The organism is Streptomyces sp. A5-4 (assembly GCF_051131715.1).
GTDB lineage: Bacteria > Actinomycetota > Actinomycetes > Streptomycetales > Streptomycetaceae > Streptomyces.
Genome location: NZ_CP178591.1, coordinates 5,275,783 through 5,330,923, shown reverse-complemented (window position 1 = coordinate 5,330,923; position 55,141 = coordinate 5,275,783). Strand labels below are relative to the sequence as shown.

Below are 55,141 nucleotides of genomic sequence, written 5' to 3'. Positions count from 1 at the left end.
TGCGTCAACAACCACCGCAGCCCTGTGCATGGCCTGCGTGCGCTGACGCCCGGCGCCGAGTGCGCACCCCCGACCTCCCCCAAGGTCCCGGTTCCGCTCGACCAGGGAGGTGCCCCCTCCGGCACCGGACTTCTCGGTGCTCCTGATTACGTCGTGAAGACGCGTGACAACTGCGCTGGAAGTGGTGCTCTGCAGTGCGTTCATCTCGCGCCCCCCGTCGGTGGAGTCCGTTGCTGTCCGTGTGACCAACAGCTTGCCCCGGCAGTTTCATCGGGGTGTCCCCCGACTGTCACAGGCCTGTCACAGGGGAAGTTCCTGCCGGGGATACGGTGCGGGAGCCGTACGCGCGAGGTGCGGGAGCGGTATGGGAGCGCCGCAACTGTCGAACTCCTCCTCCCCCATGGGCCAGAATGACCTCTGTGCCTTTCCTGTTGCTGATCGAGGACGACGACGCCATCCGCACGGCCCTCGAACTCTCGCTGTCACGCCAGGGCCACCAAGTGGCCACCGCGGCGACGGGAGAGGACGGCCTGAAACTGTTGCGCGAGCAGCGGCCGGATCTGATCGTGCTGGACGTGATGCTGCCCGGCATCGATGGATTCGAGGTGTGCCGACGTATTCGACGAACGGACCAACTGCCGATCATCCTGCTGACCGCGCGCAGTGACGACATCGATGTGGTGGTCGGCCTGGAGTCGGGCGCCGACGACTATGTCGTCAAACCGGTGCAGGGGCGGGTACTCGACGCCCGGATCCGGGCGGTGCTGCGACGCGGCGAGCGGGAGACCAACGACGCGGCCTCCTTCGGCAATGTCGTGATCGACCGCTCCGCCATGACGGTCACCAAGAACGGTGAGGACCTGCAGCTCACGCCGACCGAGCTGCGGTTGTTGCTGGAACTGAGCCGCCGGCCCGGCCAGGCACTGTCGCGCCAGCAACTCCTGCGCCTGGTATGGGAGCACGACTATCTCGGTGACTCACGGCTGGTCGACGCCTGTGTCCAGCGGCTGCGGGCGAAGGTCGAGGACGTGCCGTCCTCGCCGACCCTGATCCGTACGGTACGGGGCGTGGGCTACCGGCTGGACACGCCTTCGTGACAGAGGCCCCGGCTCCCAGGCGGGGCCTCCTGGCCGGGTTGCGCTGGACCAGTCTGCGACTGCGCCTCGTCATCGTCTTCGCCCTGGTGGCGCTGACGGCTGCCGTCTCCGCGTCGGGCATCGCGTACTGGCTCAACCGCGAGGCGGTGCTGACCCGTACCCAGGACGCGGCGCTGAACGACTTCCGCCAGGAGATGCAGAACCGCGCCGCCACGCTGCCGTTGCGGCCGACCCAGAGCGAGCTGGAGTCCACGGCCACGCAGATGGCGACCAGCAGCAGCCCCGGCTACAGCGTGGTACTCGTCGACGAACGGGCCGCGGGCAAGCCGATCGTGGGCAATTCCGACATCGACTCCTTCACCCTCGACCAGGTGCCGGACGAGCTCCAGGAGGCGGTGAACCACAAGCAGGAGGTGACGGAGCCCAATGATGTTCCGTACCACCTCTACTGGTTGCGGATCAGCCCCAACAGCAAGCCGTTCCTGGTGGCCGGTACGAAAGTGATCGGTGGCGGGCCCGCCGGGTACATGCTCACCTCGCTGGAGCAGGAGCGTGAGGATCTGAACTCGCTCGCCTGGTCGCTGGCCATCGCCACCGGCCTCGCCCTGCTCGGTTCGGCGCTGCTCGCGCAGGCGGCGGCGACCACTGTGCTCAAGCCCGTGCAGCGGTTGGGCGACGCGGCGCGGCGGCTCGGTGAGGGCAAGCTGGAAACCCGGCTGCGGGTGTCGGGTACGGACGAGCTGGCCGATCTGTCCCGCACGTTCAACAGGACCGCCGAGTCACTGGAGAAGAAGGTCGCGGACATGACCGCGCGCGAGGAGTCGAGCCGCCGCTTCGTCGCCGACATGTCGCACGAACTGCGGACGCCGCTGACCGCGATCACGGCGGTGGCGGAGATCCTGGAGGACGAGGCGGACAGCTTCGACCCGATGATCGCGCCGGCCGTGCACCTGGTGGTCAGCGAGACCCGGCGGCTCAACGACCTGGTCGAGAACCTGATGGAGGTGACCCGCTTCGACGCGGGCACCGCCCGTCTTGTGCTCGACGACGTGGATGTGGCCGACCAGGTCACCGCCTGCATCGATGCCCGCGCCTGGCTGGACGCGGTGGACCTGGACGCGGAGCGCGGCATCATCGCGCTGCTCGACCCCCGCCGCCTGGACGTCATCCTGGCGAATCTGATCGGCAACGCGCTCAAGCACGGCGGTTCGCCGGTGCGGGTGTCGGTGCGGGTCGTCGACCATGAGCTGACCATCGAGGTGCAGGACCACGGCCCCGGCATCCCCGAGGACGTACTGCCGCATGTCTTCGACCGGTTCTACAAGGCGAGTGCCTCACGGCCGCGCTCCGAGGGCAGCGGGCTCGGCCTGTCCATCGCCATGGAGAACGCGCACATCCACGGCGGCGACATCACGGCCGCCAACGCACCGGACGGCGGGGCGGTCTTCGTGCTGCGGCTGCCGCTGGACGTGTCGGGGGCGGCGGACGAGGGGTCCTACAGCGACGGGGACGCCGAGCGGGAGGGGGAAACGTGCGAGGAGAAGTGACCTCGGCCGGCGGCCGACGCGTCGGAGCGTGGCGTGCGGCCATCGCCCTGGCCTGTCTCGGCGTGCTCTGCGCCGCGCTGGCCGGGTGTGGGATCCGGACCACATCGGTGCCGGTCCGGGCGGGCGGCGCCCCGTCCCGGGTGCCGTGCGAGCTGTCCTCGTCGAACGCCGACGACGGGGCGGCGGCCGGTGACCCGCTCCAGGTCTATCTGCTCTGCGGTACCCAGCTGGTCCCGGTGGACCGGACGGTGCGGATCCCGGAGGACAAACTGATGGCCGACCCGGTGCGGGTCGCGCAGATCCTCCTCCAAGAGCTCCAGAAGGAGCCGTCGGCCGAGGAGAAGCGGGCCGGGTTCACCACGGACGTACGGGAGACACTGGCCGTTTCCGGGCCGCGCAAGGGCGACCCCAAGGACGCGCTGCGCCTGACCTCCCCGCCCGAGGACCTGCCGACACACGCCCTGGCGCAGATCGTCTGTACGTACGCGGACAGCTCGGCGGCGGGCGCCGACAAGTCCGTGGCGCTGGGTGGTCCGTCCGACGACCCGGTGCGCGGCTACCGCTGCACCCAGGCGCTGAAGGCCAGACCGGACGGGGTCGCGACGCTCGCGGAGATCCGCCCGGCGGGCTGACGCGACACCGACTCGTCACACCCGGGGGCCGGGCGGAACCGAACCTGCCGGTAACCGCGTCTTGGGGGGCGTGCGTCATGGCCCCGACGGAAACACCGTCATCATTCGACTCCGCGTGGCGGGGACTCTGCTCCTCGTCGCACATCTGTTGTACGTCGGGTGGCTGACGCTTCGCCCCCTGGACGTCCCGTGGGTGACCGCGCCGAACTTCCATCCGCTGGCCGGCATCAGGGCGGACATGGCTCTGGGCCCGCTGCCCGCCGCCCGCCTGATGGGCAAGGCGCTGCTGCTGCTCGCTCCGCTGGGCGTGCTGCTGCCGATGGTGGGCGGGCGCATCGCGGTGTCACCGCTGGGTTCGCTGGCCCGTACCGTCGCGGCCGGGGCGCTGTTCTCGCTGGCGATCGAGCTGTTGCAGACCGGGGTGCCCGGCCAGGTCGTCGACGTGGATTCACTGCTCCTGAACACGGCCGGGGTGGCGCTGGCGCACCTGGCGGTCGTGCCGGTGGGGCGCTCGTTGCTGCGGCGCGGGCGGCGGCGCGGGCGGCCTCGGGGTCGGGCCCTCCTGCGGGACGACGCCCCCCAGGGGGCTACCCCGACGATTCCCAGGGTCGGGATCGCCCCGTAGAGCGATGCTTTGCCCCCTTGGTCGGGCGCAGTATTGAAGCAACGAGAAGCACACAGGACGTGCCTCCCGGACCACTTCTAAGGAGCCCGCCATGACCGCCCTTGCCCGCCCCCGTGACGGCCGGATGATCGGCGGAGTGTGCGCTGCGCTGGCACGGCGCTTCGGCACCTCCGCGACGACGATGCGCGTGATCTTCCTGGTCTCGTGTCTGCTGCCCGGCCCGCAGTTCCTGATCTACCTGGGCCTGTGGATCTTCCTCCCGGCGGAGAAGACCTCGACGACCGCCTGGTAGTTCACGACGTACGAAGCCCTGTGCAGGCATGCACGCCGAAGGGGCGCAGACCGGATTCCGGTGTGCGCCCCTTGTGCGTGCGGGTATGCCGGGGTCGGCTCAGCCGCCGAGGGGCAGCGAGCCGGAGGGCAGGGCGCCACCGGTGGGCAGGCCGCCCAGGAGACCGCCGACCGGGTCGGCCTTGCCGCCCGCGGGCTTCGCCGACGTGCTGAGGCTGGAGAGCGCCTCCTGGCCGACCGCCAGGATCTCGGGGGCGCTCGACGGAAGCGCGGCGAGCGACTGCTCGACGGGGAGCGTCTTGGTGACGGTGCTCAGCGTGCCGAGCGTGTCCGGCAGGGCCGGGGCGGCGGGGGCCGCGGCGGCACCGCCGGCGGCGGCAGCGGCGAAGGCGGCACCGAGAGCGGCGGTACCGAGCGTCTTGGCAGCAGACTGCTTCATGAAGAAAACGTCCTTGCTACAGGGAGCGGGGAGTTTGAGCGGCTCTGCAAGCTAGCCAGTCCCGTTGCCCCTCGCAAATACCCGAAAGCGGCCGAGTCCCGCGATTCCCGGCCGCCCCGTGTCCTGCGTACTCAGCCTCCGATTGAGGAAGACCCGCTGGTCGCGGCGGTCTGCCGGAACAGCCATTCGGATTTCAACTCGGCATATCCAGGCTTGATCACGTCATTGATCATGGCGAGGCGTTCATCGAAAGGAATGAATGCTGATTTCATCGCATTGACTGTGAACCACTGCATGTCTTCGAGCGTGTAACCGAAAGCATCGATCAGGTGCTCGAACTCGCGGCTCATTCCGGTACCGCTCATGAGCCGGTTGTCGGTGTTCACCGTCAGCCGGAAGTGCAGCTTGCGCAGCAGGCCGATCGGATGCTCGGCGTACGAATCGGCCGCGCCCGTCTGCAGGTTCGACGTCGGGCACATCTCCAGCGGAATGCGCTTGTCGCGTACGTACGAGGCGAGGCGGCCCAGCTTGACGCTGCCGTCCTCGGCGACCTCGATGTCGTCGATGATGCGCACCCCGTGGCCGAGCCGGTCGGCGCCGCACCACTGGAGCGCCTGCCAGATCGACGGGAGGCCGAAGGCCTCGCCCGCGTGGATGGTGAAGTGGTTGTTCTCGCGCTTGAGGTACTCGAAGGCGTCGAGGTGCCTGGTGGGCGGGAAACCTGCCTCGGCGCCGGCGATGTCGAAGCCGGTGACGCCCAGGTCGCGGTAGCGGTTGGCGAGTTCGGCGATCTCCAGGGCGCGGGCGGCGTGCCGCATCGCGGTCAGCAGAGCGCCGACGCGGATGCGGTGGCCGTTCGCCCTGGCGCGGCGCTCGCCCTCCCGGAAGCCCTCGTTGACGGCCTCGACGACCTCTTCGAGGGTCAGCCCCTGCTCCAGGTGCTGCTCGGGGGCGTACCGCACCTCGGCGTAGACGACGCCGTCCTCGGCGAGGTCCTCGGCGCACTCCGCGGCGACGCGGAAGAGCGCGTCACGCGTCTGCATGACGGCGCAGGTGTGCGCGAAGGTCTCCAGGTAGCGCTCCAGTGAGCCGGAGTCCGCGGCCTCGCGGAACCACAGGCCGAGCTTGTCGGCGTCGCTCTCGGGGAGTGCCTCATAGCCCGCTTCGCGGGCGAGGTCGATGATCGTGCCGGGCCGCAGGCCACCGTCGAGGTGGTCGTGGAGCAGCACCTTCGGGGCGCGGCGGATCTGGTCCGCGGTGGGCGTATTGAGGGTCTCGCTCGTCATCTGGGCACTCTAGTGCCTACGCGCGTAGATCACCTCCTGTCGATACGTAACAGTGACCGTGCGTACGGGTGGAGTACATCTGGCCTTCTGACACTGTTCTGTCATGGCACAGCAAGCGATTCCTGCCTCCGGAGCCCGGTTGGGCCGGGCCTTCGGACCCGTCGGGAACGGGCAGACGGTCAGTGGTGCGGTCCTGTTACTGCCCGCGGGCGAGCCCGTTTCGGCCCGCGGTCCCTCCCCCTTCTCGCACGCCGTCGCGCGCCCGCTCGCGCGCAGACTCGCGGAGGCCGGCCGCTCGGAGGGCCTGGTCTCGCACGTCGTGCGCTACCGGGGGCGCGGGTGGAACGGGACCGAGGCGCAGCTCGCCGCGGACGCGGAGTGGGCGGCGGACGAGGTCGTACGGCGGTACGGCGACGTGCCCGTCTGCCTGGCCGGCATCGACATGGGGGGCCGGGCCGCGTTGCACGCCGCGGGCCATCCGGCGGTCAACTCCGTGCTCGCGGTGGCCCCTTGGCTGCCCGAGGACGATGTGGCGGCGGTGCCCGAGCCGGTGAAGCAGCTGGTGGGGCGGCATGTGCTGATCGTGCACGGCACGAATGACGAACGTACCGATCCAGAGCTGTCCTACCGGCTGGCCGAGCGGGCCAAGAAGGCCAACCGGGACACGTGTCGCTTCGAGGTGCACTCGGACGGGCACGCGCTTCGGCAGTACCGGGGGGAAGTCGTGGCGCTCGCGGTCGACTTCGTGCTGGGGGCGCTCTTCTCACGGGCGTACGCGCGACCGGTCGCCGACGCGTTGGCCGCGCCGCCGCCGCTGGGACTGCGGATGCCGCTCGCGGCCGGGTTCGGGCGGTCGTCGCGGGCGTAGGGGCGGGGTGCGGGTTGCCTGCGGCGCTGTTCCGCCCCGGCCGCGGGAAGAGGTGGGGCGGGGAGCAACCCCGCCGCAGGCGGCCGTCACGCGTCCTGGGCCACCTCCGCCATCCAGCCGTACGGCAGTTCCTCGCCGTCGACCGTGACCGCTTCCACCGTCCGGGTGCGGGGATCGATCTCCGCCTGGACGCCGTCGCCCTCGTAGCGCGGATAGCCGCTCGCGCCCCACTTCCCGGTCGCCACCACCGCCGCGACGCGCAGGGTGGCTCCGTGGTCGGTGTGGCCTTCCTCGTCCGCCGTGCGGGGCTTGAGCTCCACCGTGTAGGCGCGGGGGTGGGGGGGTGGGCCGGGACGCGGCCTGGGATCCGTTGCTGACATGGGGACGACGCTAGCGCCGCCGCCGCACCCGCGCCCGCCCACAGCACGACGCGAGCGCGCCGCAGCCCCCTGTCCGGGCCGGATCTGTCAGGGTCGGGAGCATGAGCCGTCTGGTCCGCATCTGCGTCAAGCACTGGGCGACCGCCCTTCCCGTACTGGCCGTCGTACTCCTGGTCTTCGCCTGGGGCCGGTCGCTGCCGGGGCCCGTGGTCGCGCTCCTCGCGTGCTTCCTCGCCGGGGCGGTACTCGCCGCCGTGCATCACGCCGAGGTGGTGGCCCACCGGGTGGGTGAACCCTTCGGTTCGCTCGTCCTCGCGGTGGCCGTGACGATCATCGAGGTCGCGCTGATCGTCACCCTCATGGCCGACGGCGGCGACAAGAGCAGCTCGCTCGCCCGCGACACCGTGTTCGCCGCCGTGATGATCACCTGCAACGGCATTGTCGGCGTCTCGCTGCTGGTCGGCTCGCTGAAGCGGAAGGTGGCGGTGTTCAACGCGGAGGGGACGGGCGCGGCGTTCGCGACCGTGGCGACGCTGGCGGGGCTGAGCCTGGCGCTGCCGACGTTCACCACCAGCACGCCGGGGCCGGAGTTCACCCCCACCCAGCTCATCTTCGCCGCCGTCGCCGCCGTGGTGCTGTACGGGCTGTTCGTGATGACCCAGACCTGGCGGCACCGCGACTACTTCCTGCCGGTGACCACCCAGGGCAAGGTGATCGACGGGGAGGAGCACGCGGACCCGCCGTCGCGGCGCGTCTCGCGGATCAGTCTCGGGCTGTTGGCGATCTCCCTGGTCGCGGTGGTGGGCCTGGCGAAGGGCGTGTCCCCGACCATCGAGTCCGGGGTCGAGGCCGCCGGGATGCCCGCCGCGGTCGTGGGCGTCGTCATCGCGCTGCTCGTCCTGCTGCCCGAGTCGATCGCCGCCGTACGGGCCGCCCGCCGCGACCGGGTGCAGACCAGCCTGAACCTGGCGCTCGGCTCGGCCGTGGCCAGCATCGGGCTGACGATCCCCGCGGTGGCCATCGCGTCCATCTGGATGAACGGGCCGCTACTGCTCGGGCTCGGCGCGACCCACATGGTCCTGCTGACACTCACCGTGGCCGTCGGCACGCTGACCATCGTGCCGGGACGGGCCACCCCGCTCCAGGGCGGCGTGCATCTGTCGCTGTTCGCCGCGTACCTGGTGCTCGCCGTCAACCCGTGACCCCCTCGGCCACCCCGGGCAGCAGACGGCCCCGGCGTGACAGCAGGAAGCGTTTGAACGCCGCCACCGGGGGCGTGTCCGGGTGGCCGTCCAGCCAGGCGACGCCGATCTCACGCACCGCGCGCGGGGCCGTGACGGTGAGTTCGACGACGCCGGGTCTGGCCACCGCGGGCGGTGGCAGCAGGGCGACGCCGAGGCCGGCCGCGACCAGGCCGCGCAGGGTCTCCGCCTCCTCCCCCTCGAACGCGACCTTCGGCCGGAAGCCCGCTTCGGCGCACAGGTCGTCGGTGATCCGGCGCAGGCCGTAGCCCGGTTCGAGGGTCACGAAGGTCTCGTCGGCCGCCTCCGCGAGCCGCACCCGCTTGCGGCCGGCCAGCCGGTGATCGTCCGGGACGACCAGGCGCAGCCGCTGCTCGTCGAGGCGGCGGGCCACCAGGTCGGGTGCGGTGGGGATCGGGGAGGTCAGGCAGAGGTCCAGGTCGCCCGCGCGCAGCCGCTCGATCATGGCTTCGCCGTAGTTCTGGACGAGTTGGAACCGTACGCGCGGATGGTCGACGCGAAAGGCCCTGATCAGGCCGGGTACGGTCTCGGAGCCCATGGTGTGCAGGAAGCCGAAGGCGACCTTGCCGGTGGCCGGGTCGGCGTCGGCCCGTACCGAGTCGGCGGCCCGCTCGACCTCGGCCAGCGCGCGCTCGACCGTGCTGAGGAAGGTGCGGCCCGCCGGGGTGAGCGAGACCGTGCGGCCCTTGCGCGCGAACAGGGCGACTCCCAGGTCCTCCTCCAGCCTGACCATGGCGCGCGACAGCGTCGACTGGGGCACGGCCAGTTCGTGCGCGGCGCGTGTGACGTGCTCGTGGCGGGCGACCGCGGCGAAGTACGCGAGGCGCGGGGCGAGTACCTGCTGGATGTCTTCTTCGTAACCACTGGGTGACAGCCGGGGCTGTGAGCTCGGTTTATGCGCCATGGGATTGATTATCGCGAGTTTGTGCATTGGACGCATGAAGCGGCCGTGTCTACGTTCGTCACATGCCTTCCGCCAGTACCAAGGCGTCCACCAGCCGCGTGGACGCCGACACCGTCATTGACACCGACTCCCGTCTCGCCCCCTCGTCCCCCGGCTACCGCCGCATGAGCTTCGCGCTCTTCGCCGCCGGAATGGCGACCTTCGCCCTCCTCTACTCCACCCAGGCTCTGCTGCCCGCGATCTCCGCCGACTTCGGCGTGACGGCGGGGCAGGCCAGTTGGACGGTGTCCGCGGCCACCGGCGCGCTCGCGCTGTTCGTCCTGCCGCTGAGCGCCCTGTCCGAGCGGTTCGGGCGGCGCACGCTGATGACGGTGTCGCTGGTGGTGGCGGTCGCGGTCGGGCTCCTTGTGCCGTTCGCCCCCTCCATCGAGTGGCTGGTCGCGCTGCGCGCCGTGCAGGGTGCGGCGCTCGCCGGGCTGCCGGCCTCGGCGATGGCGTATCTGGCGGAGGAGATCCGGCCGAGGGCGCTGGTGGCCGCGATCGGCCTGTTCGTCGCGGGGAACTCGATCGGCGGCATGAGCGGCCGGATCGTCAGTGGCTGGGCCGCGCAGGCCTGGGGGTGGCGGGCCGGGCTCGCCGCCGTCGGTGTGATGGCGCTGCTGTGCGCCATGGTGTTCCGGCTGATGCTGCCGAAGGCACGTCACTTCACCCGGGGTTCGCTGAACCCGCGGGCACTGGCCAAGACCGTGCGCGGCCATCTCGCCGATCCGCTGCTGGTGCGGCTGTACGCGATCGGCGCGCTGTTCATGACCGTGTTCGGCGCGGTCTACACGGTGATCGGCTACCGGCTGGTGGCCGCCCCGTTCAACCTGCCGCAGGGCGTGATCGGCTCGATCTTCCTGGTCTACCTGGTCGGTACGGTCTCCTCCGCCGCGGCCGGCCGGCTGGTCGCCCGCACCGGACGACGGGGTGCGCTGTACCTGGCGGTCGGCACCACCGCCGCCGGACTGCTGCTCTCGCTGGCCGACACGCTGGCCTCGGTGCTGATCGGCCTGGTCCTGATCACGGCGGGCTTCTTCGCGGGGCACGCGGTGGCGTCCTCCTCAGTGAGCCGTACCGCGAAGACGGGCCGCGCGCAGGCCTCGGCGCTCTACCAGTCGGCGTACTACCTGGGCAGCAGCGCGGGCGGCACGCTGGGCGCGGTGGCGTTCCACGCCGGGGGCTGGGCGGCGACCGTGCTCCTCGGCCTGGTGGCCGTGCTCGGGGTCGTGTCGATCACGCTGTACGGGACCCGGGTCGCGCGGGCCGAACTGCGCGAGGGGCGCCGGATCGGGCAGCGCGGTGTGCCGGCCGCCGCCGGGCAGCGCTGAGCGGGTCGGCCGGGGCTCGTACGGAGCCTCGCGGGGCCTTTCGGGGGCCCGGTCCAGGGCTGTCGGGCGCTTCGCGGGGGCCCGCTTCCGGTCGGTGTTTTCGCCGTACGGGCGTGACTGTCAGTCCCCTGCGGTAAGTTCCAAATCGCTGGAGTACTGGCGGATTTGGGCGACAGGGGCGGACCCGATGAGTGACATTGCCGCGACGACGGACCTCGACTCCCGGTTGGAGGACCACCGGACGGAGCTGACCGGTTATTGCTACCGGATGCTCGGTTCGGCCTTCGAGGCCGAGGACGCGGTGCAGGACACGCTGGTGCGGGCGTGGCGCAGCATCGACAAGTTCGAGGGGCGGTCGTCGCTGCGCTCCTGGCTGTACCGCATCGCGACGAACGTCTGCATGGACTCGCTGAACGCGGGCAATCGCCGGGCCCGCCCGATGGACCTCACAGCCGCGACGCCGGTGGCGCAGGCCGCGCTCAATTCGCGTCCGGAGATCACCTGGCTGGAGCCGGTGCCGGACGGCCGGGTGCTGCCCTCGGTCGCCGACCCCGCGGACACGGCGGTGAAGCGGGAGTCGATCCGCCTCGCGTTCGTCGCCGCGCTCCAGCACCTGCCGCCGAAGCAGCGGGCGGTGCTGATCCTGCGGGAGGTGCTCGCCTGGAAGGCGAGCGAGGTGGCCGAGCTGCTGGACACGACGGTCGCTTCGGTCAACAGCGCCCTCCAGCGGGCCCGCGCCACGCTCGCCGAGCACGGCGGGACGCAGGACACGGCCACCGAGAATCCGCTGGACGAGGAGCAGCGCAAGCTCCTCGACCGGTACGTCGCGGCCTTCGAGGGGTACGACATGGCCGCGCTGACCGCCCTCCTCCATGAGGACGCCACGCTCTCCATGCCCCCGTACGACCTGTGGCTGCGCGGCCACGACGACATCGTCGGCTGGATGCTGGGCGTCGGCGAGGTCTGCCGCGGCTCGCGCCTCGTGCCGGTCGTGGCGAACGGCACTCCGGCCTTCGCCCACTACCACCCGCGCCCGTCGGGCGACGGCTTCGACCCGTGGGCGCTCATGGTCATCGAGATCGTCGACGGCAAGGTCTCCGGGATCACCTCCTTCCTCGACACGAAGCGGTGGTTCCCGCTGTTCGACCTGCCGGAGCACCTCGACGCGTCCGGAGCGGGCACGTCCTTCATCGAGACGCCCTCCACGGAGTCGCCCTCCACCGGGGCGTCTGCCATCGAGGGGGATCCGTCGGCCGGCTAGAAGATCTCGCCGAGCCCCACCAGGCGCAGGAGCGCGCTCAGTTGGGGTGGTGGGTGTCGCAGCCTGATGCGGCACCCCAGCCTGCGGGCGACGAGGCGCAGGCGGGCCAGCACCTCGACGGTGTGCAGGTCGGGTTCGGCGACGGCCCGCACGTCGCAGTCCACCTGCTTGGCGTCCGACCCGTGCAGCAGTAGGCGCAGTTCCTCGCACAGCCTGGGGACATCGGCGGCGGTGACCCGGCCGGCGATGACAAGGACTATCGGTTGGGTGGCATCCACAAGGAAGAGACCTGTGGCGCGGGCAGAACTCATCGCTGCCCGCATATGCGCGCGGCCGACCGCACGACAAAGGGGGCCTGCGGCGATCCGCAGGCCCCCTTCGCTCAGCCACTCATACCGTCATGGTCGTCAGGCGATGCGGCCCAGGACGATCGGCTGCGCGGTGAACTCGGTGTCCTCGGGCGCGGTCAGGACTCCACCGTCCAGCGCCTCCAGGGCGTACTCGAACTTCTCCGGAGTGTCCGTGTGCAGCGTCATCAGGCGCTGGCCCGCGGTGATCCGGTCCCCCGGCTTGGCGTGCAGCTCGATGCCGGCGCCCGCCTGCACCCGGTCCTCCTTGCGCGCACGGCCCGCACCGAGCCGCCAGGCCGCGACACCGATCGCGTACGCGTCCAGGGTGGTGAGGCGGCCCGAGGACGAGGCGTGGACGACGTGCTGCTCGCGGGCGACGGGCAGCGCCGCGTCCGGGTCGCCGCCCTGGGCCGCGATCATGCGGCGCCAGACGTCCATCGCGGAGCCGTCGGCCAGCGCCTTCGCCGGGTCGGTGTCCTTCAGGCCGGCCGCGTCGAGCATTTCGCGGGCGAGGGCGAGGGTGAGCTCGACGACGTCGGACGGGCCGCCGCCCGCCAGGACCTCGACGGATTCGCGCACTTCGAGTGCGTTGCCTGCGGTGAGGCCGAGCGGGGTGGACATGTCGGTGAGGAGCGCCACCGTACGGACACCGCTGTCGGTGCCGAGGCCGACCATCGTGGCGGCCAGCTCGCGGGCGTCCTCGATGGTCTTCATGAAGGCGCCGGAGCCGACCTTGACGTCCAGGACGAGCGAGCCGGTGCCCTCGGCGATCTTCTTGGACATGATCGAGGAGGCGATCAGCGGGATCGCCTCGACGGTGCCGGTGACATCGCGCAGCGCGTAGAGCTTCTTGTCCGCCGGGGCGAGGCCGTCGCCCGCCGCGCAGATGACCGCGCCGGTGGAGTCGAGGACGCTGAGCATTTCCTCGTTGGACAGCTGGGCCCGCCAGCCCGGGATGGACTCCAGCTTGTCGAGCGTGCCGCCGGTGTGGCCGAGGCCGCGTCCGGACAGCTGGGGCACGGCCGCGCCGCAGGCGGCGACGAGCGGGGCCAGCGGCAGGGTGATCTTGTCGCCGACGCCGCCGGTGGAGTGCTTGTCCGCGGTCGGGCGGGCGAGGGAGGCGAAGTTCATGCGCTCGCCGGAGGCGATCATCGCCGCCGTCCAGCGGGCGATCTCGACGCGGTTCATGCCGTTGAGCAGGATCGCCATCGCCAGGGCCGACATCTGCTCGTCGGCGACCTCGCCGCGGGTGTACGCGTCGATGACCCAGTCGATCTGCTCGGGGCTCAGCTCGCCCCGGTCGCGCTTGGTGCGGATGACGGAGATGACGTCCATGGAGTTCCCTACGGAGAAAGAAGTGGTGAGGAGCGGTGTCGCACGAGGTGCTGCGGGATCACACGAGGTGCTGTGCGGTCACGCGAGGTGCTGCGGGCCGAAGGCGTCCGGCAGCACCTCGGCGAGAGTGCGGATGCCGGACGAGGTCTCCAGGAGCAGTTCAGGGCCCCCGAACTCGTACAGCAGCTGACGGCAGCGACCGCACGGCATCAGGATCTCGCCGTGGCCGTCGACGCAGACGAAGTGCGTCAGCCTGCCGCCGCCGGTGGCGTGCAGCTGCGAGACCAGGCCGCACTCGGCGCACAGCGAGAGGCCGTACGACGCGTTCTCGACGTTGCAGCCGGCGACGGTGCGGCCGTCGTCGACGAGCGCCGCGGCGCCGACCGGGAAGCCCGAGTACGGGGCGTACGCACGGGACATCGCCTCGCGTGCCGCCCCGTGCAGGGCCTCCCAGTCGGCCTCGGCCGCGGCGTCCGTCATTTGCCCTGGCCCTTGCGGTAGGCCAGGCCGTTGGCCTTGGGCATCCGCAGGCGTTGCGCGGACAGGGCCAGGACCAGCAGCGTGGCGACGTACGGTGTCGCGTCGACGATCTGGCTCGGGACCTCGTCGGTCAGCGCGTACCAGGTGAACAGCAGCGCCGAGACGGCCGCCGAGATCACCGCGGCGACGTACTTCTTCCGGTACAGGTGCCAGGCCACGACGAGCACCAGGAGGATCGCGAGCAGCAGCAGTACGGCGTGCACGTTCTCCGCGCCGCCGCGCAGCTTGAGGCTGTCGGTGAAGCCGAAGAGCCCGGCGCCCAGGGCCATGCCGCCCGGCATCCAGTTGCCGAAGATCATCGCGGCGAGACCGATGTAACCGCGCCCGCCGGTCTGGCCCTCCTGATAGATGCCCGTCGCGACAATGGCCAGGAAGGCGCCGCCGAGTCCGGCCAGGCCGCCGGAGACGGTCACGGCGATGTACTTGTACTTGTAGACGTTCACACCGAGGGACTCGGCGGCCACCGGGTTCTCACCGCAGGAGCGCAGCCGCAGGCCGAAGGCCGTGCGCCAGAGGATCCACCAGGTGCCCGGGATCATCAGCAGGGCGACCACGGTGAGCAGGGACAGGCCGGTGACCAGGCCGCCGACCACCCCCGCGATGTCCGAGACGAAGAACCAGTGTTTGTCCTGGAGATCACCGAGCCCGTCGGAGAGCCCTGGGATGGTGATCTCGGTGATCGGGTCGATGCGCGGGGACTGCTTGGAGGAGCCGCCGTCGCTGTTCGCGAAGGTGAAGTTCGAGAGGTAGCGGGTGACGCCGACGGCCAGGATGTTGATGGCCACACCGGAGACGATGTGGTTCACCCCGAAGGTGACGGTGATGACGGCGTGCAGCAGACCGCCGATCGCGCCGCCGAGGATGCCGAAGGCGACGCCGGTCCACGGGCCCCACTGGAAGCCCGCCCAGGCGCCGAACCAGGTGCCGAGGACCATCATGCCTTCGAGGCCGATGTTGACGACGCCCGCGCGCTCGGCCCACAGGCCGCCCAGACCGGCCAGGCCGATCGGGATGGCGAGCTTGAGCGCACCGGACACCTGGCCCACCGAGGTGAGGTCGTTGGCGCCGCTGATGAGGCGGACCAGCGAGACCAGGGCCATGCCGCCCGCGATGATCAGCAGGATGACGGGCCAGGACAGCTTGCGGCGTACGCCCTTCTTGGGAGCGGCGCTCGCGGCGGCCGAGACAGTACTTGTGGTCATTACGCCGCCACCTCCTCACGGGATTTACGGGCGGCTGCGGCGAGTTCCTCGCCGACCTTCTGTTGCTGGCGGCGCAGGCCGTAGCGGCGGACCAGTTCGTACGAGACGACGACCGAGATCACGATCAGGCCCTGCATGATCGTCGCGATCTCCTTCTCGTAACCGTGCTGGTCGAGGGAGTTGGACGACTTGTCGAGGAAGGCGATGAGCAGCGCGCTCGCCGCGATGCCGACCGCGTTGTTGCGGCCGAGCAGGGCGATCGTGATGCCGGTGAAGCCGATGCCCGCGGGGAAGTCCAGGCTGTACGTGTGGGTGTCGCCCAGGAGCGTCGGCATGCCGGCGAGTCCGGCGACACCGCCCGAGATCAGCATCGAGGTGAGGATCATCTTCTTCGCGTCCACACCACTGGCCTGGGCCGCGCTCTCGCTGGCGCCGGTGGCGCGCAGGTCGAAGCCGAAGCGGGTGCGGTTGAGGACGAACCAGTAGACGATGCCGCACGCGGCGGCGACGAAGGTGAAGCCGTAGATCTCGCCCGCCTCGGGGCTCAGGCTCAGGCCGGGGAACCAGCCGGACTCCGGGATCTCACCGGTGGTCAGGTTGTTGGAACCCTCCAGCTGCACGCCGAAGTTGTCGGGCAGGATCAGCCAGGCCACCAGCGAGGTCGCGATCGCGTTGAGCATGATCGTGGAGACGACCTCGCTCACCCCGCGGGTGGTCTTGAGGATGCCCGCGATACCGGCCCAGAAGGCACCTACCAGCATCGCGACGATCACGATCAGCGCGATCTGCAGCGGTCCCGGCAGGTCCACGCCGGCGCCGACGAGGGCCGCCATCATCGCGGCGAGGCGGTACTGCCCGTCGACGCCGATGTTGAACAGGTTCATCCGGAAGCCGACGGCGACGGCCAGGGCCGCCAGGTAGTACGTGCCGGCCTGGTTGATGATCAGGACCTGGACGTCGACGTACGACGCGTTCTCGATCATCAGGCTGTACGGCTCGAACGGGTCGCGGCCCGAGGCGAGCAGCACCACCGAGGTCAGCACGATGGCGACCACCAGGGCCAGCGCCGGGCCTGCGAAGCCCAGGATCAGCCGGTCCTTGTCGAATTTCTTCATCGGGCCTCGTCCTCCGGGGCGTGCTCCAGATGACCGGAAGCGGCGCCTGTCATGGCCGAGCCCAGCTGTTCCGGTGTGATGGTGGCGGGGTCGGCGTCCGCGACGAGACGGCCGCGGTACATCACCCGCAGGGTGTCGGAGAGCCCGATCAGCTCGTCCAGGTCGGCGGAGATCAGCAGCACCGCGAGGCCTTCGCGGCGGGCCTCGCGGATCTGGTCCCAGATCTGCGCCTGCGCGCCGACGTCCACACCACGCGTGGGGTGTGCGGCGATCAGCAGCTTCGGGGTGTGGCTCATCTCGCGGCCGACGATCAGCTTCTGCTGGTTGCCGCCGGACAGCGACGCCGCCGTGACGTCGATACCCGGGGTGCGGACGTCGTAGTCGCGCACGATCCGCTCGGTGTCCTCGCGGGCCGCCTTGAGGTCCAGGAAGCCGTTCTTGCTGTTGGGCCGTTCGGTGACATGGCCGAGGATGCGGTTCTCCCACAGCGGGGCCTCAAGGAGCAGGCCGTGCCGGTGGCGGTCCTCGGGGATGTACCCGACGCCGCTCTCGCGGCGCTTGCGGGTGGGGGCGTGCGAGATGTCGGTGGTGTCGAGGGTGATCACACCGCCGTCCGGGTCGCGCATGCCCATGACGGCCTCGACGAGCTCGGCCTGGCCGTTGCCCTCGACGCCCGCGATGCCGAGGACTTCGCCCTTGTGGATGGTGAAGGAGATCCCGGCGAGTACCTCGCGTACGACGCCGTCGGGGTCGACCGCGTTCAGCTGAAGGTCCTCGACGCGCAGCATCGGGACGTCGGTGACCGTCGACTCGCGGGTCTCCGGCGAGGGCAGCTCACTGCCGACCATCAGCTCGGCGAGCTGCTTGGTGGTGGTGTGCGCCGGGTCGGCGGTGCCCACGGTCGTGCCGCGGCGGATGACGGTGATCTCGTCGGCGACCGACAGCACTTCGCCCAGCTTGTGCGAGATGAAGATGACGGTCAGGCCCTCGGACTTGAGCTCGCGCAGGTTGTCGAAGAGCGCGTCGACCTCCTGCGGCACCAGGACCGCGGTCGGCTCGTCGAGGATCAGGGTGCGGGCGCCGCGGTAGAGGACCTTGAGGATCTCCACGCGCTGGCGGTCGGCGACACCGAGCTCTTCGACGAGAACGTCGGGGCGGACGTTCAGGTGGTACGCGTCGGAGATCTCCATGATCTTCTTACGGGCCTTGGGCCCGATGCCGTACAGCTTCTCGCCGCCGAGAACGATGTTCTCCATGACGGTGAGGTTGTCGGCGAGCATGAAGTGCTGGTGCACCATGCCGATGCCGCGCGCGATGGCGTCGGCGGGGCTGGAGAAGGTGACCGTGGTGCCGTCGATCGTGATGGTGCCCTCGTCCGGCTTCTGCATGCCGTAGAGGATCTTCATCAGGGTCGACTTGCCGGCCCCGTTCTCCCCCACGAGGGCGTGGACAGTGCCCTTGCGGATGGTGATGGCGATGTCGTGGTTGGCGACGACGCCGGGGAAGCGCTTGGTGATGCCGTGGAGCTCCACGGCAGGGGGGCTGGACGCGTTGATGACGCACTCTCCTTGGCGAAGGAGCTGGAGGCGGAGGCGGGGCGGAGGGGCGAAACTATCGCGCCGGGCAGGGGTCTACACGCGTAGCACTGCCGAATGGTTGAACTGATCGCGAATCTGATCCAGGGTGCGGGTCCGGGCCCGCGGGGGTTCACCCCCACGGACCCGGACCCACTGGTCTCCCGCGGAACTACGGGGTCGTCTTGACCTTGATCGAATTGTCGAGAATGCCCTTCTTCGCCTTCTCCACAGCGGCGGTGACCTCGGTCATCTTCTTGTACGCCGGGTTGGAGTCGGAGAGACCGACACCGTCCTGGTCGAGACCGAAGCGGACCTCACCGGTCTGCGGCTTGCCGTCCTCGACCGACTTGATCAGGTTGTAGACGGCGCCCGCGACGTCCTTGGTGGCCGACGTCAGGATCTTGTCCTTGTACGTGACCAGGCCCTTCTGCAGGTACTGGTCGGAGTCGACACCGATGGCCCACTTGCCGGCCTTCGCCGTGGCCTCGATGGCGCCCACGCCCGCCTGGCCCGCGGCGTGGTAGACCACGTCGGCGCCCTTGTCGAGCTGGCCCTCCGCGGCGGCCTTGCCGAGGTCGGGCTTGGAGAAGCCGTCGTTGTTCGGCGGCTGGGTCAGGTACTGGGTGAGGACCTTGACCTTGGGGTTGGTGGCCTTGACGCCCTGGACGAAGCCCGCCTCGAACTTCTTGATCAGCGGCACCTCGACGCCACCGATGAAGCCGACCGTGTTGGACTTGGTCGCCTTGGCGGCGGCGACGCCCGCCATGTACGACGCCTGCTCCTCGTTGAAGACCAGGTTGGCGACGTTGGGGCCGGTCACCGAGAGGTCGTCGACGATGCCGAAGGTGGTCTTCGGGTACTTCGCGGAGACCTTCTTGATGGCCGGGGCGTAGGCGTAACCGATGCCGATGACCGGGTTGTTGCCGTTACGGGCCAGCTCGGTGAGGCGCTGCACCTTGTCGGCGTCGCCCTCGCCCTCGGCGGGCTCGGCGTCCACGCCCTTGATCTTGAAATCCTTCTTGGCCTTCTCCAGGCCGGCGAAAGCGGCGTCATTGAAGGACTGGTCGCCCTTGCCGCCGATGTCGTAGGCGATGGCGGCGCTGGCGCCCTTGTCGTCGGACGCGTCCGACGACGACTTGCCGCCACACGCGGTGGCGGAGAATGCGAGGGCCGTGGACGCAATGGCCACGGTGGCAATCCTGGTTACCCGGCGCACGGGAAGGCTCCTTCAACATGACCGAAGCGCCTCTGCCGGCGCTGGTTTCGCGGCGATCGTAACGCGCGTAGATGTCAGATAAAGCCCCCTACGGAAGCCGTTATCGGATCGTCGTGAACGGAAAGCGGCGTGGCTGATTACACGCGGTGGCCGTCGAGCAGCGCGGCGGCCGTGAAGAGCTCCACTCCGACCGCGATCGCCCCCTCATCGGCGTCGAAATCGCCACGATGCAGGTCATGGCGGGAACTGTCTCCCGGTGTGCGGACGCCGAGGCGGGCCATGGCGCCCGGAACGTGCTCCAGGTACCAGGAGAAGTCCTCGCCGCCGAGGCTCTGCTCGGTGTCCTCGATCGCGTACGATCCGCGCCTCGCGGTCATGGCCGAGGCCAGCAGCTCGGTGACGGCGAGGTCGTTGACGACGGGCGGGACGCCCCGGATGTAGTTGATCTCCGACTTGGCCCGGTGCAGGGCCGCGACCTCGTCGATCGCGGCGTGCACCAGGTCCGGTGCCTCGCGCCAGGCCTTGAGATCCAGGCAGCGGACGGTCCCGGAGAGCTCGGCGCGCTGCGGGATGACGTTGCAGGCGTGGCCGGCCTCGATGCGGCCCCAGGTCACCGCGAGCCCCGCGCGCGCGTCGACGCGCCGGGCGATCAGGGCCGGGACGTCGGTGGCGACCCTGGCGGCGGCGGTGACCAGGTCGGTGGTGAGGTGCGGGCGGGCGGTGTGCCCGCCGGGGCCGTCCAGCGAGACCTCAAGGCGGTCGCAGGCCGAGGTGATGGCGCCGGCGCGCAGACCGATGCGGCCCGCGTCGACCTTGGGGTCGCAGTGCACCGCGATGATCCGGCCCACGCCGTCCAGGACACCGGAGACGATCGCGTCGGACGCGCCACCGGGCAGCACTTCCTCGGCGGGCTGGAAGATCAGCCGTACGGGGTGCGGGAGCAGGCCCTGGCGGTGCAGGTCGGCGAGGACCAGGCCGGCGCCGAGGACCACGGTGGTGTGGATGTCGTGGCCGCAGGCGTGCGCGCGGTCCGGGACGGTCGAGCGGTACGACACGCCCGCCTTGGTGTCCGGGATGGGCAGCGCGTCGATATCGGCGCGCAGGGCGAGCATCGGGCGCACGCCGTCCCAGGGCCGGGCGGCGCTGTCGTCGCTGGCGGCGACAGCGCGGGTGTCACTGTCGGTGGCGCGGATGTCGCTGCTGATGCCGATGTCACAGATGAGCCCGGTCCCGATGGAGAGCACACGTGGCGCGAGACCGGCCTGCTCCAGCCGGGTCTTGAGCGCGGCGGTGGTGCGGAACTCCTGGTTGCCCAGCTCGGGGTGCATGTGCAGGTCCCGGCGGAAGGCGATCAGTTCGGCGCGCAGGCTCTCGGACAGCACGCCGGGCAGTTCTGCTTCCCCGGGGAGATCGGCATCGGACTCGCGGGACATCAACTGGTTCACCCGTCGAAGGGTAAGCCTCTTCAATGGCCAACTAACCATCGATCAACAAAACTTCAGCCCGATAGGGGAAAGAAAATTGGCCGCGCTGCGCATGTCCTCTCGGCGAGGAGGGTAAAGACAGTGGCTATGTCGCGGGCAGGGAATGGAGTCGCTGCACGTCACGGGCGGTGCCGGTGACCCCGGCCAGGAATCCCTGGGCGCGCGGTGAGGCATGCGCCGTGAGCCAGCCGGGGTCGATGTCGCAGACGGCCACCTTCACGTCCGTACCGGCGAGTGCGAGTGGCAGCGTGTGCACGACGGTCGACGGGAAGCTCAGGATCGTACGTCCGATGGGCCCTCGGCGTGCGATGAGCTCCAGCGGGAGATCGGGGCGGACGATTTCGAGGCCGGTCTCCACGGCGAGCCGGTGCAGCTTGCCGGAGCTCTCGCGGCGGTGCGCGAAGTAGCGGGTCGCGCCGTGCGCGCGGGCCAGCGAGATGACGGCCGCGACGTACTGGTCGGGGTCGACGACGCCCGTCTCGACCAGGGAGGTGCCCACGAGGTCCGCGCCGCGGGTGATGCGGGGCGGGCCGAAGCGGGCGCGGGTCCAGGCGAAGTCGTTGGCGGTGACCGTGACGCCGGGGGCGGTGTCGACGGGCATCGAGGTGAAGACCTCGACCGTGCGGGTGGCCGAGGGCGTGAGGCGGCGGCGCGCGGCGGCCGACACCGGCGCGAAGAGGACGTCGCGCGCCCCGGGGCGCCCGCCGCGCCGGTGCCAGCGCACCAGGCGCTCCCCGCGGGCGAGCTGCGAGATGAACTCCATGGTGGCCGTGCCGTCGTCGACGACGACCAGGTCACGGGCGCTGGTGATGGTCAGCAGCAGCTGTACGTACCGCGAGAACGGGTCGCCGATGACGATCCGCTCGGCGCGGCGCAGGGCGGGCGCGAGCCCACCGATGGTGTGGAACGGCGCCCCCGGACCGCCGCGCGCCTCCTCCCACCGCACCCGCATCCCGTCGCCGCGGGCCAGCTCCGCCATGCGCCGCAGCTGGCCGCGGGTCATGGGGTCGGTGGGTGACAGGACGACGACGGTGAGGTCGTGCGTCTTGGTGTGGGCCCACTCCAGGACGTTCAGGAGCTGGACCGGGCTCTCCACGAAGGCGAGCGTGGCGGGGGCGGCGTCCACGACGGTGTGACCGGCCGTTCCGTCAGACCGCTACGGGTTCGCGGTCGGCGCCCTCGGCGACGACACCCGCGACGCGGCGGAGCTTCTTCATCGGGCCGAGCTCCGACTCGTACACCTTCTTGACGCCGTCGCCGAGGGACGCCTCGATGGTGCGGATGTCGCGGACGAGTCGGGTGAGACCGCCGGGCTCGACGGACGCGGCCTGGTCGGAGCCCCACATGGCGCGGTCCAGGGTGATGTGGCGCTCGACGAACGCGGCGCCCAGCGCGACGGCGGCGAGGGTGGTCTGCAGGCCCGTCTCGTGGCCGCTGTAGCCGATCGGGACGTTGGGGTACTCGGCCTGGAGGGTGTTGATGACGCGCAGGTTGAGCTCCTCGGCCTTCGCCGGGTACGTCGAAGTGGCGTGGCACATCAGGATGTTGTCGCTGCCCAGGACCTCGACGGCGTGCCGGATCTGGCGCGGCGTGGACATACCGGTGGAGAGGATGACGGTGCGGCCGGTGGCGCGCAGGGCGCGCAGCAGCTCGTCGTCGGTGAGCGAAGCGGAGGCCACCTTGTGGGCCGGCAGGTCGAACTTCTCCAGGAACGCGACGGCCTCGGTGTCCCACGGCGATGCGAACCAGTCGATGCCGCGCTTGGCGCAGTGGTCGGAGATGGCGCGGTACTCGTCCTCGCCGAACTCGACGCGGTGGCGGTAGTCGATGTACGTCATCCGGCCCCACGGGGTGTCGCGCTCGATGTCCCACTGGTCGCGCGGGGTGCAGATCTCCGGGGTCCGCTTCTGGAACTTGACCGCGTCGCAGCCGGCTTCGGCGGCGGCGTCGATGAGCGCGAAGGCGTTCTCGATGTCGCCGTTGTGGTTGATGCCGATCTCACCCGTGATGTAGACGGGGTGGCCGGGGCCCGCGGTCTTCGAACCGAAGGTGCGCAGACGGGAGTTGGAGCTCATGGGGGGCGTTCCTTACTTGGTGGGGATGCTGGGGACGGGGTGATCCGTGTTGAGGGAAGGCCCGAGGATCCAGGTGGCGATCTCACGGATCGCGCCCTCTCCGCCGGGGATCGTCGTAACGGCGCGCGCGGCGCCCCGGACGGTGTCGTGGGCGTCGGCGACCGCGACGGGCCAGCCGGCGAGGCCGAAGCAGGGCAGGTCGTTGACGTCGTTGCCGACGTAGAGCACCCGCTCGGGGGCGACGGCCTGTTCCTCGCACCACTGCTTGAGCGCGAGGTCCTTGCGGTCGATGCCGTGCAGCACGGGGATGCGCAACTTGCGCGCCCGTGCGGCGACGACCGCGTTCTGTTCCGTGGACAGGATCAGCAGCTTGAGCCCCGCCTTGCGCAGGGCCGCGATGCCGAGTCCGTCGCCGCGGTGCACGGCGACGAGCTCCCGTCCTTCGGAGTCGATCAGCACCCGGTCGTCGGTCTGGGTGCCGTCGAAGTCGAGTACGACCGCGTCGATGTCCTCGCGGGTCGGAAGCGTGGTGGTGGCCGTGTCGAGGAGCGGCGCGAGGGCACGCGCGCGTGCCAGGTCGTGCGGGTCGTCGACCTCCAGGACACGGGCCGGGTCGGTGCGTACGAGAGCGGTCCGGCCGAAGAAGCGGTGCCCGGCCCGCCGGAATCCGGCGGCGTCCATGGCGTACGCGGCGCCGGTCTCCAGAAAGTCCTGCGGGCGGTCCTGCCTGCGGGGCCGGAACGACTTGTCGTGGTTGACGCCGTCGGCGGCCTGTTCGCCCTGCTGGTCGCCCTCGCGCCAGAGGAAGCCGTGGAAGGGGGCCACCGTGTGCGCCGTGTCGGCCCCTTCGTCCAGGACGGCCGTGCAGACACCCTCGATGTCCTCGCGGGTCAGGAAGGGGCTGGTGCACTGCACCAGCAGCACCACGTCCACCGCCGCGCCGTGCAGCGCCTCGTGGGCGTCCATGGCGTGCAGTACGGCGGCCTCGCTCGTCGCGGTGTCCCCGGCGATGTCCGCGGGGCGCAGCACCACTTCGGCGCCCGCGCCGCGAGCCGCGGCGGCGATGGCCGCGTCGTCCGTGGAGACCACGACGTCCGTGACCCGGCGGGCGCCCAGGCAGGCGCGGACGGCGCGCGCGACGAGCGGCGCGCCCCCCACAGCTGCGAGGTTCTTGGCCGGTACGCCCTTGGATCCGCCGCGGGCGGGAATCACCGCGAGGACGCGGCGCACGGTCGTTGTGCGGGGTGTGGTCGTGGGCGTGGCCTGCGGCCGGCTGCTCATAGTTCTCCCATGCGACGGATGACGGGTGCCACGCGCTGCACCCCGTGGCGGTACGCCCCGCGCGCGGCCTCCCGCACGGCGTCGCGCACGACTCGGCGCACGCCCGTGACCTCGACCTCCCGCACCCCGTCGAGACGGTGGCGGGCGAGGACGCCGGGGAGGTAGCCCGGCGCGGTGACGGTGGTGTAGTAGGGGGCGAGCGGCGGTAGTTCGGGTTGCCCCAGGAGGCCGGTGACGCGTTCGCGTACGGCGTCGAAGGCCGTTTCGTACGAGCCGTCCGCAGCCACTCCCTGCCGGGCGAGCCACTCCTCGTCGGCGCGCGGCCGGTGGCCGGCGTCGAGCTGTTCCCAGGAGGCCAGGCACCCGGAGCCGAGGAAGTGGTGGTTGCCGAGGGCCTCGCGTACGCCCAGGTCGGTGAGGACGGCGGTCGGGATCCGCCGGTGCAGGGCTTCCAGGGCGGCCGTCGAGCTGACCGTCACCAGGAGGTCCGCGCGGTCGAGCACCTCCCCCATGTGCCCGTACGCGAGGTGGAAGTTGGCGGGCGGGCCGCCTTCGATGCGGGCCGCGAGCCGCTGGTAGGGCAGCTCCTCGATGTGCGTGGTGTGCTCGCCCGGCCTGCTGCGCAGCTTGAGCACGACTTCCCGTGCCGGGTGCAGCCTGGCGTGCTGGACGAGGCGGCGCAGCAGGTACGTACGGTCGGCGCGGGACTGCGGTACGGAGGGCTGGGCGGCGAAGACGACGACGCCCGTGGCGGGGTCCGCGTCCGAACCGGTACCCGCGACCGCGCCCGTGGTCGGGCCGGCCGCCGGGCCTTCGTAGCGTGCGCCGCCGAGGAACGGCAGCGCGGCCTCCGTCACGCACGAGGCGTCGGCGCCCACCCCTTCGTACACCGCGCGGAAACGCTCCGCGTCGTGACGCGAGTTGGCGAGGACGACGTCCGCGCCGTGGCGCAGCAGCAGTCCGTCGGCGAGCTTCTCGTAGACGACACCGACATAACCGGTGACGACGACGGGCCGCCCGGCCGCCACCGGCCACAGCCGCGCGAGGCCGTGCAGTACGGCCTGTACCGCGCCGCCGACCAGGGCGAGCAGGACCACGTCGTACGACTCGTGCTCGATCTCGCCGAGGAATTCGGCGGCCGTCACCTCCCGCACACCGTCCACCGGCACGCCGACCTCGGCGAGCTGACGGGGGGTGGGGGTGGCCCGGCCGCGCAGAAGGAATCCGCTGAGTTCGCTGTCCGGTGCGATGCGGTGCGCGGTGAGTGCGCCCCATTTCCATCGCGTATCGGAATCGGCGAGCACGGCGATCCGTAGGGGTTTGCTGGTACTTGCTGGCACAACGAATAAGCTAGGGACGCCCGGAGATTCACGGCCCAACTCAGCCGCAACAAAGGGTTAACAGCACATCGACGATCGGGGCCGGGGCCGGGGGAACAGGTCGGTTAACCATTCCGCCATTCGTCGTTCACCCACGATCTTTCCGGGCGTCGCAACGAATGCCGGAGTACGCCCTACCGTCGCGGGGGTGGTCAAGCTCTCCGTCATCGTGCCGTTTTTCAACGTGCAGACATACGCGCCCGACACCCTGAGAAGTCTCCGTGCGAACGCACGCGACGACTTCGAATTCATTCTCGTCGACGACTGTTCGACCGACGGGACCCCAGAGATCCTGCAGCGCGCGGAGCGGGAGCTTCCGGGGGCGGTCCTGATCAGACACGAACGCAACGGCGGTCTGGCCACCGCCCGCAACACCGGTCTGGACGCCGCCCGCGGCGAGTACCTCACCTTCCTCGACGGCGACGACTGGCTGGCCCCCGGCCACTACCCGCGCCTGCTCACCGCCATGGAGGAGCTGGGCTGCGACTTCGTCCGCACCGACCATGTGCAGTGCACCGGGCGTACCCGCACGGTCCATCGCGTCCCGCAGGGGCGGCGCGGCGTCGTCATGTCGCCGCGCGAGGCCATCCTGCCCGCCACCCGGTCCACCTCGGTGGACTACGCCTTCGCGTGGGCCGGCATGTACCACCGGCGGCTCGCCGACCGGGGGCTGCTGCACTTCACCGACGGCCTGCGGACGGCCGAGGACCGGCCGTGGATCTGGCGGCTGCACCGGGAGGCGGAATCCTTCGCCACCCTGAGCACCCTGGGCATCTTCTACCGACGCGGTGTCGCTTCTTCGCTGACCCAGATCGGCGACGTGCGCCAGCTCGATTTCATCCGCGCCTTCGATCAGGTCGTCGAAGAAACGGCGAAGGACAGGGACGCGGACCAGCTTCTCCCGAAAGCCGTACGCACGTACTGCGCCATCATTTCCCACCACTTGGGAAGTATCGAAAGGTTCGAACCGGCCGTGGCAAGGAAATTGCGGACGATGAGCGCGGCGGCGTTGCGACGTATGCCGCAGGACGTTCTGAAGGACGCGCTGGATTCGATGGACGCGGAGCGTTCCGTGCGGCTGCGCCGGCTGCGCCGCCGCCCCTCCATCGGTGCGGGGGCCGCGGCCTGATGGGCACGACGCGGATTTTCCTCGCCTCCACGCTGTACGGCGCCGCGACGCTCGCCGCCGCGATCGACAGCGACAGCTTCGGACCGGCCGACCGCAGGCTGCTGCTCGTCAGCAACAACGCGACGACCCCCGAGACGACCCCGTCGCTCGACGAGATGCCCGGCTTCGACCGGCTGCGCGACCGCTTCGACGGGCTGCTGTCCTGGAACGAGACCATCGCCCCCTTCCACCCGGGCGGCTGGGCGCCGCGCGCGGACGACGTCCCCCTGTGGGAGCGCCACCTGCGCCTGCTGTGGGACCTGGGCGACGACACGGTCGAGCTGGCCGTGGAGTCCATCCAGGTCAATCCGGCGCTGGCGCTGACCCAGCTGTTCACGGACGCGCCGATCGACGTGTACGCCGACGGGCTGATGAGCTACGGCCCGACCCGCAACAAGATCGACCCGCTGGTGGGGATGCGCGTACGGCGCCTGCTGCACCTGGACCTGGTGCCGGGGCTCGAACCGCTGCTGCTCGGCGAGTTCGGTGTCCGGCCCGAGCTCGTCCCGACGGACACCTTCCTGAAGGTGCTGGCGGAGGTGTCGGACACTCCGGACGCCTCGTCGGCGCATCCGGAACTGCCGTCCGACGCGGCGCTGCTCCTGGGCCAGTATCTGTCCGCGCTCTCGATCCTCACTCCGGAGGAGGAAGAGGACCTGCACGTACGGATGCTGCGCGGGGCGGTCGCCCGAGGCCACCGGCGTGTCGTCTTCAAGCCGCACCCCACGGCCCCGGCCCGCTGGTCGCGCCTGCTGGAGCGGGAGGCGCGGGCGCTCGGCGTCGAGCTGACCGTCCTGGACAGCCCGCTGCTGGCCGAGGTGCTCTACCAGCGGATCCGCCCGGCCCTGGTGATCGGCTGCTTCTCCACGGCGCTGCTCACGGCGAGCACGTTCTACGGGATCCCGGTCGCGCGCACCGGTACGGACGTACTCCTGGAACGCCTCGCGCCGTACCAGAACAGCAACCGCGTCCCCGTCACGATCGTCGACGCCCTGGTGCCGGACCTGGAGAGCGGGCCCGCCGAGCCGGCGACCGGCGCTCCCCTGCGCGTCCCCGCAGACGCGACTGCGGATGTACGTGCGCAGGCCCCCACAGATGTCCCGGTGGAAGTGGCCACGGAGGCCCCCGTGCGCGTCCCGGTGGATGTGGCCGCGGATGTACCCGATCTGGCGGGTCTGCTCCGGGCGGTCGGCTTCGCGATGCAGCCGCAGATCCGCCCGGACCTGCGGCCGGCCGCCGAGGCCTACCTGGCCCGGCACCTCGGCCCGCGCACCCGCCGGTACTTCAAGCGCCGCCGTCTGACGATGCTCGCGCTGCCGGGCGCGCTGCCGGCGCAGTTCGCCTTCATCCCGCGCAACGCGACGGTGCGCGGCGTGGCCCGCCGGGCCCGGCGCCTCAAGCGGGTGGCGCTGGGCTGAGCGCGTGACCCTCCGAAGTCGTTCGTAACATCCGGTGCCGCCGGAGCGTGTAAGGCCCACTTCAGACATGGTCCGCCCGCCGATCTGCCCAGCCTGTCGGCGGACCGGGTGACGCTGGTCGGGGCGCTGGGCGAACTGACCGCCGATCAGCGTCAGGCCGTCGTGCTGCACCATCTGCTGGGCGCAGGGGACCGGCCCGAGTAGCCGGGGCCACCGGGGCCGGCTGCCTCACGCTGCCGGGGCGCCATCGGCCTGAGCCGCTGGGCGAGTTGCCGGCGCCGCCCGTCGCGTTCCGCGGCGGTGCCGGCGCCGACCGCGCCCCGCCCGGTGGCTCCGGTGGCGTGGTCGCGGCGCCGGCTCACGCATCAGAAGAAGATGACCGACCGCACCTTGAGGCGCTCGCTCGCGCCACCGCCGGGCCGCATCGTGAACTCGTCGCCGGAGCAGTCCACGCCGGTGAACGCGGTGGCGTAGGAATCGGTCCGGTTCCTGGGTGCCTCGGCGGGCGCCGAGGTGTACTCCACGGCCGCCTCCGGAATCGTGATGCACCCCCCGGACTCGGGGGACATCAGAACGCCGGTCTGCCCGGAGCCGTCATCGGCGAGGTACGTGTACGAGAACGCGCCCTCCGCGGCATAGGCGGAGCCGGGGACGGCCAGCAGCAGGGCGGCGCCGGCCGCGGCGGCCAGGGTGTGACGAAGACGCATCGTGAAGTTCCTTCGATTCGGGCACTTGGCAGTGCTGGTCGGGCACAGCGTTCGGTGCCCCACCGTGGCCTCGAAGATTGCGGCTTTCTGTGCGGAGTACCGCTGAAACGCCCCCGCCTCACCCGTTCGGCCGACACCACCACCCGTACCGGCCGCTTTCGTCGGCCTCTCGCACCGGGCCGCTCCGGTGACCGGCGGCCGGCCGGTCTCTCCGCCCGGCCTTCGGCCCTTCCGACGGACGTCCCGCCGGAGGTCCCGCCGGAGGTCCCGCCGGAGGTCCGTCAGACCTCCGTCAGTTCCGGTGCAGCGTCTGCAGGGCCTCGACGAGGATCTTGGGATCGTGACCGCCCTTGAAGACGGGAGGCGGCTGCCTGTCGAGACCGAGCAGCCCGGCCACCGCGGTCCAAGCCGTGCGCACCGAGTACTCGACCGTGAAGACCACGTCGTCGGGGACCTCCGCGTACTGGCCGATGAACGCCAGGTTGGTGGATTTCGCGGGGACGACCTGGGGGCGGTCGCCGGCCTTGCGGACCAGGAACTGGCTGGTGATGTACGGCATCATCGCCGGGATCACGATCGATCCGTCGAGGATCTGCGGGCGCTCCTCGAAGCGCAGGTGCTGCAGGACCTCGTCCAGGATCTCGCGGCCGGTGCACTGTGACATCGGCTTGCGTACGAAGTCGCCCTCCTTGTCGGGGAACAGGGCGTACCCCCACCAGACGAAGGTGTCTTCGGGCTGCTCACGGAAGTGGGGCTGATGGTTGAGGACGATGGTGAGCAGCCAGTTGGAGTCCTTGAAGGTGATCAGGCCGCCCTTGCCGGCCTCGCTGCCGCTGAACTTCTCCATCAGCGCGAAGAAGACCGGGTCCTTGGTCGTGACGGTGAACGACTCCCAGGTGGAGTCCGCGACGGTGGAGTCGAAGGCCTTCGGGTCACCCAGCCCCGGCCGCTTGGCCGCCAGGGTCTCCCACAGCTCCCAGGAGCCGCTGGAGGTGGTGTTGTCCGGCACGGGGGCGGTGTCGGTGGAGCCCAGGGTCGAGTTGGCGGTCATCGACCCGTTGGTCACCATCACCAGGTCGCCCTCGTCCAGGATGATCTCCTGCGCTGTCTCCGTCGCGCCTGTGCCACGGACGCATTTGATCGCCTCCACGGTCAGCGCGTCACCGGGCGACAGCCGCAGATCGGTGACGCGGGTGCCCAGGCGCAGGGTGACGCCCTGCTCGGTGAGCCACTTCAATAGCGGGCGCACGATCGAGTCGAACTGGTTGAACTTGGTGCGGTAGATGCCGGACATCGTGTCGAAGGTCTTGAAAAGGTGCACGAAGCGGTTGAGGTAGCGGCGGAACTCGATCGCGCTGTGCCACGGCTCGAACGCGAACGTGGTGCACCACATCGCCCAGAAGTTCGTACCGAAGAACTCCTCGTGGAAGCAGTCCGAGATGCGCATGCCGTCCAGCAGCTTCTCCGGGGTGGCCACGCACTTGACCAGTTCCAGACGGTCGCGTTCGGAGAAGGTCATCGAGTGCGCGTCGATTACCTTGCCCTCGGCGTCCACCAGCCGGGCGTGGTCGTTCCACGCGAAGTCCTCGTGGAACGCGAACGTGTCCTCGGTGACGGACTTCGTGGGGTCGTCCAGGGAGGGAATGGAGGACAGCAGGTCGTAGGTACAGTCGAAGTGCGCCTCGAACATCCGCCCGCCCCGCATCGTGTACCCGGTCTCCGGAGAGCCGGCCGCGTCCAGGCTGCCGCCCTCGCGGTCCTGCTCCTCCAGGATCACGATGTCCTTTCCCGCGAACCCGCCCTCGCGGATCAGAAATGCCGCCGCCGACAGCGACGCGATGCCGCTGCCCACCAGATATGCCTTCGCCATGGCCGTCCTCAATCCTTGTCCGACACGGGGATCCCGGACGGATCACCGGTACGGGGCCGCTCAGGGAGGTGTGGCCAGGAGCCGTACCCGGTCGCCGTGCGGGCCACCCGGGAGACGTAATGAGGTCACTGGTTCAGCCGATCGACGGCCGCCCGCGCTGTCGTCGGGCGCTACGGCCGGAGGTCGACGAGCGTGATCAGGGCCGTCGGACACCCCGGTCCAGGGCGCCCCGGACGGCCCGTCAGGGCGTCGGCCCGTCCGGCGCCGGCATCACTTGGGCGATCCCCGCGACCACCGCAGTGAGGCCGGTCTCGAAGACCGTGTCCGGACCTGCCGATGTTCAGGGCCGCCCGGATGGCACTGATGCCGACCGCCGCGCTGGGCAGCCGCACCGACATCCTGGCGGCCGAAATCCCCGCGGGCGCCGCGACGTCGGCCCGCGCGATCGCCCGCATGTACGCGGCGCTCCTGGGTGAGGTCGACGGCGTACGGCTGCTGGGCCCGCAGCGGCTGCGCGAGGCGACGGCGCCCGCGGCCACCGGGATCGACGCGGTCTTCGGCAACCCCGCGACCTGGGCGCTGGGGTACGCGGTCGGGCTGCCCGGCGGCGACCCGCGGGACAGTCCGACGGTGTTCGGGATGGGCGGCGCGGGTGGCAGCTTCACCTACGGCGACACCGCCACCGGGGTCGCTTTCGCGCTGCCCAAGAACGTGCTGAGCCCCGATTTCCGCACCGCCGAGACCTGCATCGGCATGGTCCGCGACGCCACTCGGGACTGACGGCCGACGACGCCACTAGGGATCGACGGTCACCCCTTGACCTCAAGCGGGCTTGAGCTTCTACCTTCTCCGTATGGAATACACACATGACGACGCGGGACTCGCACGCCAGCCGATCGGTTACTGGGCCCCGACCGCGGGCAGGGCGGTGGTCGCGCACATTCGCGGCGCGCTCGGCGAGCTGGGACTCAACCAGCCCCAGTGGTGGGTACTGAACCAACTCGACGAACACCCGGACGGCCAGGCGCGCGCGGAGCTCTCCGCCTTCCTCCAGGGCTACTTGGAGGAAGGCGCCACGCTGGACGACGACATCGGTTCCCTCGCCTCCCGCGGCCTGGTCCAGGAGGACGGCCCGCTGCTGCGGATCACCACCGAGGGACGCGCGCTCCGGGCCAGGGCCGCCGCACGCCAGCAGGCGGTGCGGGCGGAGGTCCACGCGGGCATCCCGGACGAGGAGTTCGTGCGCGCGGTCAAGGTCCTCCAGCGCATGATCCACAACGTGGGCGCGCCTGCCTGGCACCACTGAGCGGCCCCGGGCCCGCCGGGTGGCCCCCGGCCGGCCGGCTCAGAACGCGTCGGTGGGCACGTACGCGCCCCACACCTCGCGCAGCGCGTCGCAGACCTCGCCGACCGTGGCGCGGGCCCCGAGCGCTTCCTTCATCGGGTAGAGGACGTTCTCCGTGCCCCGCGCCGCCTCCCGCAGCGCCCCGAGCGCCGCGTCCACCGCCCCCTGGTCGCGTTCGGCGCGCAACTTCGCCAGCCTGGCCGCCTGCCGCGCCTCGATCGCCGGGTCGACGCGCAGCGGCTCGTACGGGTCCTCCTCGTCCATCCGGTAGCGGTTGACGCCGACCACGACGCGCTCACCGCTGTCGGTCTCCTGCGCGACGGCGTAGGCGCTGCGCTCGATCTCGCCCTTCTGGAAGCCTCGTTCGATCGCCCCGACCGCGCCGCCCATGTCTTCGATACGCGTCATGAGGTCGACGGCGGCGGCCTCGACCTGGTCGGTCATCGTCTCGACGACGTAGGAGCCCGCGAACGGATCGACGGTGGCCGTCACATCCGTCTCGTACGCGAGGACCTGCTGGGTCCGCAGCGCCAGGCGGGCGCTCTTGTCGGTGGGCAGTGCGATGGCCTCGTCGAAGGAGTTGGTGTGCAGGGACTGCGTGCCGCCGAGGACCGCGGCCAGTCCCTGCACGGCGACGCGCACCAGGTTCACCTCGGGCTGCTGGGCGGTGAGTTGCACCCCCGCGGTCTGCGTGTGGAAGCGCAGCATCCACGACTTCGGGTTCCGCGCGCCGAACTCCTCGCGCATCACGCGGGCCCAGATCCGGCGTGCGGCGCGGAACTTGGCGACCTCTTCGAGGATCGTCGTACGCGAGACGAAGAAGAAGGAGAGACGGGGCGCGAAGTCGTCGACGTCCATGCCCGCGGCGACGGCGGTACGGACGTACTCGATGCCGTCGGCGAGGGTGAAAGCGATCTCCTGTGCGGGCGTGGCCCCGGCCTCCGCCATGTGGTAGCCGGAGATCGAGATGGTGTTCCACCTGGGGATCTCGGCCCGGCAGTACTTGAAGATGTCCGCGATCAGACGCAGCGAGGGCCGGGGCGGAAAGATGTAGGTGCCGCGCGCGATGTACTCCTTCAGCACGTCGTTCTGGATGGTGCCGGTGAGCCGCTCGGCCGGCACGCCCTGCTCCTCGCCGACCAGCTGGTACATCAACAGCAGCAGGGCCGCGGGCGCGTTGATGGTCATCGACGTGGACACCTCGCCGAGGGGGATCCCCTCGAACAGGACCCGCATGTCCTCGACCGAGTCGATCGCGACGCCGACCTTGCCGACCTCGCCGCTCGCGATCTCCGCGTCGCTGTCGTGGCCCATCTGGGTCGGCAGGTCGAAGGCGACGGACAGGCCCGTCGTGCCGTGGGCGATCAGCTGCCGGTAGCGGGCGTTGGACTCGGTGGCGGTGCCGAAGCCCGCGTACTGGCGCATCGTCCACGGCCGCCCGGTGTACATCGACGGGTACACGCCCCGCGTGAAGGGGTACGCGCCGGGCTCCCCCAGCTTCTCCGCCGGGTCCCAGTCCGCCAGCGCTTCCGGCCCGTACACGGGCTCGATGGGCAGGCCGCTCTCGTTCAGCCGACCGCCGTCCGACTCGCGCGCCATCTCCATTACCTCCCGGTAGCCACTGGGTTTCCATCATGCGCGGGCTTTCGCGACCGGGCAGAACGGGGAACAGTCCCTGGGGACGGACGAGACACCGGGGGCGGAAATGCACCAGTACAGCCGGATCAACCGGAAAAACCGGACCGAACCGATCAACCGGAACAGCGAAGACGGGCGGGAGGGCCGGGGTGGCCGGACCAGTCGACAGAAGCCGGAGTCGGGGCAGGACCAGGGCCAGGAGCAGAACAGGGCGGGTCCTCGGGCGGTGGTCATACGCAGAGCCCTCGCGGCGACCGCGGTGGTGGCCGTGACAGTGACCACGGGGTGCACAGTGCGGACCGAGGGGGCAGGCGCCACTCCCACCGGCCCGCGCGCCGGGGCGCAGGCCGGACCCGGGGGCACGAAGGCCCCCGCGCCGGGACACAAGCGCGTGAGCGCGCCCTCCACGGCGCCGCGACCGGCCTCGCCGACCCACACGTCCCCGGCCGTGTCGCCGTCGAGCGTCAAGCCGTCGGCCACGCCGTCCAGGAGGGCCGCACCCAGGACGCTGCTGGCGAGCGGCTCGGAGGGCACCCAGGTGCGGGAGCTGCAGGCCAGGCTCCGGCAGACCGGCCACTTCGACCGCAGCTCCACCGGCTACTACGGCACGGTCACCGCCGCCGCGGTCTCCTCGTTCCAGGGCGCACGCGGCCTGGCCCGTACGGGCGGCACGGACACCGTCACCTGGCAGCGGCTCCTGGCCCTGACCGACGAGCCGACCCGCTCCGAGCTGCACCCGCCGACGACCGAAACGGTCGCGAAGCCCGATCCGCGCTGCATGGAGGGCCGGGTCCTGTGCATAAGCAAGAACAGCCGCACGCTGGCCTGGATGATCGACGGGCGGGTCGTCTCCGCGATGGACGTGCGGCTCGGATCGCAGTACACCCCCACCCGGGAGGGGACGTTCAAGGTGTACTGGAAATCCCGGCACCACGTCTCGACGCTGTACGACACCCCCATGCCGTACGCCCTGTTCTTCAGCGGCGGTCAGGCGGTGCACTACTCGGCGGATTTCGCGGCCCGCGGTTACAACGGTGCGTCGCACGGCTGCATCAACGTCCGGGACCAGGGGAAGATCGCGAGCCTGTTCGCCCAGGTACGCAACGGCGACAAGGTCGTCGTGTACGGGTGAGGCGGGACCGGGCGGAGGCCGGCCTGAAGCGGCCGAAGTGGAGTGGGCGCGGACGGGATCGGGGGAACGTTCCCGCCCGCGCCTTGTGCGCGGAGCCGAAGGTACGGGGGGAACCCCGGCTCGTCGCGCGGCCGATGACCAGTCGGCTCACTCTCTACTGCGTCACCGGCGCAAAAAACGTCACACCCTGCCGAAGCGAGGGAAAAAGCGCAGGTCAGGTTCAGCTTCGGACAGCGGACGCGGCATTGGACACCGCGCGCTCCGGGGCGTGGGGGGCCTGGGGGGCGAGCGGACCGCCCGCGCCGGGCGCGCCCTGGCCGCCGCCGTCCTCGCCACCGCCGCCGTCCGCGTTGCCGTCGTCGCCGCCGTCACCCTCACCGTGGCCGCCGCCCTGGCCACCGTCGCCCGACCGGGTGTCCGGGCCGTCCAGCAGCCGGTCGCAGAAGCGGGCCACCCGGTGGGATCCCCTGGCCGCCGTGTCCAGGCGGCGTTTGCGCTCGGGGGCGAGGTCGCCGCTGCGGTAGTCGCGGCAGGCCTGGACCGTCCTGCGGTGCCAGGTGGCCTTTCCGCTGTCGTCATCGTTGCCGCCGGTGTCCTGGGGGGCGCTGGTGGTCGATTCCCGTTCCGGCTCCCGGGTGCCCGCACCGGGGGCCGGGTCGTCGGCCGACGGCGGGGTCGGCGCGTGCGTGCCGTCCGTGCCTCCCCGACCGTGGCCCGCCGTCGCGTTCCCACCCTCGGGGACGCGGGTGGACGGCGGGACGGGCCCGGGGGCGGCCGGGGCATCGGTGGGCGCCTCGGAGACGAGCGGTTCGGGGGTCGCGCCGGCCGAGACGGAGGACGCGGGCGTCGGATCGGCGCCCAGGCCGAAGGGCGCCGGCAGCAGACCCGTGCCGCTCGCGACGCCGCCGAGCGCGACCCCGGCGAACGCGGCGACCAGGCCGAACCGTGCGGCTCGCCCCCAGCGCGCGGGCGCGGGCCCTTTGCGGCCGGCGGTCACCGCGACCCGGGCGGGGGCGGCCCCGATCCGTACGGAGGGGAGCGTGTCGGGAAACGCCGCTCGGGCGTTGCGGAAGGCCGCCAGTGCGGCGGCCTCACCGGGAAGTCCGGTGGCGGCGCCCGGCTCCGGGTCGCCCGCGCGGGCCAGCTCGTCCAGGGCGGCGGAGAGGCACTCGGCGCGGGCCCGTACGTGATCGTCGGCAGACTCGACCGGCTCGCCGCGCAGCAGTCGCTCCGCCGCGTCCTGGTCGAGCCAGTCGTCACGCTCGTCGGCCATCACATGTCCTTCTGCGTCCGCACGCGCGAATGCGTCACACCGGCAGACGTCACCCAGCCCTGTATCCGGCCGCGCTGCGACGGTACGGCGCCCAGTTCCGGCCGCTCGTCCATCGCGCCCGCCACGGTATCGCCGCCCGCTCCGTCGCCGCTCCCGGCAGCCGAAGGGCCGCCGAGGCCGAACGGGGGGACCGTGCCCGGCGGGACAGTGTCCTGGGAGAGCTCCGCGGCCAGCAGTTCGGCCAGTTTCTTCAGCCCGCGGTGCGCCGCGGTCCGTACCGCGCCGGGGCGCTTGCCCAGGGTCTCCGCCGCGCTCTTCGCGTCGAGCCCGACGACCACGCGCAGGACGACCGCCTCGGCCTGGTCCTGCGGAAGCTGGGCGATGAGGGCGAGCGTGCGGCCGGTGGAGAGCGCTTCCATCGCCTCGCCCGCGGTGTCCGACTCGCCCGGCCGCCCGGCCAGCTCCGTGTCGTCGCCGCCGACGGCGGGGCGCCTGCCCCGCATCCGGATGTGGTCGAGTGCGCGGTTGCGCGCGATGCGCGCGGCCCAGCCCCGGAAGCGGTCGGCGTCGCCGCTGAACCTTTCGAGGTCGCGGGCTATCTGGAGCCAGGACTCCGAGGCGACGTCCTCCGCCTCCGAGTCCCCCACCAGTGTGCGTATGTAGCCGAGCAACCGCGGGTGCACGGAGCGGTACACAGCACGGAAGGCGTCTTCGTTCCCGTCCTGCGCCGCGAGCACCGCGATGGTCAGCTCCGCGTCGTCCCCCAGCACTCCCTCAACCTGTCCCCAGTCGCCGCTGGTCACCACCACCGCGCAGCCCTGCGCGAACCCGCACGCTACGACGTCCGACAGGGCCCCGTCCACAACTTGTACAACCTGCAACGGCCTGCTGACTCAGCGCGGTGTGACAGAAAACGCATCCATGGCGCTGAGTGGAGTACGGGCCGTCGCACGGTCCGCACGGACGGCGGCCGGGGTCACTCCTGTGGGGGGTGGCGACCCCGGTCGTCTTTCGCGTTCTGCGCGCCCCGAACAGGCAAGTCGGCGCCCGGGGCGGACAGCGGCCAGGAGCGGCGCGCCCAAGGGGCGACCTCCGGCGCGACGGTTCAGCGGAGCAGCGCCGCACGCAGGGTGAGGCCGTGCCGCGTGCGCAGCCGCCGCAGCTCCCACATCGCCACGGCGGTGACGGTCAGCGGGGCTCCCAGGATGAAGGCGGCCCGTACTCCGACCGGCACCCCGTCGTAGGCACCCCGAAATACGTCGAAGAGGGCGAGTTCCCAGACGAGCAGCGTCGCGAGCAGCGGTGGAACCGTCTCGTGGAGGTCGGCTGCGCGGAAGACGTGAACGAGTGCCTGCGCGATGCCGTAGAGGACAAAGGGGGCGAGCCACAGCAGAAAGGCGCCCAGCGCGAACAGCAGCGCGACCCGCCCTCCCGACGCCGTCCAGTTCGTGTTCTCGTCCACGTAGCCCAGTCCCGTGATCAGTCTCGGCACAGCGAGCGCGACGACCAGCGCGAGCAGCGCCCCGGCGGGCTTGCCCACGCGGCGCAGGAACAGGCGCCGGTTGGGCGGACGGGCCGCCGCGATGAACGCGGCGAGGGCGATCGGGCACGTGACCCCCAGCACGATGAGGGTGGTTCGGATCTGGTCGAAGCGGTCATCCACCACGGCGTCGGCGTCCGCTGCCAGCCCGTACGACAACGACACCCACGTGACAGCGACCAGGCCGACGACCGTCCGCAGGACCTGCACCCTCTTCACCACCGGGTCGTTCACCCGGTCCGGCCGGGACGGCGTGAACACCGCACGCCCCACCGCGATCGGATTGAAGAGACGCCCGAAGGGCAGGCGGCGCGCCGCGACAGGCGGACCTGGTATCGGCGGTTGTCCTCCGTTGGGGTTCCACGGAGCCCCACCCCCGCTGCCGCTCATCCCCACGCCTTCCCGTCGTCATGTCCAGAGACCTCAAGGAGAATCGCAGATCTCAGCGAGTGAAAGCAGGTGTTTTCCCATGCGGTCGCGCTGCGATCGTGTGCGCGGCCCCGAGGCCGTGGGCCTCATGGACATCGGCAGCCGTGCAGCACCTCAGCCGCTGACGGCGCCCGGAGTCTGCCCCGCGTCGTCAGGTACGGGGCGTGCTCCGTACGGCTCAGACCAACACGCGCACGGCTCGCCACGGTGGCCGACTGGGCCGGACTCTGTACCGTCCGAAAGGGAGCCCAACATGCCGATCGTCGTGGTCTTCGACACGCCGGGGATGACCCAGGCCCAGTACGAGCAGGGCCTGGAGAAGATGTCGGGCCGCCCCGGCCCGATCGCGAGCCCCGCCGACTGGCCGGTGCCCGGCCTCATCTCGCATGCTTGCGCCCCCACATCGGACGGCTGGTTCATCGTCGACGTGTGGGAATCCGAAGAGGCATTCCAGCAGTTCGGTGAAATCATCATGCCGATCCTGCAGGAGCTCGGCGTCCCGGACACACAGCCGAAGATCTATCCGGTGTTCAACCTGATCACCCGCTAGGGATCCGACCGGCCGGGCGTCACCGCTGTTCAGAGGCCTCTACGGCTTAATCCAGCCAGGGGGGCGCCCTCGGTCGTCCTGCGGCGTGCGCGGGCCGTTATCCCTTGTGGGATGAGCCGGCCCCTTCTCCCTGTGCTTTTCTTTCGACTTCTCTTTCGCCTTGTGCTTGCTCTCCTCTTTGGCCTTGTGCTTCGACTTGTGCCCGGCCTCGTCCTTGCCCTCGCCCCCGTCTTCGTCCTTGGCGTCGCTCTTCCCCGTCCCCGCCCTCGTCTCCTTGGCCTTCGGGGACTTGGACGCCTTCGGGGACTCGGACGCCTTCGGCGACTTCGAGGCCTTCGGGGGCTTCTTGCCCGCCGGGTCCCGCTGTCCGCCCTGCTCGCCCCGCTTCACCAACTGCCCGCAGTACGCCTCCGCGCCCTTCCTGCCGCCTTCGGCCGCTTCGAGCCGCTCGAAGTCCTTGCGTTCGCGCCCGTCACCCCGGGCCGCCAGGTAAGCGCGGCAGAGCGCCTTCTCCTTGGCCCTGCGCCCGTCCTCACCGCTCCCGGGCGGCAGCGCGGACCCCGCGGGTGTGCGGTCGCCCCCGGCCGGAGGCCGCAGCGACGCAGGAACCTCCGGGTACCCCGTCTGCTCCCCGGGTGTCACGGGCGCGCTGCTGGACGGACCGCCATCCGGCCGGTCGCCGTCCGGGCCGCCACTGATGCCGAACGGCGCCGGGATCGCCCCCGTCCGCGCGGCCAGCGCCACTCCGCCCAGCGTCACCGTCGCGGCGAGCGAGCCGAGCACCACCTTCAGGGGCAGCGCCCCGCGCCGGCGCGAAGGGCGCCAGCCGTCCCGGCGGCGCCTGCGCCACCAGCGCCCCGAGGGGACGGCGTGCGTACCGGCGTCGCGCGCCGCGCGGAAGGCGACGAGCGCCGCCTCGGCCGCTGCCTCGGCACCCGCGCCGGGAGGGCGTCGTACAGCGGCAAGCAACGCCTCGACCTCCGGCGTCACCCGCTCCTGCGCTGCTTCCTGTTCCCGCTGGCGTCTCATGTCTCATCTTTCAGCGTGCGCGACGCCGTACATGTCACAGTACCCACCCGGCCCGCGGACAACTCTTCGGCCAGCCTTCTGAGTCCACGGTGCGCCGACGTGCGCACGGACCCCCCGCGCTTGCCCAGCACCCGGGCCGTCGCGGGGCCGTCGAGGCCGACGACGACCCGCAGCAGCACCGCCTCCGCCTGTTCGCGCGGCAGGGTGGCGATCATCGCCAGCGCCCGGTCGGTCGACAGCGATTCGAGCGCCTCGCCCGCGGTGTCCTGCCCGCCGGGCAACTCCAGTACGTCGTGCTCGATCAGCACAGTACGAGGCCTCCGCTGCTTCTTGCGCAGATGATCGAGCGCCCGGTGCCGGGCGATCGTCGCCGTCCAGCCGCGGAATCCCGCCCCGTCACCGCGGAACCTCCCCAGGTCCCGGGCGATCTCCAGCCATGACTCCGACGCGACGTCCTCGGCGTCCTCCCCCACCAGCCCCCGCACATACCCGAGCAGCCCCGGATGCACCATCCGGTACGCCGCGGCGAACCCGTCCTCGTCCCCCTGCTGGGCCCGCTCCACGGCGGCGCCCAGCTCCACGTCGTACTCCTGTGTACGACGCCGCTCCCCGCCCCTGCCCACGCTTACCTCTTCGTACTGACGTCGCGCCGGCCGCCGTGCCCCGCCCGTTTCCCCTGGGCGGAAGCGGCTCCCCGCCCTCGGATCGGGGGCGGGGAGCCCGGCACTGCTGCCGGCACTGCTGCCGGTCGGTGTCAGTGCAGCTCGCGGTAAGTGTTCCAGCCGGTGCCCAGCTTCACCTTCGCGGCGAACTGGCCCGTGCCCTTGGAGGTGTAACTGAACAGCTCACCGGCGGAGTTGGCCGCGAGGAGGTCCGCGCGGCCGTCGCCGTTGATGTCACCGGGGGCGGCCAGCTTGGTGTACTGCTTCCAGCCCGTGCCGATCGACTTCCGCGCCTTGAAGGGCGAGGAGGAGTTGCCCGTCCCGGCATACAGGTACAGCGTGCCGCCCGAGGTGCGGGCGAGGACGTCGGCCAGGCCGTCACCGGTGAGGTCACCGGCGCCGACCAGCTTGTTGTACTGACCCCAGCCGGAACCGACGTTGACGCGGGCCGCGAACGCGGTGCCCGCGCCGTTGCCGCGCTGGAGATAGAGCCTGCCGGAGCCGTCGCGCGTCAGCAGGTCGCCCTTGCCGTCGCCGCTCAGGTCACCGGGGCCGATGATGGAGTTGTACTGGCTCCAGCCGCTGCCAATGACGTAGTAGGTGCTGTTTTCGATGCCGTAGTTGTAGAGCTTGTTGTCGTACACCTCCAGCAGATCGCCCCAGCCGTCCTTGTCGAGCGAGGACGCGTTTACGATCTTGGCGCCGCTCCAGCCACCCACGTCGCTGATCTGCTGACGGGGGCTCAGCAGGCCGTTGGTCTTCCCCCAGTACCAGAAGAGCGTTCCCCGGGTGTCGAGGCCGAGGACGTCGCTCTTCCCGAAGTGCGGGTTGCCGCCCGACCCGACCAGCAGCGACACCAGCCAGCCCGAGCCGAACAGCTGCTTCGGGTTGAACTTGCCCGTACCGTCGGACCGGTACCAGTACAGGTCGCCGGCGGGCGTGCGGGCCGCGAGGTCGGCGACGCCGTCGGTGTCCCAGTCGTCGACAGCGACGAGCTGGTTGAACTGGCCCCAGCCGCTGCCCACCAGGACCCGCGGCTTCAGCGGGGCGGCCGGGTTCCCGGTACCGGCGTAGAAGTGCAGCTCACCGTTGGTGGTCCGGGCGAAGACGTCACCGATCCCGTCCCCGTTGGTGTCGTTCGCGCCGACAAGCTGGTCGAACTGCCCCCAGCCGGTGCCCACTTTGACGCGCGTACTGAACGGGTTGGACTCGACGGCGCCGTTGGTCACGTACAGGTACAGCTCGCCGGCGGGCGTCCTGGCGAGCACGTCGCCCCTGCCGTCGCCGTTCAGGTCGCCGGCCGAGAAGACCTTGTTGTAGATCTGCCAGCCCGTGCCGGACCAGGTCGCGACGCCGGTGTTGTCCGTGCCCGAGCTCTGGAAGAGCGAGAGCTTGCCGCTCGGAGAGAGCGTCAGGAATTCCGGAGTGCCCTCGCCGTCCAGGTCACCGGGCGCGATGATGTCCTTGTGGGACCCGGAGTCGCCGTTGATCGTGTAGACGTGGTCTTCGGCGCCACCGGAGGACTTGACGTTCAGTTCTCCGTTCATGGTCCGGTAGAAGAGGTCGCTGTACCCGTCACCGTCGATATCGGTACGGGGCTTCGCGACACCCGCCGCGCCCACGCCCCCCGTGAACGCGTCGCGCTTCGCGGCGCGCTTGGGCAGCACCATGGTCGGCTGCGGCGTGGCGTCCGGTCGTGTCTGCCCGATCGCCGCGTGCGGCGCCTTGTCATCGGCGCCGTCGGCCGCGGCCGGGGCGGACAGCAGCATGCCGGCGGAGAGTGCGAGCGCGGTGCAGGCGGCGATGCGCCGGGCGCGCCTGGAGCGCGATCTGGATCTGCCGGAGTGGTTGGGCATGGCGAAAGACAAAATCCCCCCAGGGACCTGATTCCGGAACGGGTCGCAGGGCTCGCGGCAAGGGCCCGATGGGCGACGCGGCGAACCAACCCCGTAGTGATCACGAATCTTACAACTGGGGCCAGAGAAACAGTAGGGATAAACGACCGCGGGTCCACGGGGATACGAGCGGGGAACGAGCGGCGAACACGCGGCGGCATTTCGTGCGCCGACGTTCCCGGACCCCATGTGTGACGTTTCAAGGCCGCGGTGCGCTGGGTTAGGCAGGCCACCTCTGCGAGAGGCGTGCCGCAGGCGAACTCCCAGGAAGGGTGGGTCATTTGAGCCCGCACGAGCCACACACCCGCAGACCGACCCCCGGCCACACCACCCGCGTCCGCCGGAGGCAGTCATGACCATCCCCCATTTCCACCTGCGTTCGGTGTCATCGGCCGAACTGAGCACCGATCCCGACCGGCTGCGGACCCTCTTCGCGGACGACTGGAAAGCGGTCCGCTCCAGGTGCGAGGCGAAGACGGAAACCGTTCTGGCCGAGGACTACCTCGATGTCCACCGGCTGTACGTGGGCGCACGGCACTCCCCGTCCACCAGCGCCCCGGAGACCCTGCTCGTGCTCGGCGGCCGACCGGTGCCCTTACCCGGTGAGGGCCTGCCGCCGTTCGTCGTCCTCATCCCCGCGCAGGTGTCGGCGGCAGCCGCGTACCTCTGCGCCGTGTCGTTCGAGACGCTGTGGTCCACCGCGTGCGAGGACCTGATGGCGCCGCACGGGCTGCTCTTCACCGAGGCGGAACTGCGGAGCCACTTCACGCTCGTCCACCAACGGCTCACCGCCTTCTACACACGGACCTCGGACGAGGGGCGTGCGGTCGTGAAGTGGCTGCTGGTTTGACGGCCCCGGGTCAGCCCTGGCTGCGCGCCCGGCGCGAGGCCGCCGCGCGCAGCACCCGCTTGCCCTCGTTCGACAGCCGCAGCGCGTTGCTGAGGCCGCAGCCCGAGTCGTCCGCGAGCATCTCCAGCAGCTCCGTCTGACGGCGCAGTTCGCCCGCCGTGAGCGGGGTGATGCCGTCGGTCTCACCGTTCAGGTACGCCTTCGCGCGCACCCCGTCGCCGAGCTCCGCCGCCCCGTCCAGCCGCAGATGGACTTCGAGCACCGCGGTCGAGCACTCCTCGGCCCAGGCACGCAGCTCGGGCCCGGTGTAGGCGGCGGGGACCGCGGCGGCCATCCGGCGGGCGAATCCGGCCAGTTCGCCGGGGGCGTGCCCGGCGACGCGCTCCACGACGGCGGCGACCCTGCGCAGCCGGCCGAGCCATGCGTCGTCGCCCTCGACCGCGGACCACAGGGGCCGCAGCGCCAGGTCCATGTCGAGGCCGAGGCGGTCGGCCCCGTCGACGTACTCCAGCAGGGGCAGGCAGCGGTCCAGGCACGCGACGGCGCTCGCGGCCAGGCTCCGGTCGTCGGCACGGCCGATCAATTCCACCAGGCTCACGAAGACTCCTTCGGCACAGCGAGGCCCGCGCCGTGCGGGCCTTCATCTCCGACTGCGTAATGTGGCTTGATTACGTCACAGTCCGAGCCGGATGCACCCCTTCCGGTTACCGGGCCGGCCGGCGGTCCCGGCCGGTTACAGACCCAGCCGGTCGAGGAAGAGCGCGAAGAGCTCCTCGGCCAGCGGATCGGCCTCCGCGCGCAGCACGTCGAGCAGTGGCTGCTCCGGCACGGTCCTGCCGGTCGCCGCGGCCCACTGGACCGCCTTCGCCCCGGCGCCCTCGGGCGACAGGAAGAGATCCTCCAGCCGCAGCCCGTCGGCGCCGAGGAACGCGGCCATCGCCGCCGGTCCCAGGCAGCCGAACCAGGATCCGGCGGCCGTCGCCGAGGTCGTCGCCTCCACGACCACGCAGTCGCTGTCCATGACGAAGGCGAACAGCGCGGGCGTGCCCGTCTCGCCGCACACCCCGCGCGCGAGCGCCCCCATGTCACCGACCTGCGGCTCGCTGGGATGCGCCCAAATCTGCCAGCCGTCCGCACGCGTCTCGTGGAGGGCCAGGTCGTCGCGCACCTCCGCGAGCGCGTCCAGCTCCACGAGCGGGCGCTTGCTCCTGCCCACCACGAAATAGCCCCAGAAACCCATGCCCCGCTCCCCCACGTGTTCGACTTCACACTGCCCGTCGCATTCTGCCCCGGGGAAGTCGCGCCGGGGCGGAATCAGTTGAGTACGGGACGTTCCGCCGGCCGGGGCGCGGCCTTGAGCTGCTGCATGCGCGTCAGCATCCGGACGAAGAGGATCGCGAACACGGCGGCGGTGATGTTTATGAGCTCGCCGATGACGGCCACGTCGGCGGCCTCGCCCAACTCCTGCGCGGTGTCTGCATCGCGGTACGTCGTCCAGGACCAGCGGTTGAAGAGCATCGACGCGACCCACATCGTCCACCACACGTCGAGCACGGCGCCCGACTCACCCTTCGACTTCCCGAGTCCGTACGGGTCCCGCCTGCTCGCCGCCAGGATGTCGGTGGCGATCCCGCGCGGGAGCCACAGGTTGCCGATCGGGACGAACCAGGCCCCGATCGCCCAGCCGGCGCCTCTGCGCTGGAGGTCGGGCGCGAAGATCTCGGCGTTGCGCCGCACCCGGAAGAACCAGACGACGAAGACGACGGCGCTCGCGACCACCGAGCCGTAGAACAGCACCGTCGCGACGAGCGTCAGCGAGTCGACGCCCTCCAGCGCCGCGTCACTGACGAAGTTCCCCACGATGACGTCGCCCATCAGGCTCCGCACCCGGAGCGAGACGAAGATCGACAACAGATCGACCGCGATCACGGCGCCCAGCAGGGCCACGACGGCGTACGACAGCCCGACCGGCGAGCGCAGGCCCGCCACCGGTCCGGCATGGGCCCCGGGCACTGCCGTGGCACGCGCGCGTGGCGGCGGTGAGGCGCGACCGGCGGCGACACACCGGTCGCAGGGCTCCCCGCTTCTGGTGGCGGTGTTCAGCTGACAATTGGTGCACAGCATGGCTGAGCGGACCCCCCAGTACGACGAAGGCGCCCCTCCCCAGAGGCGCCGTACAGCTCACGGCCACTCCTGCGCGGCCGCCTGGGGAAGATACGCCGCCCAGCCCCGCCCGTCCATCAAAAAGCTGCAGGTCAGGCCATCGAGGAGGGCTCATCGGGCGACAGGTGCGACCTGCCGGCGCCGCGCCGCGCTACCGAAAACGTCCACTATGCGTGCCGGAACTCTCCCGTCCGGGTGAAATTCATTCATCCTTGGCGTGGTGGTCTCGGACCGCCGATAGCGTTGCGACCCATCCACCTCACGCCTCTCGTCGGTTCTCGTCGGTCACATTTCGAGGAGCTCACGCTGTCCAGCGAATTCCGCGCCGGCCCTCCGAAGCGTCTGCCGACACTCCCCCCCGGGCACCCCGCCGCGGCCCGTCCGTCCCTGCCCCACCAGAGCCGGGAGACCACCGCCGCAGGGCTCGGCCACTTCAACGCCGCGCCGGTCGGCGCGGCCGAAGCCGCCCTGCTCGCCTGCTGCGGCAGCCGCCGCTGGGCGCAGCGGCTCGTCGCGCACCGCCCGTACCCCGATCTCGAATCGCTGCTCGCCGCGGCCGACGAGGCGGCGTACGACCTCTCCGTGGACGAGATCGGCGCCGCGCTGGCCGACGAGTCCTCCGCCGGGCTGCGCGAGGGCGCACCCGCCAGCGCGCAGACCGCGCTGCGCGCCGCCCACGCGGCGTACGAGTCGAGCTTCGGCCACGCCTTCGTCATCTCCCTGGACGGGCTCCGCCCCGAGGAGCACCTGAACCAGGTGCTGGCGGGAATCCGGTCCCGGCTGGGCAACGAACCGGACGAGGAGAGATCCGTCGCCGCCGACGAACTGCGCAGGCTGGCACGCGGGCGGATCGCCCATCTCGTAGCCAATCATCAGGAAGTGGGCGATTCTCCCGTTTCCTCCTGCAATACAGGCCACTAGGACCGCCCCGATAGCCCGTCCGAGGCTGTTTGATTGCCACTTTGATCACACCTGCGGACCCGGCGCGAACGAACCGACAAGTCGTCGCTACGATGGCCAGGGCCGGTGGACCGTACCCGGCCGGGCCAGACCGACATCGAAGCCGGCATGGCCCCAATCCCCGCTCCCGGAGGGTTTTTCCGTGCCGGCTGGAACGCTGTATCGCGGCCGGGAAGGTATGTGGTCCTGGGTGGCTCATCGAGTCACCGGCGTCCTCATCTTCTTCTTCCTGTTCGTACACGTCCTCGACACCGCTCTCGTCCGCGTCTCTCCCGAGGCGTATGACGATGTCGTGGCCACCTACAAGACCCCTCTCGTAGCTCTGCTCGAGTACGGCCTCGTCGCCGCCATCCTGTTCCACGCGCTCAATGGCCTGCGGGTCATCGCCGTGGACTTCTGGTCCAAGGGCCCGCGCTACCAGAAGCAGATGCTCTGGACCGTGATGGGCATCTGGATCGTCCTGATGGTCGGCGCGCTGTACCCCGTCCTCGGCCACGCCGTACGCGAAGTCTTCGGGAGCTGAGGCAAATGTCCGCTGAGACCACTTCGTCCGCCGTGGGACCCGTCGAGGGCGCGAGCCTGTACGACGTGGACAACCCGGCGCCTCTCATCGAGGCGCCCCGCGCGCGCACCAAGAAGACGCCGAAGTCCACCCGTAGCAACTTCGAGCTGTACGCGTGGCTGTTCATGCGGCTGTCCGGTGTTGTACTGGTCGTCCTCGTCCTCGGTCACCTGCTGATCCAGCTTGTGCTGGACGGCGGCGTGTCCAAGATCGGCTTCGCCTTCGTGGCGGGCCGCTGGGCCTCGCCGTTCTGGCAGGCCTGGGACCTCGTCATGCTGTGGCTCGCCATGCTGCACGGCGGCAACGGCCTGCGCACCGTCATCAACGACTACGCGGAACGGCCGGGCACCCGCTTCTGGCTGAAGATGCTGCTGTACACCGCCACGGTGTTCACCGTCCTTCTGGGCACGCTGGTGATCTTCACCTTCGACCCGAACATCCGCTAGGCCCCGGGGCTGAGGTAAACCACCCATGAAGATCCACAAGTACGACACCGTCATCGTCGGCGCCGGTGGCGCGGGCATGCGCGCGGCCATCGAGTCGACGAAGCGCAGCCGCACGGCCGTTCTGACGAAGCTGTACCCCACCAGGTCCCACACGGGCGCCGCGCAGGGCGGCATGGCCGCCGCGCTCGCGAACGTGGAGGAGGACAACTGGGAGTGGCACACCTTCGACACGATCAAGGGCGGCGACTACCTGGTCGACCAGGACGCCGCCGAGATTTTGGCGAAGGAGGCCATCGACTCGGTCCTCGATCTGGAGAAGATGGGCCTGCCGTTCAACCGCACGCCGGAAGGCACCATCGACCAGCGGCGCTTCGGCGGTCACTCCCGCAACCACGGTGAGGCCCCGGTCCGCCGGTCCTGCTACGCGTCGGACCGCACCGGTCACATGATCCTCCAGACGCTGTACCAGAACTGCGTCAAGGAGGGCGTGGAGTTCTACAACGAGTTCTACGTCCTGGACCTGCTGATGCAGGAGGTCGACGGGGTCAAGAAGGCTTCGGGCGTCGTCGCCTACGAGCTGGCGACCGGTGAGATCCACATCTTCCAGGCGAAGGCGATCATCTTCGCCTCCGGCGGCACCGGCAAGTTCTTCAAGGTGACGTCGAACGCGCACACCCTGACCGGTGACGGCCAGGCCGCGGCGTACCGCCGTGGGCTGCCGCTGGAGGACATGGAGTTCTTCCAGTTCCACCCGACGGGCATCTGGCGCATGGGCATCCTGCTGACGGAGGGCGCCCGTGGTGAGGGCGGCATCCTCCGCAACAAGGACGGCGAGCGCTTCATGGAGAAGTACGCGCCGGTCATGAAGGACCTCGCGTCGCGTGACGTCGTCTCGCGCTCCATCTACACGGAGATCCGCGAGGGCCGCGGCTGCGGTCCCGAGGGCGACCACGTCTTCCTGGACCTCACCCACCTGCCGCCGGAGCAGCTGGACGCCAAGCTCCCGGACATCACCGAGTTCGCGCGTACCTACCTGGGCATCGAGCCGTACACGGACCCGATCCCGATCCAGCCCACCGCGCACTACGCCATGGGCGGCATCCCGACCAACGTCCAGGGTGAGGTGCTCTCGGACAACACCACCGTCGTGCCGGGTCTGTACGCGGCCGGCGAGGTCGCGTGCGTCTCGGTGCACGGCGCCAACCGGCTGGGTACGAACTCGCTGCTCGACATCAATGTGTTCGGCAAGCGGGCGGGCATCGCCGCCGCCGAGTACAGCGCGACGGCCGACTACGTCGACCTGCCGGAGGACCCGGCGTCGCTCGTCGTCGCCCAGATCGAGCACCTGCGCAACTCCACCGGCAATGAGCGCGTCGCCGTTCTCCGCAAGGAGATGCAGGAGTGCATGGACGCCAATGTGATGGTGTTCCGCACCGAGCAGACGATCAAGACCGCGGTGGAGAAGCTCGGCGAGCTGCGCGCCCGCTACCGCAACATCTCCATCCAGGACAAGGGCCGCCGGTTCAACACGGACCTGCTCGAGGCTGTCGAGCTGGGCAACCTGCTCGACCTGGCCGAGGTCATGGCCGTGTCCGCGCTCGCGCGCAAGGAGTCCCGCGGCGGTCACTACCGCGAGGACTTCCCGAACCGCGACGACGTCAACTTCATGCGCCACACCATGGCGTACCGCGAGGTCGGCGACGACGGCACCGAGTCGATCCGGCTCGACTACAAGCCGGTTGTCCAGACCCGCTACCAGCCGATGGAGCGTAAGTACTGATGGCTACCCCGACCCTGGACAAGGTCGACGACGCGAAGCCCGCCTCGTCCGCCTCTCCGTACATCACGGTCACTTTCCGGATCCGCCGCTTCAACCCCGAGGTCTCCGCGGACTTCGAGTGGCAGGACTTCGAGATCGAGATCGACCCCAAGGAGCGGGTCCTCGACGCGCTGCACAAGATCAAGTGGGATGTCGACGGCACGCTGACGTTCCGCCGCTCGTGCGCGCACGGCATCTGCGGATCCGACGCGATGCGGATCAACGGCAAGAACAGGCTCGCCTGCAAGACGCTGATCAAGGACCTCAACCCGCACAAGCCGATCACGGTCGAGGCCATCAAGGGCCTCACGGTCCTCAAGGACCTCGTGGTCGACATGGACCCGTTCTTCCAGGCTTTCCGCGACGTGATGCCGTTCCTGATCACGAAGGGCAACGAGCCGACGCGTGAGCGTCTGCAGAGCGCGGAGGACCGCGAGCGGTTCGACGACACGACGAAGTGCATCCTGTGCGCCGCGTGCACGTCCTCGTGCCCGGTGTTCTGGAACGACGGGCAGTACTTCGGCCCGGCGGCGATCGTCAACGCGCACCGCTTCATCTTCGACTCGCGCGACGAGGGCGGCGAGCAGCGTCTTGAGATCCTCAACGACAAGGACGGCGTGTGGCGTTGCCGCACGACGTTCAACTGCACGGACGCGTGCCCGCGTGGCATCGAGATCACCAAGGCGATCCAGGAGGTCAAGCGCGCGCTGATCACGCGTCGCTTCTGACCGCTCCCGCAGGTCGTACGCGCACGAAGGCCCCGCCGTCCGGTTCGTCCGGGCGGCGGGCCTTTTTTATGCCAAAATGGTGTGCGGCGCCGTGCTGCCGAGTGCGACGGTGCGCGGTGGGCGCAGTTGAACGGCGAGGGGAGCGCGGGCACCATGAGCGACCAGAATCCCAACCCGTACGCGGCGGACGGGGATCCGAACGGCGAATACCAGTGGGGGCCGTATCCCGGTTACGGATACCCGAACCACGCGCCGGGCCAAGCCTCTCCACCGCAGCAGCCGACGCTCCCCGGGCTGCCTCTGCCGTACGACAGGCAGCCCAGATACGGCGTACCGCTGACGGCGCTCGGCGACATCACGGTGATGCCCGACTCGATCGTGACGCCGTCGGGGACGATGCCGCTCAAGGGCGCGATCTGGACGGTCACCGACATGTCGCGCACCGAGGAGAAGATCCCGACGGTCGCGATCGTGCTGGCCATCGTCTTCTCCTTCGCCTGCCTGCTCGGCCTGCTTTTCCTGCTGATGAAGGAGAAGCAGACGACGGGGTACATCCACGTCACGGTGGTCAGCGGCGGGCGGCAGCACTCCGCCATGCTCCCGGCGTTCGGGCCCGAGTCCATCCACCAGGTGATGGGACAGGTCAACTACGCCCGCTCGCTCAGCGTGTGACGCCGCTCTCCTCCGCGACCAGCATGACGCGGCGGAGCAGGCCGTTGAGCAGGCCGCGCTCGGCCTCCGACAGGACGCCGAGCAGGCGCTGTTCCTCGTGGCCCACGACGTCCATCGCGCCCAGCCAGGCCGCCCGGCCGGGCTCCGTCAGCTCCACGTCCACCCGGCGGCGGTCGGTGGTGGACGGGGTGCGGCGGACGAGGCTCCGGCGCTCCAGGGCGTCCAGGCGGCCGGTGACCGACGCGGGGGCCAGTCCGCGATTCCGGCGAACGCCCTGGCCCGCGTCACGTCGTACGACTGGCTGCTCTCGCTCGCCGCGATGCCCCTGGGGTACGCGCTGGCGCCGCTCGCCGCCTCCGCCTGGGGTCCCGGCGTCCCGCTCGGGCTCTCCGCCGTGCTGGTCGGCGTGGCCTGCGTGGGGACGGCGGCGGTGCCGGGGGTTCGGCGGTTCAATGGCTCCAGAGGTAAGGCCGTGGTGACCGTGTGATCCGGATGTCAGTGGATGGGCCTACCTTCAAGACAGAGGGACGGGGAGGGGACGGTCACGATGGGGACGACGACGGACGGCCTGCGGGGCAAGGGGTTCCCGGCGGAGCTGCTCGACGCGTACGACGACTTCGGTCCGGCCATGCGCGCCGCGCACGCCGGGCTGCTCGCCTCGCCGGGCACGGCCGCCTTCCTCGCGCACTGCGCGACGCAGAGCAAGGTGCGGGCCACCAAGCGGTGGCGCCGGGAGGCCGCCGCCCTGCTGGCGGGCGCGGAGCGCGGGGCGGAGATCGTCCGGGTGCTGCTCGACGGGATGGCGGGGCAGCGGGAACACCCGGTGACCGAGCTGTCGCCGGTGGCGGGCGAAGTGCGCGCGCCCGGCATCGCGAGCGAGGCCAACGAGACGCTGGTGCGCGGGCTGCTGTGGGCCGCCGCCGACCTCGGCGCGGAGTGGGTGGTGCCCACGGTCGGTGGCGTGGCGCTCAACGCGGCCACGGGCCTGGACGGTTCGGGCGGGACCTGTCGCAACGGCAGGATCGCGACCAGCGCGGTCGGGGTCCTCGGGGAGTTCGACGGGGCCCAGGGCACGCAGGCCGCGCAGGCGCTCGGGCGGCTGAAGGGCACCGTGCGCAACAAGACTGTACTGAAGGGCGTCGCCAAGTCCCTGGAGGCCGTCGCCGAGCGCAGCGGGCTGACGCCCTCGACGATCAGGGAGCGTGCCGTGCCCACGTTCGGGATCGACGCGCGGGGCATCAGGGACGAGCCGCTCGGCGCGTACACGGCGGCGTTGTCGATCAGCGCACCCGGCGCCGCGTCGCTCGGCTTCCGGGGCCCGCAGGGGCGCGTCCTGAGGTCGGCCCCCAAGCCGGTGCGCGACGAGCACGGGCAGGAACTGGCCGTGATGCGGGAGGCGTTGAAGCAGCTGCGCGCGCTGCTGCCCGTCGAGCGCGGGCGCCTGGAGGAGCATCTGACGGCAGGCACCCGGTGGGACCGGGCGGACTGGGAGCCGTACTACATCGACCATCCGGTGACCGGGTCGCTCGCCCGCACCCTGGTCTGGGAGATCAGCACGGACGGCGGCGCCGGCTGGACGGCGGGGCTGCCCGAGCGCACGGGCGGCGGCTGGGCGCTGGCCGGCCCGGACGGCATCGCGGTCCCGGTCGCGGACGGGGCGCTGCTGCGGCTGTGGCACCCGGTGCGGGCGTCGCCCGACGACACCGGTGAGTGGCGGGCGGAGCTGGTCGGCCGGGAGCTGCGCCAGCCCTTCCCGCAGGTGTTCCGCGAGGTCCACCGGCTCACCCCGGCGGAGCGGGACACCGGCACGCGTTCGGAGCGCTTCGCCGGGCACATCCTGCACTACCCGCGGGCGAGAGCACTGATGGTGGAGCGCGGTTGGGCCGGACCGCAGCTCGGCTACTTCAGCGAGGGGCAGGAGACCCGGATGCTGCGCGAGCTGCCGCGCCCCGGGGAGCTGCACCCCTCGGACGGCGAGTCCTGGCGGGCCGGGTTCACCCTCGCCCTGGTCGACCAGCAGCAGTCCGACGGCGGCCTGGCCGCGCTCTGCTCCACCGGCCCGCTGTGCTTCGAGCGGCGCCGCGGGCCGCGGGGCGCGTGGGAGCCGGCCCGGCTCACCGACGTACCCGAGCGGGCCGGGTCGGAGGCCGCGCGGGACGTGGACCTGTTCATCGGGGCGGCGTCGATCGGCGCGGATCCGCAGTGGCAGGGGCGCGGCGAGGACCTCGACCGGGACCGGGGCCAGGAGCAGGACTGGGACCGGGTGTACGACACGTACTGGCACGACTGGGCGTTCGGCGAGCTCAGCGAGTCCGCGCGGATCCGCCGGGAGGCGCTGGCGCTGCTGCTGCCGCGCACCCGGATCGCGGACCGCACGGAGCTGACGGGCCGCTGGCTGCGGGTCCGGGGCGAGTTGCGGACGTACCGGATCCATCTCGGCTCGGGCAACATCCTGCTGGAGCCGGACGACGCCCATCTGCGCATCGTGGCGGACCCCACTCCGGGCCGGGAAGCGGTGTTCCTGCCCTTCGAGGAGGACGGCGGGCTGCTCTCGGTGATCCTGTCGAAGGCCTTCCTGCTGGCCGACGACAACCGGATCGCGGACCGGACGATCACCGGCCCGGTGCGCCGGGCGGGCTGACGCGGGGGCGACGGCCGCGCGATTAGGCTCGGCTCTTGTGAAGGAAGCGAAGGAAGCGAAGGCCCCCAAGAGCGAGCAGACCCGCGCCCTGATTCTGGAGACCGCGCTCCGGCTCTTCCAGGAGAACGGGTACGACAGGACGACCATGCGGGCCATCGCCCAGGAGGCGGGGGTCTCCGTGGGCAACGCCTACTACTACTTCTCGTCCAAGGAGCACCTGGTCCAGGGCTTCTACGACCGGCTCACCAGCGAGCACCGGTCAGCGGTCGTGCCGGTCCTGGCCGCCGAGGACGAACTGGCGGCGCGCATCCGCGGGGTGCTGCTGGTGTGGCTGGACGTGGCGGAGCCGTACCACCGGTTCGCGGGGCAGTTCTTCAAGAACGCCGCCGATCCCGAGAGTCCGCTCAGCCCCTTCTCCACGGAGTCCACGCCGGCGCGCGACGCGTCGATCTCGCTCCAGGAGCAGGTGCTGGCCGGGTCGACGACCAAGGCGGATCCAGAACTGGCCAAAGAATTGCCGCAGTTGATGTGGCTGATGCAGATGGGGCTCGTGCTGTTCTGGGTGTACGACCGCTCGGAGGGCTCCGGCCGCAGCCGCCGGCTGGTGGAGCGGGTCGCGCCGTTGGCCGCGCGGGCGATCGCGGTGTCGCGGTTCCGGGCGCTGCGGCCGTTGGTTCGGCAGGTGCATGAATTGCTGGTGGAGTTCGCGCCGGGGGGTGTGGCGGGGGGGTAGGTGCGGGTGGTTGGGCGGGGGGCAAGGTGCGGGTGCGTGGGCGGGTTGCCTGCGGCGCAGTCCCCTACCCGCCCCTTCCCGAAACTGGGGCTCCACCCCAGACCCCGGTCCTCAAACGCCGGACGGGCTGGAATGGCGGGGCGAGAGAACCCGGGGCCGCCCCACGCGCCGATTCTGGTCCTCGAACCCCGGACCGCTGAAATGGCGGTGTGAGAGAGCACGGGACCGCCATACACCCCGGTCCCGGTCCTCAAACGCCGGACGGCTGTGACAACCGCAGCATCCGGAAGGAATTCAGCCCGTCCGGCGCTTGAGGACACGCCCGCAGGGCGTCCCCGGGGGCGTCCCGGGCGCCGGGCCCGCAGGGCGTCCCGGAGGGCCTGACCCGCAGGGCGTCCCCGGGGGCGGGGGCTTGCCCCCGTTCGGGAAGGGGAGGGTCGGGGATCAGGCCCGCGCAGCGGCGCCCGCCCGTACCCGCACCCCCCACTCCCCCTACAACCAGCCCAGCTCCCAGAGCCGCCACACGCCCGTCCCGTCGGACAGCGACTGCCCGCCCCGGACATCGTCGTCCGTCAGGACGAAGTCCTTCGTCTGCCACAGCGGCACCAGCGGCACATCCTGCGCCACCGTCTCCTGGAGCTCCTTGAAGTCGCGCGCCGTACGGCCCCGGTCGCTGAACTCCTGCGTGGCGAGGATCAGTTCCTCGATGCGCTCGCTCTCGTAACCGTTCGAGAGACTGCTACCGCGTCCCACCAGTGGCTGGCTGAAGTTGTCCGGGTCGGGGAAGTCCGGGAGCCAGCCGACCGCGTACGCGTCGAACGCGCCGGTGGCGTAACCCTCCTGGAAGTCCTGCCAGTCGGCCTTTTCCTCCAGCTCGACCTCGAAGAGGCCGCCCACCTGGAGCTGCTTGCGCAGCTCGGCAGCCTCCGGCCTGGTCGCGCCGCCCAGCGAGTAGCCCAGGGTGATCCTGACCGGGGTCTGGACGCCCGCGTTCTGCAGGAGCCGCGCCGCGCGCGTCCGGTCGGGATTGGGGTACGCGTCGAAGTACGGCGTGCTGTGGCCCGTGACGCCCTGCGGTATCAGCGAATACAGCGGCTCGACGGTGCCGTGGTAGACCTCGGAGGCGATCTTGTTGCGGTCGATCAGCCAGGCCGCGGCCTGCCGCACCGAGCGGCTGGACATCGGCGAGCTCTCGCGCATGTTGAAGACGAGGTTGCGGATCTCGGAGCCCTCGCTCTCGCTGATGCGCACATCGCGGTCACCGGGCCCGAGCTCCGCCAGCACCTCCGGCGGCATCTGCCGGTGCGTGACGTCGATCTTCTTGGCCTTCCACGCCGCGTTGAGCTGCTCGGCCTCCTTGTAGTACCGGATCTCGATGGGCGTTCCGGCCTTCTT

The 55,141-nt window shown here is 70.8% G+C and carries 55 protein-coding genes (2 of these 55 running past the window's edge); 24 read left to right on the top strand and 31 right to left on the bottom strand.

Annotated elements, in window-relative coordinates:
* Positions 1-204, bottom strand: the beginning of a protein-coding gene (locus tag ACLLJJ_RS24930; protein WP_434595556.1) for a SigE family RNA polymerase sigma factor. 582 nt of this gene lie to the left of the window's left edge; only the first 204 of its 786 coding nucleotides appear in the window; it begins with the start codon at positions 202-204; its stop codon lies beyond the left edge, outside the window.
* A 215-nt stretch (positions 205-419) separates the two neighbouring features.
* Here ACLLJJ_RS24930 and afsQ1 point away from each other — a divergent pair, with 215 nt between their 5' ends.
* From afsQ1 to ACLLJJ_RS24905, 5 genes are all read left to right on the top strand, one after another.
* Positions 420-1,097, top strand: coding sequence for a two-component system response regulator AfsQ1 (gene afsQ1, locus ACLLJJ_RS24925; RefSeq protein WP_434595554.1), 678 nt, complete (start codon positions 420-422; stop codon positions 1,095-1,097).
* Positions 1,094-2,644 (top strand): ATP-binding protein, encoded by a 1,551-nt coding sequence (locus tag ACLLJJ_RS24920; protein WP_434595552.1) that lies wholly within the window; start codon positions 1,094-1,096, stop codon positions 2,642-2,644. Before afsQ1 ends, ACLLJJ_RS24920 begins: the two co-directional genes overlap by 4 nt.
* On the top strand, positions 2,629-3,276 hold the full coding sequence (locus ACLLJJ_RS24915) for a hypothetical protein (RefSeq protein ID WP_434595550.1): 648 nt from the start codon (positions 2,629-2,631) through the stop codon (positions 3,274-3,276). The genes ACLLJJ_RS24920 and ACLLJJ_RS24915 overlap by 16 nt, the downstream gene beginning before the upstream one ends.
* Before the next feature lie 70 nt (positions 3,277-3,346).
* Positions 3,347-3,901 carry a VanZ family protein gene (locus tag ACLLJJ_RS24910; RefSeq protein WP_434595548.1) on the top strand — a complete coding sequence of 185 codons (555 nt, stop codon included), beginning with the start codon at positions 3,347-3,349 and terminating at the stop codon, positions 3,899-3,901.
* Between the two features lie 91 nt (positions 3,902-3,992).
* The gene (locus tag ACLLJJ_RS24905; RefSeq protein WP_283520912.1) at positions 3,993-4,193 is read left to right on the top strand and encodes a PspC domain-containing protein; all 201 of its coding nucleotides are present in this window, start codon (positions 3,993-3,995) and stop codon (positions 4,191-4,193) included.
* A 99-nt stretch (positions 4,194-4,292) separates the two neighbouring features.
* Here the strand turns inward: ACLLJJ_RS24905 and ACLLJJ_RS24900 are convergent, their stop codons facing one another.
* Together ACLLJJ_RS24900 and ACLLJJ_RS24895 are read right to left on the bottom strand one after the other, a co-directional pair.
* A complete protein-coding gene (locus ACLLJJ_RS24900; protein WP_434595546.1) occupies positions 4,293-4,631 on the bottom strand; it encodes an ATP-binding protein in 339 nt (112 codons plus the stop codon).
* Between the two features lie 131 nt (positions 4,632-4,762).
* Entirely contained in the window at positions 4,763-5,917 is a 1,155-nt protein-coding gene (locus ACLLJJ_RS24895; RefSeq protein WP_434595544.1) for an adenosine deaminase, read from the bottom strand.
* Positions 5,918-6,020: 103 nt separating this feature from the next.
* Between ACLLJJ_RS24895 and ACLLJJ_RS24890 the strand changes: the two genes are divergently transcribed.
* Positions 6,021-6,785 carry an alpha/beta hydrolase gene (locus tag ACLLJJ_RS24890; RefSeq protein ID WP_434595542.1) on the top strand — a complete coding sequence of 255 codons (765 nt, stop codon included), beginning with the start codon at positions 6,021-6,023 and terminating at the stop codon, positions 6,783-6,785.
* An 86-nt stretch (positions 6,786-6,871) separates the two neighbouring features.
* Here the strand turns inward: ACLLJJ_RS24890 and ACLLJJ_RS24885 are convergent, their stop codons facing one another.
* A complete protein-coding gene (locus ACLLJJ_RS24885; RefSeq protein ID WP_434595540.1) occupies positions 6,872-7,165 on the bottom strand; it encodes a hypothetical protein in 294 nt (97 codons plus the stop codon).
* Between the two features lie 101 nt (positions 7,166-7,266).
* Here ACLLJJ_RS24885 and ACLLJJ_RS24880 point away from each other — a divergent pair, with 101 nt between their 5' ends.
* Positions 7,267-8,367: a calcium:proton antiporter gene (locus tag ACLLJJ_RS24880; protein ID WP_434595538.1), complete on the top strand. Its 1,101-nt coding sequence runs from the start codon at positions 7,267-7,269 to the stop codon at positions 8,365-8,367.
* Here ACLLJJ_RS24880 and ACLLJJ_RS24875 read toward each other — a convergent pair.
* Positions 8,357-9,331: a LysR family transcriptional regulator gene (locus ACLLJJ_RS24875; protein ID WP_434595536.1), complete on the bottom strand. Its 975-nt coding sequence runs from the start codon at positions 9,329-9,331 to the stop codon at positions 8,357-8,359. The two genes, ACLLJJ_RS24880 and ACLLJJ_RS24875, sit on opposite strands and share 11 nt — an antisense overlap.
* Before the next feature lie 62 nt (positions 9,332-9,393).
* On the opposite strand from ACLLJJ_RS24875, the gene ACLLJJ_RS24870 reads away from it, so the two are divergent.
* Positions 9,394-10,701, top strand: coding sequence for an MFS transporter (locus ACLLJJ_RS24870; protein WP_434595534.1), 1,308 nt, complete (start codon positions 9,394-9,396; stop codon positions 10,699-10,701).
* Between the two features lie 187 nt (positions 10,702-10,888).
* Positions 10,889-11,962 carry a sigma-70 family RNA polymerase sigma factor gene (locus ACLLJJ_RS24865; RefSeq protein WP_434595532.1) on the top strand — a complete coding sequence of 358 codons (1,074 nt, stop codon included), beginning with the start codon at positions 10,889-10,891 and terminating at the stop codon, positions 11,960-11,962.
* On the opposite strand, the gene ACLLJJ_RS24860 is transcribed toward ACLLJJ_RS24865, so the two are convergent.
* The 12 genes from ACLLJJ_RS24860 to ACLLJJ_RS24805 form a co-directional block, all read right to left on the bottom strand.
* A complete protein-coding gene (locus tag ACLLJJ_RS24860; protein WP_434595531.1) occupies positions 11,959-12,273 on the bottom strand; it encodes an STAS domain-containing protein in 315 nt (104 codons plus the stop codon). The genes ACLLJJ_RS24865 and ACLLJJ_RS24860 overlap by 4 nt on opposite strands.
* 96 nt (positions 12,274-12,369) lie before the next feature.
* Complete coding sequence (locus ACLLJJ_RS24855) at positions 12,370-13,647, bottom strand: thymidine phosphorylase (RefSeq protein ID WP_434595529.1); 1,278 nt, start codon at positions 13,645-13,647, stop codon at positions 12,370-12,372.
* A 78-nt stretch (positions 13,648-13,725) separates the two neighbouring features.
* On the bottom strand, positions 13,726-14,127 hold the full coding sequence (locus tag ACLLJJ_RS24850) for a cytidine deaminase (RefSeq protein WP_434595527.1): 402 nt from the start codon (positions 14,125-14,127) through the stop codon (positions 13,726-13,728).
* On the bottom strand, positions 14,124-15,389 hold the full coding sequence (locus ACLLJJ_RS24845; RefSeq protein ID WP_434595525.1) for an ABC transporter permease: 1,266 nt from the start codon (positions 15,387-15,389) through the stop codon (positions 14,124-14,126). Before ACLLJJ_RS24845 ends, ACLLJJ_RS24850 begins: the two co-directional genes overlap by 4 nt.
* On the bottom strand, positions 15,389-16,504 hold the full coding sequence (locus ACLLJJ_RS24840; RefSeq protein ID WP_434595523.1) for an ABC transporter permease: 1,116 nt from the start codon (positions 16,502-16,504) through the stop codon (positions 15,389-15,391). The genes ACLLJJ_RS24845 and ACLLJJ_RS24840 overlap by 1 nt, the downstream gene beginning before the upstream one ends.
* Entirely contained in the window at positions 16,501-18,036 is a 1,536-nt protein-coding gene (locus ACLLJJ_RS24835) for an ABC transporter ATP-binding protein (RefSeq protein ID WP_434595521.1), read from the bottom strand. The genes ACLLJJ_RS24840 and ACLLJJ_RS24835 overlap by 4 nt, the downstream gene beginning before the upstream one ends.
* Before the next feature lie 214 nt (positions 18,037-18,250).
* Positions 18,251-19,297, bottom strand: coding sequence for a BMP family lipoprotein (locus ACLLJJ_RS24830; protein WP_434595519.1), 1,047 nt, complete (start codon positions 19,295-19,297; stop codon positions 18,251-18,253).
* 137 nt (positions 19,298-19,434) lie between these two features.
* Positions 19,435-20,730: an amidohydrolase gene (locus ACLLJJ_RS24825; protein WP_434600511.1), complete on the bottom strand. Its 1,296-nt coding sequence runs from the start codon at positions 20,728-20,730 to the stop codon at positions 19,435-19,437.
* Between the two features lie 136 nt (positions 20,731-20,866).
* Entirely contained in the window at positions 20,867-21,907 is a 1,041-nt protein-coding gene (locus ACLLJJ_RS24820; protein WP_434595518.1) for a hypothetical protein, read from the bottom strand.
* Between the two features lie 22 nt (positions 21,908-21,929).
* Positions 21,930-22,856, bottom strand: coding sequence for an N-acetylneuraminate synthase family protein (locus tag ACLLJJ_RS24815; RefSeq protein ID WP_434595516.1), 927 nt, complete (start codon positions 22,854-22,856; stop codon positions 21,930-21,932).
* 12 nt (positions 22,857-22,868) lie between these two features.
* A complete protein-coding gene (locus ACLLJJ_RS24810; RefSeq protein WP_434595514.1) occupies positions 22,869-24,137 on the bottom strand; it encodes a cytidylyltransferase domain-containing protein in 1,269 nt (422 codons plus the stop codon).
* A complete protein-coding gene (locus ACLLJJ_RS24805; protein ID WP_434595512.1) occupies positions 24,134-25,477 on the bottom strand; it encodes a DUF6716 putative glycosyltransferase in 1,344 nt (447 codons plus the stop codon). Before ACLLJJ_RS24805 ends, ACLLJJ_RS24810 begins: the two co-directional genes overlap by 4 nt.
* Positions 25,478-25,664: 187 nt before the next feature.
* On the opposite strand from ACLLJJ_RS24805, the gene ACLLJJ_RS24800 reads away from it, so the two are divergent.
* Together ACLLJJ_RS24800 and ACLLJJ_RS24795 are read left to right on the top strand one after the other, a co-directional pair.
* Positions 25,665-26,645 carry a glycosyltransferase family 2 protein gene (locus ACLLJJ_RS24800; RefSeq protein ID WP_434595510.1) on the top strand — a complete coding sequence of 327 codons (981 nt, stop codon included), beginning with the start codon at positions 25,665-25,667 and terminating at the stop codon, positions 26,643-26,645.
* The gene (locus tag ACLLJJ_RS24795; RefSeq protein WP_434595509.1) at positions 26,645-28,102 is read left to right on the top strand and encodes an alpha-2,8-polysialyltransferase family protein; all 1,458 of its coding nucleotides are present in this window, start codon (positions 26,645-26,647) and stop codon (positions 28,100-28,102) included. Before ACLLJJ_RS24800 ends, ACLLJJ_RS24795 begins: the two co-directional genes overlap by 1 nt.
* A 365-nt stretch (positions 28,103-28,467) precedes the next feature.
* Here ACLLJJ_RS24795 and ACLLJJ_RS24790 read toward each other — a convergent pair whose 3' ends face one another.
* Together ACLLJJ_RS24790 and ACLLJJ_RS24785 are read right to left on the bottom strand one after the other, a co-directional pair.
* Positions 28,468-28,809 (bottom strand): hypothetical protein, encoded by a 342-nt coding sequence (locus tag ACLLJJ_RS24790; RefSeq protein WP_434595507.1) that lies wholly within the window; start codon positions 28,807-28,809, stop codon positions 28,468-28,470.
* A 292-nt stretch (positions 28,810-29,101) separates the two neighbouring features.
* A complete protein-coding gene (locus ACLLJJ_RS24785) occupies positions 29,102-30,679 on the bottom strand; it encodes an oleate hydratase (protein WP_434595505.1) in 1,578 nt (525 codons plus the stop codon).
* A 354-nt stretch (positions 30,680-31,033) separates the two neighbouring features.
* On the opposite strand from ACLLJJ_RS24785, the gene ACLLJJ_RS24780 reads away from it, so the two are divergent.
* Positions 31,034-31,459 (top strand): serine hydrolase, encoded by a 426-nt coding sequence (locus tag ACLLJJ_RS24780; RefSeq protein ID WP_434595503.1) that lies wholly within the window; start codon positions 31,034-31,036, stop codon positions 31,457-31,459.
* A gap of 73 nt (positions 31,460-31,532) precedes the next feature.
* On the top strand, positions 31,533-31,985 hold the full coding sequence (locus tag ACLLJJ_RS24775) for a MarR family winged helix-turn-helix transcriptional regulator (RefSeq protein ID WP_434595501.1): 453 nt from the start codon (positions 31,533-31,535) through the stop codon (positions 31,983-31,985).
* A gap of 39 nt (positions 31,986-32,024) precedes the next feature.
* Here ACLLJJ_RS24775 and ACLLJJ_RS24770 read toward each other — a convergent pair whose 3' ends face one another.
* Entirely contained in the window at positions 32,025-33,623 is a 1,599-nt protein-coding gene (locus tag ACLLJJ_RS24770) for an acyl-CoA mutase large subunit family protein (RefSeq protein WP_434595499.1), read from the bottom strand.
* Between the two features lie 106 nt (positions 33,624-33,729).
* On the opposite strand from ACLLJJ_RS24770, the gene ACLLJJ_RS24765 reads away from it, so the two are divergent.
* On the top strand, positions 33,730-34,794 hold the full coding sequence (locus ACLLJJ_RS24765) for a L,D-transpeptidase family protein (RefSeq protein WP_434595497.1): 1,065 nt from the start codon (positions 33,730-33,732) through the stop codon (positions 34,792-34,794).
* Positions 34,795-35,014: 220 nt separating this feature from the next.
* On the opposite strand, the gene ACLLJJ_RS24760 is transcribed toward ACLLJJ_RS24765, so the two are convergent.
* The 3 genes from ACLLJJ_RS24760 to ACLLJJ_RS24750 all read right to left on the bottom strand — a co-directional run bounded on the left by ACLLJJ_RS24760 (position 35,015) and on the right by ACLLJJ_RS24750 (position 37,868).
* Positions 35,015-36,067 carry a hypothetical protein gene (locus tag ACLLJJ_RS24760; RefSeq protein WP_434595495.1) on the bottom strand — a complete coding sequence of 351 codons (1,053 nt, stop codon included), beginning with the start codon at positions 36,065-36,067 and terminating at the stop codon, positions 35,015-35,017.
* Positions 36,067-36,837, bottom strand: coding sequence for an RNA polymerase sigma factor (locus ACLLJJ_RS24755; RefSeq protein WP_434600510.1), 771 nt, complete (start codon positions 36,835-36,837; stop codon positions 36,067-36,069). The genes ACLLJJ_RS24760 and ACLLJJ_RS24755 overlap by 1 nt, the downstream gene beginning before the upstream one ends.
* A 335-nt stretch (positions 36,838-37,172) precedes the next feature.
* A complete protein-coding gene (locus ACLLJJ_RS24750) occupies positions 37,173-37,868 on the bottom strand; it encodes a hypothetical protein (protein WP_434595494.1) in 696 nt (231 codons plus the stop codon).
* Between the two features lie 421 nt (positions 37,869-38,289).
* On the opposite strand from ACLLJJ_RS24750, the gene ACLLJJ_RS24745 reads away from it, so the two are divergent.
* Positions 38,290-38,586, top strand: a complete 297-nt coding sequence (locus ACLLJJ_RS24745) for a hypothetical protein (RefSeq protein WP_434595492.1) — start codon at positions 38,290-38,292, stop codon at positions 38,584-38,586.
* Between the two features lie 39 nt (positions 38,587-38,625).
* Here ACLLJJ_RS24745 and ACLLJJ_RS24740 read toward each other — a convergent pair whose 3' ends face one another.
* The 3 genes from ACLLJJ_RS24740 to ACLLJJ_RS24730 form a co-directional block, all read right to left on the bottom strand.
* Positions 38,626-39,615 (bottom strand): hypothetical protein, encoded by a 990-nt coding sequence (locus ACLLJJ_RS24740; RefSeq protein WP_434595490.1) that lies wholly within the window; start codon positions 39,613-39,615, stop codon positions 38,626-38,628.
* Positions 39,612-40,238: an RNA polymerase sigma factor gene (locus tag ACLLJJ_RS24735; protein ID WP_434595489.1), complete on the bottom strand. Its 627-nt coding sequence runs from the start codon at positions 40,236-40,238 to the stop codon at positions 39,612-39,614. Before ACLLJJ_RS24735 ends, ACLLJJ_RS24740 begins: the two co-directional genes overlap by 4 nt.
* A gap of 131 nt (positions 40,239-40,369) precedes the next feature.
* Positions 40,370-42,133 (bottom strand): FG-GAP-like repeat-containing protein, encoded by a 1,764-nt coding sequence (locus tag ACLLJJ_RS24730; protein ID WP_434595487.1) that lies wholly within the window; start codon positions 42,131-42,133, stop codon positions 40,370-40,372.
* A 391-nt stretch (positions 42,134-42,524) separates the two neighbouring features.
* Here ACLLJJ_RS24730 and ACLLJJ_RS24725 point away from each other — a divergent pair, with 391 nt between their 5' ends.
* Positions 42,525-43,022 carry a DUF1877 family protein gene (locus ACLLJJ_RS24725; protein WP_434595485.1) on the top strand — a complete coding sequence of 166 codons (498 nt, stop codon included), beginning with the start codon at positions 42,525-42,527 and terminating at the stop codon, positions 43,020-43,022.
* A gap of 10 nt (positions 43,023-43,032) precedes the next feature.
* Here the strand turns inward: ACLLJJ_RS24725 and ACLLJJ_RS24720 are convergent, their stop codons facing one another.
* From ACLLJJ_RS24720 to ACLLJJ_RS24710, 3 genes are all read right to left on the bottom strand, one after another.
* Positions 43,033-43,620, bottom strand: a complete 588-nt coding sequence (locus ACLLJJ_RS24720) for a hypothetical protein (RefSeq protein ID WP_434595483.1) — start codon at positions 43,618-43,620, stop codon at positions 43,033-43,035.
* Between the two features lie 135 nt (positions 43,621-43,755).
* Positions 43,756-44,262, bottom strand: coding sequence for a hypothetical protein (locus ACLLJJ_RS24715; RefSeq protein ID WP_434595482.1), 507 nt, complete (start codon positions 44,260-44,262; stop codon positions 43,756-43,758).
* A gap of 74 nt (positions 44,263-44,336) precedes the next feature.
* On the bottom strand, positions 44,337-45,011 hold the full coding sequence (locus ACLLJJ_RS24710; RefSeq protein WP_434595480.1) for a DUF4328 domain-containing protein: 675 nt from the start codon (positions 45,009-45,011) through the stop codon (positions 44,337-44,339).
* A gap of 516 nt (positions 45,012-45,527) precedes the next feature.
* On the opposite strand from ACLLJJ_RS24710, the gene ACLLJJ_RS24705 reads away from it, so the two are divergent.
* The 6 genes from ACLLJJ_RS24705 (at position 45,528) to ACLLJJ_RS24680 (ending at position 50,372) form a co-directional block, all read left to right on the top strand.
* Positions 45,528-46,106 carry a 2-oxo-4-hydroxy-4-carboxy-5-ureidoimidazoline decarboxylase gene (locus ACLLJJ_RS24705; protein WP_434600509.1) on the top strand — a complete coding sequence of 193 codons (579 nt, stop codon included), beginning with the start codon at positions 45,528-45,530 and terminating at the stop codon, positions 46,104-46,106.
* A 181-nt stretch (positions 46,107-46,287) separates the two neighbouring features.
* Positions 46,288-46,668, top strand: a complete 381-nt coding sequence (gene sdhC, locus ACLLJJ_RS24700; protein ID WP_078621033.1) for a succinate dehydrogenase, cytochrome b556 subunit — start codon at positions 46,288-46,290, stop codon at positions 46,666-46,668.
* A gap of 5 nt (positions 46,669-46,673) precedes the next feature.
* Positions 46,674-47,153, top strand: a complete 480-nt coding sequence (locus ACLLJJ_RS24695) for a succinate dehydrogenase hydrophobic membrane anchor subunit (RefSeq protein WP_434595478.1) — start codon at positions 46,674-46,676, stop codon at positions 47,151-47,153.
* A 25-nt stretch (positions 47,154-47,178) separates the two neighbouring features.
* Positions 47,179-48,933 (top strand): succinate dehydrogenase flavoprotein subunit, encoded by a 1,755-nt coding sequence (gene sdhA / locus ACLLJJ_RS24690; protein ID WP_434595476.1) that lies wholly within the window; start codon positions 47,179-47,181, stop codon positions 48,931-48,933.
* Positions 48,933-49,700, top strand: coding sequence for a succinate dehydrogenase iron-sulfur subunit (locus ACLLJJ_RS24685; protein WP_434595474.1), 768 nt, complete (start codon positions 48,933-48,935; stop codon positions 49,698-49,700). Before sdhA ends, ACLLJJ_RS24685 begins: the two co-directional genes overlap by 1 nt.
* A gap of 153 nt (positions 49,701-49,853) precedes the next feature.
* Entirely contained in the window at positions 49,854-50,372 is a 519-nt protein-coding gene (locus ACLLJJ_RS24680; RefSeq protein WP_434595472.1) for a hypothetical protein, read from the top strand.
* Here the strand turns inward: ACLLJJ_RS24680 and ACLLJJ_RS24675 are convergent.
* Positions 50,362-50,487, bottom strand: a complete 126-nt coding sequence (locus tag ACLLJJ_RS24675) for a hypothetical protein (protein ID WP_434595471.1) — start codon at positions 50,485-50,487, stop codon at positions 50,362-50,364. The genes ACLLJJ_RS24680 and ACLLJJ_RS24675 overlap by 11 nt on opposite strands.
* Positions 50,488-50,919: 432 nt before the next feature.
* Here ACLLJJ_RS24675 and ACLLJJ_RS24670 point away from each other — a divergent pair, with 432 nt between their 5' ends.
* The gene (locus ACLLJJ_RS24670; protein ID WP_434595469.1) at positions 50,920-53,013 is read left to right on the top strand and encodes a DUF4132 domain-containing protein; all 2,094 of its coding nucleotides are present in this window, start codon (positions 50,920-50,922) and stop codon (positions 53,011-53,013) included.
* Between the two features lie 37 nt (positions 53,014-53,050).
* The gene (locus tag ACLLJJ_RS24665; protein WP_434595466.1) at positions 53,051-53,746 is read left to right on the top strand and encodes a TetR/AcrR family transcriptional regulator; all 696 of its coding nucleotides are present in this window, start codon (positions 53,051-53,053) and stop codon (positions 53,744-53,746) included.
* A gap of 492 nt (positions 53,747-54,238) precedes the next feature.
* Here the strand turns inward: ACLLJJ_RS24665 and ACLLJJ_RS24660 are convergent, their stop codons facing one another.
* On the bottom strand, positions 54,239-55,141 hold the 3' portion of the coding sequence (locus ACLLJJ_RS24660) for an ABC transporter substrate-binding protein (protein ID WP_434595463.1). Its footprint extends 660 nt past the window's final position; the window shows 903 of its 1,563 coding nt (coding positions 661-1,563); the start codon falls outside the window, past its right edge — the gene reads right to left on this strand; it ends in the stop codon at positions 54,239-54,241.

Bases quoted from the DNA above. Each gene is read 5' to 3' on its own strand.
- ACLLJJ_RS24730 (WP_434595487.1), bottom strand. From the start codon at position 42,133: ATGCCCAACCACTCCGGCAGATCCAGATCGCGCTCCAGGCGCGCCCGG.
- ACLLJJ_RS24855 (WP_434595529.1), bottom strand. From the start codon at position 13,647: ATGGACGTCATCTCCGTCATCCGCACCAAGCGCGACCGGGGCGAGCTG.
- ACLLJJ_RS24885 (WP_434595540.1), bottom strand. From the start codon at position 7,165: ATGTCAGCAACGGATCCCAGGCCGCGTCCCGGCCCACCCCCCCACCCC.
- ACLLJJ_RS24765 (WP_434595497.1), top strand. From the start codon at position 33,730: ATGCACCAGTACAGCCGGATCAACCGGAAAAACCGGACCGAACCGATC.
- ACLLJJ_RS24840 (WP_434595523.1), bottom strand. From the start codon at position 16,504: ATGAAGAAATTCGACAAGGACCGGCTGATCCTGGGCTTCGCAGGCCCG.
- ACLLJJ_RS24745 (WP_434595492.1), top strand. From the start codon at position 38,290: ATGCCGATCGTCGTGGTCTTCGACACGCCGGGGATGACCCAGGCCCAG.
- ACLLJJ_RS24680 (WP_434595472.1), top strand. From the start codon at position 49,854: ATGAGCGACCAGAATCCCAACCCGTACGCGGCGGACGGGGATCCGAAC.
- ACLLJJ_RS24825 (WP_434600511.1), bottom strand. From the start codon at position 20,730: ATGTCCCGCGAGTCCGATGCCGATCTCCCCGGGGAAGCAGAACTGCCC.
- ACLLJJ_RS24740 (WP_434595490.1), bottom strand. From the start codon at position 39,615: ATGAGACGCCAGCGGGAACAGGAAGCAGCGCAGGAGCGGGTGACGCCG.
- ACLLJJ_RS24775 (WP_434595501.1), top strand. From the start codon at position 31,533: ATGGAATACACACATGACGACGCGGGACTCGCACGCCAGCCGATCGGT.
- ACLLJJ_RS24845 (WP_434595525.1), bottom strand. From the start codon at position 15,389: ATGACCACAAGTACTGTCTCGGCCGCCGCGAGCGCCGCTCCCAAGAAG.
- ACLLJJ_RS24850 (WP_434595527.1), bottom strand. From the start codon at position 14,127: ATGACGGACGCCGCGGCCGAGGCCGACTGGGAGGCCCTGCACGGGGCG.
- ACLLJJ_RS24815 (WP_434595516.1), bottom strand. From the start codon at position 22,856: ATGAGCTCCAACTCCCGTCTGCGCACCTTCGGTTCGAAGACCGCGGGC.
- ACLLJJ_RS24870 (WP_434595534.1), top strand. From the start codon at position 9,394: ATGCCTTCCGCCAGTACCAAGGCGTCCACCAGCCGCGTGGACGCCGAC.
- ACLLJJ_RS24875 (WP_434595536.1), bottom strand. From the start codon at position 9,331: ATGGCGCATAAACCGAGCTCACAGCCCCGGCTGTCACCCAGTGGTTAC.
- ACLLJJ_RS24785 (WP_434595505.1), bottom strand. From the start codon at position 30,679: ATGGCGAAGGCATATCTGGTGGGCAGCGGCATCGCGTCGCTGTCGGCG.
- ACLLJJ_RS24725 (WP_434595485.1), top strand. From the start codon at position 42,525: ATGACCATCCCCCATTTCCACCTGCGTTCGGTGTCATCGGCCGAACTG.
- ACLLJJ_RS24715 (WP_434595482.1), bottom strand. From the start codon at position 44,262: ATGGGTTTCTGGGGCTATTTCGTGGTGGGCAGGAGCAAGCGCCCGCTC.
- ACLLJJ_RS24880 (WP_434595538.1), top strand. From the start codon at position 7,267: ATGAGCCGTCTGGTCCGCATCTGCGTCAAGCACTGGGCGACCGCCCTT.
- ACLLJJ_RS24890 (WP_434595542.1), top strand. From the start codon at position 6,021: ATGGCACAGCAAGCGATTCCTGCCTCCGGAGCCCGGTTGGGCCGGGCC.
- ACLLJJ_RS24790 (WP_434595507.1), bottom strand. From the start codon at position 28,809: ATGCGTCTTCGTCACACCCTGGCCGCCGCGGCCGGCGCCGCCCTGCTG.
- ACLLJJ_RS24685 (WP_434595474.1), top strand. From the start codon at position 48,933: ATGGCTACCCCGACCCTGGACAAGGTCGACGACGCGAAGCCCGCCTCG.
- ACLLJJ_RS24900 (WP_434595546.1), bottom strand. From the start codon at position 4,631: ATGAAGCAGTCTGCTGCCAAGACGCTCGGTACCGCCGCTCTCGGTGCC.
- ACLLJJ_RS24795 (WP_434595509.1), top strand. From the start codon at position 26,645: ATGGGCACGACGCGGATTTTCCTCGCCTCCACGCTGTACGGCGCCGCG.
- ACLLJJ_RS24770 (WP_434595499.1), bottom strand. From the start codon at position 33,623: ATGGCGCGCGAGTCGGACGGCGGTCGGCTGAACGAGAGCGGCCTGCCC.
- ACLLJJ_RS24810 (WP_434595514.1), bottom strand. From the start codon at position 24,137: ATGAGCAGCCGGCCGCAGGCCACGCCCACGACCACACCCCGCACAACG.
- sdhA (WP_434595476.1), top strand. From the start codon at position 47,179: ATGAAGATCCACAAGTACGACACCGTCATCGTCGGCGCCGGTGGCGCG.
- ACLLJJ_RS24865 (WP_434595532.1), top strand. From the start codon at position 10,889: ATGAGTGACATTGCCGCGACGACGGACCTCGACTCCCGGTTGGAGGAC.
- ACLLJJ_RS24780 (WP_434595503.1), top strand. From the start codon at position 31,034: ATGGCACTGATGCCGACCGCCGCGCTGGGCAGCCGCACCGACATCCTG.
- ACLLJJ_RS24860 (WP_434595531.1), bottom strand. From the start codon at position 12,273: ATGAGTTCTGCCCGCGCCACAGGTCTCTTCCTTGTGGATGCCACCCAA.
- ACLLJJ_RS24675 (WP_434595471.1), bottom strand. From the start codon at position 50,487: ATGGACGTCGTGGGCCACGAGGAACAGCGCCTGCTCGGCGTCCTGTCG.
- ACLLJJ_RS24670 (WP_434595469.1), top strand. From the start codon at position 50,920: ATGGGGACGACGACGGACGGCCTGCGGGGCAAGGGGTTCCCGGCGGAG.
- ACLLJJ_RS24905 (WP_283520912.1), top strand. From the start codon at position 3,993: ATGACCGCCCTTGCCCGCCCCCGTGACGGCCGGATGATCGGCGGAGTG.
- ACLLJJ_RS24760 (WP_434595495.1), bottom strand. From the start codon at position 36,067: ATGGCCGACGAGCGTGACGACTGGCTCGACCAGGACGCGGCGGAGCGA.
- ACLLJJ_RS24895 (WP_434595544.1), bottom strand. From the start codon at position 5,917: ATGACGAGCGAGACCCTCAATACGCCCACCGCGGACCAGATCCGCCGC.
- ACLLJJ_RS24695 (WP_434595478.1), top strand. From the start codon at position 46,674: ATGTCCGCTGAGACCACTTCGTCCGCCGTGGGACCCGTCGAGGGCGCG.